The sequence below is a fragment of the Mesorhizobium sp. M1078 genome (assembly GCF_040318615.1).
GTDB lineage: Bacteria > Pseudomonadota > Alphaproteobacteria > Rhizobiales > Rhizobiaceae > Mesorhizobium.
Map to the genome: position 1 here is coordinate 1 of NZ_JAMYMP010000042.1, position 41,951 is coordinate 41,951.

Consider the following 41,951-nt stretch of genomic DNA (forward strand, 5'->3'; position numbering starts at 1 on the left):
GATGCCAGTCTCTCGTCAAACCATCGCCGGTCCTCCCGGCGAAGGAGAAAACTGTCACCCATGCTATCGGTCCATTCTGTTACCTATCTATCCGGTTCGGACAGCCGAGCCACCTCTCCCCCCTCCGGAGGGAGAGGAAAGGAGCCTGGCTGGGACAGCGCCAACGTCCGGAAAGATGGGGGGGAGCGCCCCGGCCGTAAGCACAGGTCCTGCACGAAAACTGCACATCCCTGCGGAAAACCTCCTCCGCTCCGCCCCGCCGTTTCCATGCGAGCCCGCGACAACAGCGGCATGCAACAGCGAAACGCTCACCTTTGGTCCTTGCCCTATCGCCTGCGCAGCGAAAGCTGGTGGTTGGTCGATCCGCCCCGGGCGGCGGCCCGCCCTTACCTGGAAGCGAGCCTGCTCCCTTTTATCCGCCCACCGGCCGAGCGGACCCAGCCCATCAGGAAAATCCGCGCATGACATCGTTTGCAAGCTTTTCCAGCCGCTTCGGCATCGCCGTCCTGCTCGTGGCGCTGGCGGATTTTTTCTTTTACGGCCAGCCCGCCGGGACCACGGTGCTGCTGTTTGCCATCCTGATCGCCGGCGCGGTGGTCGCTGTGCATCCTGCCGCGCTGAATTCCACCCGACCCTGGCTCAAGCCGGCCGCTTTGTTCGTCGCGCTGCTGCCGCTGGCCGAGAACGTCAGCCCGCTGTCGGTGGCGATAGCTGTCGTGGCGCTGGTGGTGTTTGCGCTGTCCCTGTCCGGGCGGCTACGGCACGGCATCGCCCGCATTGCCGGCCAGGTGGCGCTGTTCCTGCTGGCGGCGCCGCTGCGCCTTATCCGTGACTTTTTCCAATGGCGCCGCGCGGTGCGCCGGCTTGGCGGCCGCCGCATCCGCCTGGCGTCCATCATCGTCTGGGTCATGCCGGTGACGCTGGGCGCGGTGTTCCTGTTCTTGTTCGGCGCCGCCAATCCGGTCATCGAATACTGGCTGTCGCTGATCGACCTGATGAAGCTGCTCGATCTCATCCAACTGGCGCGGATCGTCTTCTGGCTGTTCGTGATCGCCGGCGTCTGGGCTTTCCTGCGGCCTCGCCTGCCGCGTTTCCCGCGCCGCCTTCCACCTTTGACGCCGCCTGCAGCCGTGGCCGCACCGGCCGCGACTAAACCAGCGACAACGATCGAGGCCGTCGTCTTCGGCAAGGCCGCGATCCTGCGCGCGCTGATCGTCTTCAACGCCTTGTTTGCGCTGCAGACCGGGCTCGACGCAGCCTATCTCTGGGGTGGGGTCGCCCTGCCGGACGGGTTGAGCTATGCCGCCTATGCGCATCGCGGCGCCTATCCACTGATCGCCACCGCGCTGCTGGCCGCCGGCTTCGTGCTGGCGGCGCTGCGGCCGGGCAGCGAAACCTCAGGCGATCCGCTGATCCGCCGGCTGGTCTATGCCTGGGTGGCGCAGAACATCGTGCTGGTCATCTCGTCGATTCTCAGGCTCGATCTCTATATCGGCGTCTATGCACTGACCTACTGGCGCATCGCCGCCTTCGTCTGGATGGGGTTGGTGGCGTCAGGGCTTGCACTGATCATTGCCCGCATCGCGGTTGGAAAATCCAACGAATGGCTGCTCTCCGCCAATCTTGCGACGTTATCGGCGACGCTTTATGCCTGCTGCTTCATCAACTTCGCCGCAGCGATCGCCAACTTCAATGTCGACCATTCCCTTGAAATGACCGGCGACGGCACGCCTATCGATACCGAATATCTGCGCTCGCTCGGCGCTGCCGCCATGCCGGCGCTGGACCGCCTCTACATGCACCAATTCGGAAACCAAACCACCTATCTGGCCGACCAAATGATGATCGACGACACTATCGCCGAGCAGAAGCAGTGGCGCGCCTGGAGCTTTCGCGGCTGGAGGCTCGTGCAGGTTCTCGACAAGAGAGGTCCGCTCTTGCTTCCTCCACCTACCCAGCCCTCGCAACCTTTAGTGCCGGACCGTTAGATCCATGCCGCATCAGATCCTGGTCGCCGACGACGATCCGCACATACGCGAGATCATCTGCTTTGCGCTGGAAAAGGCCGGGATGAAGACGCAGGCCGTGTCCGACGGCGCCGCGGCCCTGCAGGCGATCGAGCGCCGCGTGCCCGATCTCGTCGTGCTCGACATCGGCATGCCGGAGATGGACGGGCTGGAAGTCTGCCGGCGGCTGAGGCAGCGCTCCGACGTGCCGGTTCTGTTCCTGTCCGCGCGCGACGAGGAAATCGACCGCATCCTCGGGCTCGAAATGGGCGGCGACGACTACGTGACGAAACCGTTCAGCCCGCGCGAACTGGTGGCGCGCGTCAACGTCATCCTGCGCCGCGCCCGCCCGGTGGCGCCCGACCCCGCCGACGACAAGAACTTCGCGCATGGCAAGCTCAGCCTGGCGCCGGCCAGCCACGGCGCCAGTTTCGACGGCAAGGCGCTGGCGCTGACGGCGATCGAATTCTCGATCCTGAAAGGATTTCTGGCGCGGCCGGCGCATGTGCTGGGGCGCGACCTGGTGGTCGCTAGCGCCTATGCCGCCAACATCCATGTCGCCGACCGTACCGTCGATAGCCACATCCGCAACATCCGCGCCAAGCTGGCGGCGGCAGGCTGTCTCGACGCCATCGAAACCGTGCATGGCGTCGGTTTCCGGCTTGGCCGATGCGGCGCCTGAGCGACGCCAAATGGATCGGCACCAAATGGCGGCCAAGGCTGGCCACGGTGGTCCTCGCCATCCTCATCATGGTGCTGGCGCTGCCGCTGGTCGGCTTGTTCTTCTTCCGGCTTTATGAAAACCAGCTGATCCGCCAGACCGAGGGCGAGTTGATCGCGCAAGGCGCCGTCATCGCCGCCATCTATGCGCAGAATATCAGTGACGCCGCCATTGCCCCGGAGAAGCTTGGGGTGCCGATGCAGGCTGACAGCGGCGAAGCCAGCCGCGGCGACGACACGCCTTACCAGCCGATCGAGCCTACCCTCGATCTCGCCTCCGACTATTTGCTGCCGACCCGGCCCGCCGGCGTCGCTGCCGCCATCGATCCGGCCTTTGCAGCGATCGGCGCGCGGCTGTCGGGCATTCTCGACACCACGCAGAAAACCACCTTGGCCGGCTTCCGGCTGCTCGACCCACATGGCGTCGTCATTGCCGGGCGCGATGAGGTCGGACTGTCGCTCGCCCATGTCAAGGAGGTGCGCACCGCCCTTACCGGCCACTATGCCAGCGCGCTCAGGCAACGAATTCCCGACCAGCCGCCGCCGCCGCTCTATTCGGTCAGCCGGGGCACCAAGGTCCGCGTCTTCGTCGCCATGCCGATCGCGGTCGACGGCCATATCGCCGGCGTGATCTACCTGTCTCGAACGCCGAACAACATCGTCAAGCATCTCTATGGCGAACGCGGCAAGGTGACGCTGGCGGCCATCGCCATGCTGTTCGGCACGCTGCTGATCGCGCTGGTCTTCCTGCGCACCGTCAGCCGGCCGATCTACGCGCTGATGGAGCGCACGAGGCGCATCGCCGCCGGCGACCGCGACGCGATCCGGCCGCTCGACCATCACGGCACGCGCGAAATGGCCGAGCTGTCCGCCGCCTTCCTCGACATGGCGGAAAAGCTGCAGGCGCGCTCCGACTCGATCCAGACCTTTGCCACCCATGTCTCGCACGAGCTCAAATCGCCGCTGACGGCGATCCAGGGCGCGGCCGAACTCTTGCGCGATTCCGGCGAGGCGATGGACGCGGCAGAGCGCAAGCGGTTTTCCGGCAACATCGTCAACGATGCCGGAAGGCTCAATCTGCTGGTACGGCGCCTGCTCGATCTGGCGCGCGCGGAAAACCTGGCGCCGAGCGGCGAAAGCACATCGCTCGATGCGGCGCTGGCATTGCTGCCGGTGGACGGCAGGCTGGCTGTGACCATCGAGACGGGCGGCGAAACCGGTCTGCGCATCTCGGCCGAGAATGCGGCGATCGTGCTTGCCAACCTGATCGACAATTCCGCCAGGCACGGCGCGACCCAGGTTTTGCTGGCGGCTGCCAGCGCCGACGGCAAAGTGACGATTGCGATCAGCGATGATGGCGCCGGCATTTCGCCGAGCAACAGGGCGCGCATTTTCGAGCCGTTTTTCACCACGCGGCGCGAGTCCGGCGGCACCGGCATGGGCCTCGGCATCGTGCTGGCCCTCCTGAAAGCGCATGATGGCACGATCGCGCTGGTTGACTCCGGGCGCGGCACGCGCTTCGAGATTTCCTTGCCAGCCGCGTGAGGGCTGGTGGATCGGAGAACAAAGTGCGCTACGACATCGTCATCATCGGCGGAGCCATCGTCGGCTCCTCGGTCGCCTACTACCTTCGCGAGGAAGGCTTTTCCGGCTCCATCGCGCTGATCGAACGCGACCCGCAATTCGCCCATGCGGCAACGACGCTGTCCATGGCCTCGATCCGTCAGCAATTCTCGATTCCGGAAAATATCCGGCTGTCGCAGTTCACGCTCAACCTGTTCCGGCGGCTGAAGGAGACCTTCGGCACCGACGCCGATATCGGTTTTCGCGAAGGCGGCTATCTCATCCTGGCCGGCGACGCCGGGTTGCCGATCCTGAAAGCCAACCACGAGGCGCAGGTCGCCGAGGGCGCCGACATTCTGCTCGAGGACGCCGACCAGCTGGCAAAGCGCTTTTCATGGCTGTCGACCGAAGGCATCAGCGCCGGCGCCTTCGGCCGTACCGGCGAGGGCTGGTTCGACGCTCATGCCATGTTGACGCTGTTTCGCAAGGCATTGCGTGACAGACAAATAGATTTCATCGCCGCCGATGTCACCGGCATTGAGAGGCAGGGCAACCGCGCCACCGGAGTGGACCTCGACAATGGCGAAAGACTGCAAGCCGGCATCGTCGTCAACGCCGCCGGGCCGAATGCCGGCAAGGTGGCCGGCATGGCGGGACTCGTGCTGCCCGTCGAGCCGCGCAAGCGCAATGTTTTCGTCTTCGAGGCGCGGGAAAAATACGTCGACATGCCGCTGCTTGTCGACCCATCCGGCATCTATGTCCGGCCTGAAGGCTCGGTCTATCTCACCGGCGGCGCCGAACCGGAGGAGGGCGATGGCCCCGCCGACCCCAGGGATTTCGACGTCGACTGGCCGCTGTTCGAAGAGGTGATCTGGCCCGTGCTGGCAACCCGTATCCCTGCCTTCGAGGCGATCAAGCCGACACGCGCCTGGGCCGGCCACTACGACTACAACACGCTCGACCAGAATGCGGTGATCGGCCCGCATCCCGAGGTCGGCAATTTCATCTTCGCCAACGGATTTTCAGGCCACGGCCTGCAGCAGGCGCCGGCCGTCGGCAAGGCGCTGGCGGAGTTGTTGGTGCATGGCGGGTATCGGACGGTGGATTGCTCGGCGTTTGGGTACGCCAGAGTGGCTGAGGGAAGGGCGTTCCGGGAATTGAATGTGATTTGAGGCGGCAAAAGCTCACTGTCGAGTTCCCGCCCACCCCCCTCTGCCCTGCCGGGCATCTCCCCCGCAAGGGGGGAGATTGGCAGCTTCGGCGAAGGCGCCATTCTTGCAACGTCGGCGATTGGCGAAAGCGGTCGCGGCATCTGATCTCCCCCCTTGCGGGGAGATGGCCGGCAGGCCAGAGGGGGGTGCTGTCCCGCGAGAGTCTAAGCAACCATCGCACTGACAGCCATCGCGTTGCCCAGTGCATGCCCGGCAGCCGTATTGTCGAAAATGCCCCAGACCTCGGCACCGGAAGCGGCCGCTGCTTCCACTTGCCGCGCAAACCGGTCGAGCGTTTCGGCATCGTAACCCGAATGGTAGATGCGCGGCGCGCCGTGCCAGCGTAAATAGGCAAGGCCGGGCGAGCCACCCGGCCCTGCTGCCTCCGGAACCGAAGCCGGGTCGGCGGCGACCCGTGCGACCTGGTGACCGGCGAGCAGTGCGTCCGCCTCGGCACCGAACCAGCTGGGATGGCGCGGCTCGCATGCCAGCCTTGCCAGGCTACGCCTGCCCAACATGTCGAAGAAGCCGCCGGCGACCTCCGGCTCGAAGGGCAGGCTTGGCGGCAGCTGCACCAGAAGCACGCTCAGCTTTTCGCCGAGACCTTCGACCTGCCCGAGAAAGTCCTCTGTCAGCCCCTCGCAATCGGCGAGGCGATGCTCATGGGTCATGCTCTTCGGTGCCTTGACCGCGAAGCGGAAGTGCTCCGGCACGGCGTGCGCCGAGCGCTCATAGGTCTCGCGGCGGTGCGGTTTGTAGAAGGAGGTGTCGATTTCCACGACCGGAAAGCATTTTGCGTAACGTTCGAGATGCGACCCGGGCTGCGGAAAGTCAGCCTTGTATCGAGACGGAATTCCCCATCCGGCGGTGCCTATCAGAGATCGGCGATTTCCCATGCTGCGGATTTGGACCGGATGAAGCGCGGGTCAAGGGCGACAAGGAGGCGTTGCTCCGCGGGGTCCTGAACACCGTTCCGCATTGCCCGAGAACCTTGCCCGCCGCCCGGTCCCTATCGGCGATTGCTTCTGACGCGACGTCAGCCCTTGCGTGAGAACCAGAACGCGTCGGGCATGCGCTTCATGCCGATACGCTCATAGAAGCCGACGGCGTCAGGCATCGAGATCAGGCTGATGGCGACCGAAGGCCCAAGCTGCCGGCGGGCCTCGTCCATCAGGCCCTTGCCGATGCCGACGCCTTGCGCCGATTGCGACACGGCGAGCTCTGAGACGTAGCACACCCAGGAAAAATCGGTGATGGCCCTGATAACGCCGATCAGCGGCCTGCCTTCGATGTCGAGCCGCGCCGTGAGCACCAGGTTCGCGCCCGAAAGCATCGCCTGCAGCCGGGCGTCGTCATCGACGGGGCGTGTTTCGCCGAGCGTGGATTCGACCAGCACGCGGCGGAACTCGGCGACGTCGAGCTCAGGCTCCCTGGCATAGATAATCTTCGATTGTGCGGTCATGGGCGCAAGGTGCACCAACGGCAGCCGGTTTTAAAGACAGTGCCGCGCCGATCTTTCGATCGGGCCGCGCACCAACAGTTGCCTTTTATTTGCCGGCGGCTTTGTGTAAACCGGGCGCAGCAAACCCTGACGCAACGAATTATCGATCAAGAACGGGCAAAAGCCATGGAAAAATTCACCAAGCTCACCGGCGTCGCCGCACCGATGCCGATCGTCAATGTCGACACCGACATGATCATCCCCAAGGATTATCTCAAGACGATCAAGCGCACCGGGCTCGGCAGCGGCCTGTTCGCCGAAATGCGCTACAAGGACGATGGCTCGGAAAACCCCGACTTCGTGCTCAACAAGCCAGCCTACCGCAAGGCGCAGATCCTGGTCGCCGGCGACAATTTCGGCTGCGGTTCGAGCCGCGAACACGCGCCGTGGGCGCTGCTCGATTTCGGCATTCGCTGCGTCATCTCGACCTCGTTCGCCGACATTTTCTACAACAACTGCTTCAAGAACGGCATCCTGCCGATCACCGTCAGCGCCGAAGACTTGGAGAAGCTGATGGACGACGCCTCGCGCGGCTCCAATGCGACGGTTTCGGTCGACCTCGAGGCCAAGGAAATCCGCGGACCGGATGGCGGCGTGGTCACCTTCGACCTCGACGACTTCAAGCGCCACTGCCTGCTGAACGGTCTCGATGATATCGGCCTGACCATGGAGAAGGCCGGCGCCATCGCCTCGTTCGAGAAGAAGAACGCTGCCGAGCGTCCTTGGGCCTGAGTGGTACGAGATGGCCCGGCCGCCACAAAGCCGGGTTCGTGGCGGCTGAACGGAGGGGACAGTCATGACACGTTTTCTTCTTGCCGGCGCCTGCGCGCTGGCGTGGATGCTGATGCCGGTGGCCGGCGCGCAAGCACAGACCGACAAGATACTCGTGCCGGCAGAAGATCCGTCCGCCGCCGATCCGGGCGCGTCGAGCAATGCGGCCCTGGCGGACGATGACAGCCAGGGGCCGGTCCCGTTCGAGGGCGGGCAGCTGACCATTACCGAGCCGGAGCAGGATGGCGAAAAGGTGCTGGCCTATGACGGCAAGCAGCTGGCCAGCAATTACGACGTGTTCTTCGACAGAACAGTCAAGGTCGGCGGCGTCGACGTGGCGCTGGTCGATGTCGGCGACGGCGGCAACCAGTGCGGCCCGGCCAAGGTCATCGTCTGGAAGCCGGAAGGCGGCGAGATACAAAGCCTCAAGGTCGAACAGGACGAATGCGGCGCGCCGCCGGCGGCGGTGGCCGACAACGCCATCTATTTCGTGCCGTATCTGTTGCCGGGCGATACGAAGCAAGCGCTGCAATGGTCACCCAGCGACGGGCTGACGATCTCGGGCGACCTGACCTACGCGCCGGAGCCGGGTACGGACTGGAAGGACGTCGATCCGGCCAAATACCAGAACATCATCGACGCCTTCCACAATGAGGCCGTCTACAAGGCGGCGCAGACGCTGCTCGGCGACACTATGCCCGACATGGCGACCAGCCTGCTGGTCGGCGGCGGCACCGAAAAGACGGCGTCGGGCGCCTTCTACGCCACCGGCTGCGTGCCGCACTCATGCGGCAGCAATGACGGTTTCATGGCGGTCGACCCGGCCAAGCACACGCTCTACTTCGCCCGGCGCGGCGACAATGGCGAGCCGCAGGCGTGGCCTGACGTGAAGACCTGGCCTGCGGATGTGAAGGAAGCAATGGACAAGGCGCAGGAGTCGGGGAACTAGGGTTCGCGGCAGCGCGGCGAACACTCGGTGTTCATGCTTGTTCCGTCGCGATCCGTCACACCCCCCCTCTGCCCTGCCGGGCATCTCCCGCTCAAGGGGGGAGATCAGACGTCACTCTGGCTTTCGCCAATCGCAAATGTGGAAAGCGAGAAAGGCGTCCGAACTGCTAATCTCCCCCCTTGAGGGGGAGATGGCCGGCAGGCCAGAGGGGGTGCTGTCCCGCCGACGACCAAGATTTGCACCTGACTTGGCCCATGGTCTGGCCGGCTCTTTTCCTGCAAAGTGTCCGAAACGACAGCGAGGCTCCATGCGCACACTCATCTCCACCGGTTCGCCCTTCGAAAAGACCGCCGGCTATTCGCGCGCGGTGGTGCAGGGCGACTGGTGCTTCGTGTCGGGAACGACCGGCTACGACTATGCGACGATGACCATGCCGGAAACGGTGGAGGCGCAGACGCGCAATTGCCTGGCGACCATCGCGGAGGCGCTGAGGGATGGCGGCTTCGACATGGCCGATGTGGTGCGGGCGCATTACTACATCACAGACCGGGCCATCGTGGACGTCGTCTTCCCCATCCTCGGCGAGGCTTTCGGCGAGATCAGGCCGGCGGCGACGATGATCGTGTGCCAGCTCAACAAGCCGGAAATGAAGATCGAGATCGAAGTCACGGCGCTGCGGCGTACGGCTTGAGGAGGCAAAGCCATGACGGTCCGGCGCATCGTGGCCAATATCGGGACACCAGACGCGGCAGCGGCGAAACGCTTCTTTCAGGACGTGCTTGGCCTCGATGTGCTGATGGATCAGGGCTGGATCGTCACCTTAGGCTCCGACGCACGGATGCAGGTGCAGATCAGCTTCATGGCCCAGGGCGGCTCCGGCACGCCGGTGCCGGACCTCTCCATCGAGGTCGACGATGTCGATGCGGCGCTGCAACGCATGAAGGCCGCCGGCTTTGCCGCCGAGTATGGTCCGGCCGACGAACCCTGGGGCGTACGGCGGTTTTATGTGCGCGATCCGTTCGGCCGGTTGGTGAATATTTTGTCGCACAAGTGATTTGTTCCTCTCCCCCGCCTCTGGCCACGGCGAGGAACCCAGGTCTTGAGACGCGGGCGCCGTCGTAGCGTTCTTCATCCCCTTGCGCCGCAAGCTCTTGGCGTTTAGCAAGGCCGCGGTTTCTCCAAACAGCATCGGACGGTTCTCCATGGCTTCGAAAAATCTTCTCCTGCTCGCCGGCGACGGCATCGGCCCCGAGGCGATGGCCGAGGTGAAGAAGCTGATCGCGGCCATGAACGCAAAGCTCGGCAGCGGTTTTGCCACTGATGAAGGCTTGGTCGGCGGCTGCGCCTACGACGCGCATGGCGCGGCGATTTCGGATGCCGACATGGCAAAGGCGATGGCTGCGGACGCCGTGCTGTTCGGCGCCGTCGGCGGGCCGAAATGGGACAAGGTGCCTTACGAGGTGCGTCCCGAGGCCGGGTTGCTACGGCTGCGCAAGGATATGGAGCTGTTCGCCAATCTCCGGCCTGCCATCTGCTATCCGGCGCTGGCCGCGTCGTCCTCGCTGAAGCAGGAAGTCGTCGAGGGCCTCGACATATTGATCGTGCGCGAGCTTACCGGCGGCGTCTATTTCGGCGAGCCGAAGCAGATCATCGATCTCGGCAACGGCCAGAAGCGCGGCATCGACACGCAGGTCTACGACACGTTCGAGATCGAGCGGATTTCGGGCGTCGCCTTCGAGCTGGCGCGCACGCGCAAGAACCACGTGACATCGATGGAAAAGCGCAACGTCATGAAATCCGGCGTGCTGTGGAACGAGGTCGTCACCCAGACCCAGAAGACTCGCTATGCCGACGTCAAGCTCGACCACATGCTGGCCGATGCCGGCGGCATGCAGTTGGTGCGCTGGCCAAAGCAGTTCGACGTCATCGTCACCGACAATCTGTTTGGCGACATGCTGTCCGACATCGCCGCCATGCTGACCGGATCGATCGGCATGCTGCCGTCGGCCTCGCTCGGCGCGCCCGATGTGAAGACCAGGAAGCGCAAGGCGCTGTACGAGCCGGTGCATGGCTCGGCGCCCGACATTGCCGGACAGGGCATCGCCAACCCGATCGCCATGATCGCGTCGTTTGCCATGTGCATGCGATATTCCTTCGGCATGGTCGATGAGGCCGACAAGCTCGAAGGCGCAATAGCCGCCGTGCTCGACGACGGGCTCCGGACGAAGGATATTTTGTCCGAGGGCATGACCGAAGTCGGCACTGTCGCAATGGGCGATGCCATCATCGCCAAGTTCCTGGCTTAGCGGCCGACTCAGCGGATCTCGCCGGCCAGCCGTTTCAGCAGGCCGACGAGTTGCGCCTCATCCACGGTTGAGAAAAAAGCAGCGTCGGCGGCTTCGACGGCGACGATAGCGCGCTGGACTGCGGCCGTCCCCGTCGTGGAGACGCGGATCACCTTGGCGCGGGAATCCCGCGGGTCGGTGTCCCGCACAATCAGTCCCTTTGCCTCAAGCCGGGCGACGACGTCCGACGTCATCTTCACCTCGGTGCCGGCCTGGGCGGCGAGTTGGACCTGGTTGGGCGGCTCGCCATAGCGGCCGAGCCACATCGCCGAAGCCAGCAGCACGAACTGGACATGGGTAAGGTCAAGCGGGGCCAGCGCCGCCGTCATGACGCGCTGCCAGCGCATGGTGGTTCGCCAGAGCAGCAAGCCGGGGCTCTCGGATGGTCCGCTGAAGCGCGTGTTCAGATCCCCTTGATCAGCCACCGTTCGCCAACACCATTGCCTGCTCGAACAGTTTGGCCATCGAAGTGTCGAAATCGCCGCTGATCTGCGGCCCGAGCTCTGGTCCGACCTCGGCGGCCGATGGGCCGGAAATATCGAGGCGATGCGTCACTTGAGTGCCGCCCTCGACCGGCGTCAGCGTATGCCTGAACAACAGTTTCGTGTCGCCGAACGAGGTCTCGTCGGCATAGGTTACAGCGTCGACGAGGTCGACGATCGTCGATTCGAAGGTGTCCTGCCCGACGGGCGTTACAGAGACGCGGGTGCCCTTGGCGAACGGGCCGTGCAGTACGAAGGTATCGGACCCTTCGTAGGTGAGGCGGCCTTCGTGCAGCGCCTTGAGCGCGTTCCAGATGGCCTGCGCCGAAAGGGGGGAAATTGCGGCGTACTCGTTGGTCCACATTTGTCTTGGCTCCATCATCCGTTTTCGATCGTCGATTTGATGATTGCACAGATTATCTGTGCACAGACTAAATGGCAAGAGAAATATTTCGTTCGTTCGGTCAAAACAGCAGCTGCCTTCCCGGCTGCGACCTAAGCCATTGTTATAGCACGGCTGTCCGCAAACAGCCGGCCGCTCATTTCTTGGTGCGGGTCTAGGCTCCGCCTCCTCCAGGCACCGGCCCCCACTGGTTTTCGTGGGCCTGGGTCGGGATCAATCCGAGTATCAGCGCGAGGATCAGCGTAGCCGGAGCGAACATGAAGGTGATTGCGAAGTAAGGTATTGCCAGCCAGCCGGTCAGGCCGATGTCGTGCAAGCGGCGCACGACGAGCCCGACCCAGGGCAGGAAGGTCGCTAGCCAAAACAGCCCCCAGACGCCGATCATCACAATCGGCCAGTTGCCGGCATCGAAATTGCCGACGGCCTGGTCGGCGAGGGCGCCGGCAATTCCGACCAGGATGAAGCTGACGGTCCAGAACAGGCAGTAGCCCCAGAATTCCTTGCGGCGGGCGCGTTCGGCGAAGTTGATGTAGTTGCGCGTCACGCCTCGCCAGAAATAACCCGGCATTCCGCTATCGCGAACCGCGCCGTCTTCCGCCAGGCGGCCGAAATGCTGTGGCGCGGCTGAAGCGGCAGCCGCCTTGGGCGGCGCGGCGCTTGCCGCTGGCGCAGCGGTGGCGGGACTGGCGGGCTGGGCGCGGATTGAAAAAACGTCGCGCGCCTGACCGCTTGCCGGCAGAAACTCGACCACAGCGCCGTTCGCGATCACGGTATCACGGCGCAGATCCTCGCGCGCGAAGGTGTAGCGGTTGCCGTCCGCCCCGGTGATGAAGCCGAAACCCTGGGCCTCGTCATAGTGAAGAACTTCGCCGCGCATTTAGCCTCGCCCCCGTGTAGGCACAGACTGTTCAAAGTTGCGGCGGACTGCAAGGGGGTGGACGAAATGGAGGGCGAACGGTTCAGGCATGAGTTGCTTTATTTTCCGGTGCGTTGGCGCTGCCCCTCACCTGCCTGCCGGCATCCTCTCCCCGTATAGTGGCGGGGAGAGGGGTCGCTGTTATTGACGATTCCGCCAATCGCCAACGTTGCAAGAAGAGCGCCAAGGCTGCGGTCAGCCCTTTCTCCCCGTCACTATACGGGGAGTTGAGGAATGGTCCGCGAAGCGGACGAAAAGCCAACTGCTTGGCTTTTCGAATAACGAACGTCCGGCAGGGCAATGAGGGGCAGCGCCTGCATCTGTAATTGGCCGATAAGAGCCTCAAACCGGCCGCTTCTTCGGTTTCTTGTTCTTCGGCGGTCCAGCCTTGTCGAATTTCGGTTTCCCGGCCCAAGGCTTTGCATCGCCGGGGGGCCGTTCCCGCTTCTCGAATTTCGGCTTGTGTGCGCTTTGCGGCGCCTCGAACGGTCGCTTGCCGCGATGCGGCTTCTTGTCCGGCTTCGGCGCCTGGTAGCCGGCCCGCGACAGGTCGGGCGTGCCGTCCAGGCGCTTCACCACGATGTTGCCCTGCAGCTTCTTGTCGGGGCCGATGGCGGCGAGGAAGCGATCGGCCCAGTCGGCCGCGATCTGCACGTAGGTCTCATCCTGTTGCATCTTGATGGAGCCGATCTCGCGCTTGGAGATGTTGCCGGTGCGGCACAGCATCGGGATCAGCCAGCGCGGCTCGGCATTCTGCTTGCGCCCGATCGACAGCGAGAACCAGACACTGTCGCCGAAATCGTCGCGCCGGCCTGGCGCTTCATCGCGGCGCTCGAATTTTTCGCCCGCCGGTTTGTCACGCGAAGGCGTGAACGGTGCGACATCCGTAAGCTCCTCGGGCGCCGAGCGGCTGGCGCGGCATTGGCGCACGAAGGCGGCCGCAATCTGTTCGGCGCCATGCCTGGCCAGAAGCGCGTCGATGAAGCCGCGCTCGTCCTCGGCCACCGGCTCGTCGAAGGCTGGATCGGCAAGGATGCGCTCGTCGTCGCGCTTGATCACGTCGTCGGCCGAGGGCGGGCTCGCCCATGTCGCCTTCAGCCCTGCATTCTGCAGCAGGCGCTCGGTGCGCTTGCGGGCGCCGTTGGGCACGATCAGCGCGCTGACACCCTTGCGGCCGGCGCGGCCGGTACGGCCGCTGCGATGCAGCAGCGTTTCGGGATTGGTCGGCAGATCGGCATGGATGACCAGTTCGAGATTGGGCAGGTCGATGCCGCGCGCGGCGACATCCGTGGCGATGCAGACTTTGGCGCGTCCGTCGCGCATCGCCTGCAGCGCGTGGGTGCGTTCGTTCTGGCTGAGCTCGCCCGACAGTGCGACGACGGAAAAATTGCGGTTGTTGAAGCGTGCCGTCAGATGATTGACGGCGGCGCGGGTGTTGCAGAACACCAGCGCGTTCTTCGCCTCGTAAAAGCGCAGCACGTTGATGATGGCGTTCTCGCGGTCGGGATAGGCGACATTCAGCGCCCGGTACTCGATATCGAGATGCTGCTTTTCCTCGCCGCCGGCCGAGATGCGTACGGCGTCGCGCTGATAGCCTTGCGCCAGCGTGGCGATCGAGCGCGGCACGGTGGCCGAAAACATCAGCGTGCGGCGCTGAGCCGGTGCGGCATCGAGGATGAATTCGAGGTCCTCGCGAAAGCCGAGGTCGAGCATCTCGTCGGCCTCGTCCAGCACCACGGCTTTCAGCGCCGACATGTCGAGAGAGTTGCGGGTGATGTGGTCGCGCAGGCGGCCGGGCGTGCCGACGACGATGTGGGCGCCGCGCTCCAGCACGCGCCGTTCGGAACGCATGTCCATGCCGCCGACGCAGGACGCGACGGTGGCGCCGGTCGGCGCGTAGAGCCATTGCAATTCGCGCATCACCTGCAGAGCGAGCTCGCGCGTCGGCGCCACGGCCAGCGCCAGCGGTGCGCCAGCCTGGTCAAAACGCTCGGCGCTTCCAAGAAGGGTCGGCGCCAAAGCCAGGCCGAAGGCGACAGTCTTGCCGGAGCCGGTCTGCGCCGACACCAGAGCGTCGGCCTCGCCGAGTTCCAGCACCGCCTTCTGCACCGGCGTCAGCTCGGTATAGCCGCGTTTTTCCAGCGCCTCTGCCAGCGCAGGAACGATACGTTCGAAATTGGACATCTCACTCTTTCGGAATTCGGGGCATGGGCTCATCATGCAGCACATGCCGGGGCTGGCGCCACGCCAGCCAAACACTATTTGGGCGTTCGTACTTCTTGCGGCCGCTATTGTACAGGGCAAGCGAGTGCCTTGCCGCAATTGACTCCTGACGCAAACCGCGTAAAAGCCGGCATCGAACGGGATCATTTTCGATGCGCGGCCTTCTGATGGCTCTTCTTGCATTCGACTTCCCCGGCCACAATCATGGGGCCGGGCGCGTTGGCGCGTCTAACCGTTCCAGCAAAACTATGGCCAAAACCACCACCAAAACGGTGTGATTCCCTTGGCCTAACCACCCTCTCCCGGGTCCGGCCCGGGGGACAAAACCCGCATTGGCCGGCGGTTTTCTCCAAAAACCAAGCGGAGAGGGACAGGAGATTTCTGATGAGTTTCAAAGTTGCGGTAGTCGGCGCCACGGGCAATGTGGGGCGCGAAATGCTCAACATACTGGAAGAGCGCGGCTTTCCGGTAAGCGAAGTCGTGGCGCTGGCCTCGCGGCGCAGCCAGGGCACCGAAGTGTCGTTCGGCGACCGTTCGCTGAAGGTCAAGACGCTCGACCAGTATGATTTTTCCGACACCGACATCTGCATCATGTCGGCCGGCGGCAACGTCTCCAAGGAGTGGTCGCCGAAGATCGGCAAGCAGGGCTGCGTCGTCATCGATAACTCGTCGGCCTTCCGCTACGACCAGGACGTGCCGCTGATCGTGCCGGAAGTGAACCCGGATGCGATCTCGCTGTTCACCCGCAAGAACATCATCGCCAATCCGAACTGCTCGACGGCGCAGCTGGTCGTGGCGCTGAAGCCGCTGCACGATGTCGCCACCATCAAGCGCGTCGTCGTCGCCACCTATCAATCGGTATCGGGCGCCGGCAAGGAAGGCATGGACGAACTCTTTACACAGACCCGCGCGGTGTTCGTCGCCGATGGCGTCGAGGTCAAGAAGTTCACCAAGCGCATCGCCTTCAACGTCATTCCGCACATCGACGTCTTCCTCGACGACGGCTCGACCAAGGAAGAGTGGAAGATGGTCGCCGAGACCAAGAAGATGCTCGACCCCAAGATCAAGCTGACGGCGACCTGTGTGCGCGTGCCGGTGTTCATCGGCCATTCCGAAGCCGTCAACATCGAGTTCGAAAAGCCGATCACCGCCGACGAGGCGCGCGATATCCTGCGCGAAGCGCCGGGCTGCCAGGTCTTGGACAAGCGCGAGGATGGCGGCTACATCACGCCGCTGGAATCGGCCGGCGAGGACGCCACCTTCATCTCGCGCATCCGCGAGGATTCGACCATCGACAACGGCCTGTCGATGTGGATCGTCTCCGACAATCTGCGCAAGGGCGCGGCGCTCAACGCGGTGCAGATCGCCGAGCTTCTGGTCGAGCGCGGCCTGATCCAGCCGAAGAAGAAGGCGGCCTGACGGCTGGTTTGTTTTCGCTCACGGGGTTCGGCCTTCGGCCGATTCCGTTTATCGCTCACGGGCCGTATCGCCGCTGCCGCGGCTGGCCCTCCGCGGGGAAAGCCGGCGGCCCGTAGTCGCGGGCTCGGCCTTCGGCCGAAGTCTTCCTTCTCCCCGTTCACGGGGAGAAGGTCCCGGCAGGGGGATGAGGGCAGCGCTGACCTCTGTTGAGAAACGCCTTTGAACGATCCCACCAAAATCGTGCTGCGCCCCGCCACGGCTTTGGATGCCGCGACCATCGCCATTGTCATGCGGGCCGCACTTGGCTCGTTCTCCTGGATGCCGGTCATCCACACGCCGGATGAGGATCTTGCCTTCATCCGCGAGATCGTGCTGTCCCGGCAGCAGGTGACGGTCGCCGAGGCCGGCACCGGCATTGTCGGCTTCATTGCCCTGAGCGGCGATTGGGTGGAACAGCTCTATCTCGACCCCGCCTGGACGGGGCAAGGCATCGGCAGCCGGCTGCTGGTGCAAGCGACCGCCGCGCTACGGATCGTTAAACTGCATTGCTTCCAGGCCAACACCGGCGCGCGTCGCTTCTACGAGCGCCATGGCTTTCGCCCCGAGGCGTTCGGCGCGGGCACCACCAACGAAGAAGGCCTGCCGGATATTCTCTACGTGCGTCGAGCTTGATATTCAGCCGGCGTTATCCTTGGCCAGTTGGCGCAATAACTCCATCGCTTCCTCGGCCCGCTCAGCGGGCACGAACAGATGGTCATGATAGAAAGCAGAGACCGGATTGACGCCCATGCCGGCGGCGGCCAGCCGGGCGGTGATGGCGGCGAGGAAGCCGACGGCTTCCAGCGAGGAGTGGACGTTCAGGGTGATCATGCGGCAGCGGAAGGCGGACTGCAGCCTGGCGGCCTGGTCTTCGGGCAAGATCAGCGTCGTGCCCTCCTTCTCGCGAAACAGCATCACCGGATTGAGCGTCTCGGGAACCGGTGCACCGGGGACCAGGGTGGCGAAGACATGGATGCCGGGAAGCAGTTCCGGCGTCATCGCCGCCAGCAGCTTTTTCAGATCAGTCTCGCCGGCCATTCGCTCGTCTCTCGCCCAGCCCTATCAATAGCTGTGACTGGTGGATGTCGATAGTCCGTCAAGGTCGAGGGACAGCACCCCCCTCTGCCCTGCCGGGCATCTCTCCCGCAAGGAGGGAGATCGGCGGTTTCGATGCTCCGCTCATTCATGGAACATTGCCGAAGCGGTCGAGCGTGTAATCTCCCCCCTTGCGGGGGAGATGGCCGGCGGGCCAGAGGGGGGTGTGAAGGATCGCCACGCAGCGGCTTTTGCTTGCTGCTACCCAAAAAGAATCCGCACCCTGTAGGATCGCCGCCCCATCGCTCGTCCTTGGTCCGAAGCCAGCAAACGGCTCGAACCGCTTAGGAGGGAACACCGTGAGTATTTCTCAAACCATGCCCGTCTCGTCGGGCGCCCTGTGGACCGGCCGCGTGCTCAGCGGCCTCATCATCCTGTTCATGATCTTCGACGGCGTCATCAAGCTGCCGCCGCTCGATGTCGTCACCCAGACCATGGTGCCGCTCGGCTGGCCGGCCGATGTCAATGTCGCGCGCACGCTCGGCATTATCGGGCTGATCTCGACCGCGCTCTATGCGCTGCCCCGCACCTCGGTGCTCGGCGCCATCCTGCTCACCGGCTATCTCGGCGGCGCCATCGCCACAAACATGCGCGTCGGCAGCCCGTTGTTTTCGCACACGCTGTTTAGCGTCTATCTCGGCATCATCCTGTGGGGCGGTCTCTATCTGCGCGACCCAAGCGTGCGCGCCCTGATCCCGTTCAGCCGTTAAGCGAGGAGAAAAACATGCTCAGCACCATTCTCATCATCCTGGTCGTCATCATCGTCGCCGTGCTCATCTATGCGGCGACGAGGTCGAATGATTTCGTCACCGCCCGCACCGCCAGCATCAAGGCCGCGCCGGAAGCGATCTTTCCGCTGATCAACAATTTCAAGCACTGGCCGGAGTGGTCACCCTACGAAAAGCTCGACCCCGAGATGAAGCGCACGCTGTCGGGCGCTGATGCCGGCAAGGGCGCCGCCTACGCCTGGGAAGGCAATGCCAAGGCCGGCAAGGGACGCATGGAGATCGTCAATTCCGTGCCATCCTCGCTGGTGTCGCTGAAGCTCGACTTCGAGAAGCCGTTCCGGGCCAACAACAGCGTCGACTTCACCCTGAAGCCCTCGGGCGACACCACCGCAGTCACCTGGGCTATGCGCGGCAGCCGGCCCTTCATTGCCAAGCTTTTGGGCCTCTTCATGAATTTCGATACTCTGATCGGCAAGGATTTCGAGGCTGGCCTCGCCAATCTGAAGAAGGCCACTGAAAGGTAAAACGTCCTGCATTTCAACAAGCTCGGCGCGCGCACCGGGATCTCTCACGTCTTCGGGATCAAATCAGCTGTCTGGGAGTTAGAGCCGTGGCGGCGAGGACGGCGATCCGCGTGAGAGAGGAAAGACAATGAAAAAAGCGATGATCATTCTGGTACTGGCGACCGCACTGGGTGCGTGCTCGCAAACCGAAAAGGGTGCCGCGGTCGGCGGTCTCGGCGGCGCGGCGGTTGGCGCAGCTGTGGCAAATGATCCGGTTCAGGGCGCCGTCGTCGGCGGCGCCGTCGGCGCCGTAGCCGGCGCGCTGATCGGCCGTGCCAGCGAAAGCGGTCAATGTCGCTACCGCGGCCGCAACGGGCGCACCTATATCGCCAGCTGCCCCGACGGTTATTGAACGCAGCCAGGTCCAACATCGGAAACCGGCGGCTATAGATCGCCGGTTTCGCTGTTGCCCAAGGCAGCTGGACCATGGCTGCCTGCGCTACAGCAATCCCCGGATATGCTCCCAAGCCAGGCGGCCCAGGCGCGTGTCGGCGTCGTCATTGCCGCCATGGGCATGCAGCCTCGAGCGCGGCGTGATTTCGCCCGGCAGCAGAATGCGGTGGCCGGCGTCGGGCACTGAGACGAGGCAGGTGGTCATTGCGGTGTCCTGGCGACGCCGAACGATCGACTGGGCAAAATCCAGCGATGGCCATAGCGCGTCGTCGCCGCCCGCAACCAGAACAATGTCGCCTGAAATAGCTTCGACGGGAATGGCAGCCTTGGCCGCTGCGTCCTTGAAGGTTTGCAAGGCACGTAGGAAGAGCCCCCGGTAGGACACCAGACCATCGACATACTCAGCGTTCCAAGCGGGATTGCTTGGGACAAACGGCAAAGGAATCCCCTCGAGCGTCCACGACGATCGTTCCGGCCAGCTGACGCCGTCGCGGCCCGGCCCGATATTGCCCCAGACCACCGATGTCGGGCTGATCGCAACCACGAGGCCGATGCGTGGATCGTGAGCCGCCGCAAGCAGGGAGGCCTCGGCGCCTTTCGAGGTCCCGACATAGACGATGCGCCGGCATCCCATCTGGACAAGATAGTCGGTCGCCGCGAAAAACGTTTCGAGCGGGATCTCGCAAATGCCGGGCACCTGAACTTCGCCGTCAAACCATTGCAGCGCGAGAGCGGATGCTCCTTCCTTGGCAAAGAGCCGGGCGCGGGTGACGTCGATGCGGCCGCTCGATCCGCTGAGCACGACGACGCCTGTCGTGGCGCCGGCGCATCGCAACAGCGTTCCGGCTACGCCGCCGAAAAGGGTCTCTTCCGTGACGGTCCGCTCAGTCATCTTTCGTTCGAACGCATATGACATCGCCGCACATTAGCAAAACGGCGGGCACAGGCCCGCCGTTTTGTCGATGCGATGACGCGATGCTTATTCGGCGGTGGCGGCTTCCGCTTCGGCCGGGGCTGCAGCAGCGGCGGCAACGGCGGCGGCAGCGTCTTCCTGGGCCTTCTTCAGCAGAGAGGCGCGTTCCTGCGCCTTCTTGCCGGGCTCGGCCTTCTTCGGGTTGGAGCGGGCTTCGCGCTTGAGGAGGCCGGCCTCATCGAGGAAGCGCAGCACGCGGTCGGTCGGCTGAGCGCCGTGCGACAGCCAATGCTTGACGCGGTCGGCGTCGACCTTGACGCGCTCGCCGTCCTTGGGCAGCAGCGGGTTCCACGAGCCGATCGACTCGATGAACCGGCCGTCGCGCGGCGAACGGGCGTCGGCAATGACGACGTGGTAGTAAGGGCGCTTCTTCGAGCCCGCACGGGCCAGTCTGATCTTCAAGGGCATTTCATTTCTCCTAAATTTCTGATTTCAGTGTTGGGTTAATGGCTTTGTCTGGTGCAGGTCGTTGTCCCAAAACCGCTGCGCACTTTTGGGCGACATGCACTTTGTTAGCCGGTTTTGCTTGCGCCGTTGGACGCGGCGATCTGCTCGTGATGGCGGATCACTTCGCGGACGACGAAGTTGAGGAATTTTTCCGCGAAATCGGGGTCGAGATGAGCGTCCTTCGCCAGCTGGCGAAGGCGGGTGATCTGCTCCTGCTCGCGCGCCGGGTCGGCGGGCGGCAGGCCATGCGCGGCCTTGAGCACGCCGACCGCCTTGGTGCAGCGGAAGCGCTCGGCCAGCATATGAATGAGGGCGGCGTCGATGTTGTCGATCGAGGCGCGATAGCCGGCCAGGATGGTGCGTGCGTCGGCCATGTCTTTTTCTTCGTTCATAGCGTCCTCACTTCTTCTTTCCGAGGCCGGGCAGACCACCGCCGCCAAGGCCGGGAAGCTTCATGCCGCCGGGCAGACCGGGCAGGCCACCGCCGCTCGGGGTGGGCGGGCCCTTCATGCCGCCAAGGCCGGGCATCTGCTTCTGCAAGGCTTCGAGCTGCTTGGGATCCATCTTGGAGAGGTCGGGCATGCCGCCACCCATCATGCCGCCGGGGCCACCCGGCATCATGCCGCCGAGGCCCATCTTGGAGGCAAGACCGCCCATCATGCCGCGCATCAGGCCGCCGCCTTTGCCCTTGCCGCCCATCGCCTTCATCATGTCGGCCATGCCGCGATGCATTTTCAAGAGCTTGTTGATCTCGGCCGCATCCGTGCCTGAGCCGGCGGCGATGCGCTTCTTGCGCGAATGTTTCAGCATGTCCGGATTGGCGCGCTCGGCCTTGGTCATCGACGAGATGATGGCGAGTTGGCGGCCGAACATCTTGTCGTCGAGGCCGGCGGCCGCCATCTGGTCCTTCATTTTGCCCATGCCGGGCATCATGCCCATGATGCCGCCCATGCCGCCCATTTTCGACATCTGCTGAAGCTGGCCGGCAAGGTCGTTCAGGTCGAACTTGCCCGACTGCATCTTTTTGGCCATCGCCGCCGCCTGCTCGGCGTCGATGTTTTCGGCGGCCTTTTCGACCAGCGAGACGATGTCGCCCATGCCGAGGATGCGGTCTGCAATACGCTTGGGGTGGAATTCCTCCAGCCCGTCCATCTTTTCGCCGGTGCCGATCAGCTTGATCGGCTTGCCGGTGACGGCGCGCATCGAAAGCGCGGCACCGCCACGGCCATCGCCGTCCATGCGGGTCAGCACCAGGCCGGTGATGCCGACGCGCTCGTCGAAGCTTTTGGCAAGGTTGACGGCGTCCTGGCCGGTCAGCGAATCCGCGACCAGCAGGATTTCGTGCGGGCTCGACACCTTCTTGATGTCGGCCATCTCCACCATCAGCGGCTCGTCAATATGGGTGCGGCCGGCGGTGTCGAGGATGACGACGTCATGACCGCCGAGCTTGGCTGCCTGGACGGCGCGCCTGGCGATGTCGACCGGGTTCTGGCCCGCAATGACAGGCAGCGTCGCGACTTTGACCTGCTCGCCGAGCTGGCGCAGCTGCTCTTGTGCCGCGGGCCGCCGCGTGTCGAGCGAGGCCATCAGAACCTTCTTGTTCTGGCGCTCGGTCAACCGCTTGGCGATCTTGGCCGAGCTCGTCGTCTTGCCGGAGCCCTGCAGGCCGACCATCATGATGACGACCGGCGCCGGCGCATTGAGGTCGATGGCGACGCCCTCGGCGCCGAGCATGTCGACCAGCTCGTCATGGACGATCTTGACGACCATCTGCCCGGGCTTGATCGACTTGACGACAGCCGCGCCGACGGCCTTCTCGCGCACCTTGTCGGTGAAGGAACGCACCACTTCCAGCGCAACGTCCGCCTCGAGCAGCGCACGGCGCACCTCGCGCAGTGCGGCCGAGACATCAGCCTCCGACAGCGCGCCGCGGCCTGTCAGGCCGTTCAGGATGGAGCCAAGGCGCTCCTGAAGTGATTCAAACATTGGTCAACCCGCCGCGCGAGAGCGCCTTGGATTCATGGTGATCCCTGTCGGGCCGATGGCCCTCCACGCCTCTTGTGCGCTCCTGCAGCGATTCAAACATTCCGTTTCCTTTTTCTCAGGCACCCCGATGGTGCCCGAGAGGTAGTGCGTTCGCGCCGCTCATCCAAGCAAAGCTCAAAACCAAAAAGCACCCGGGGGCGCTCAGCGCTGCCGGGTGTTGGCCTCCAGGATCTGTTTACAGCACCCACCTCAAAAGGTTTTGGCGTCCTGGTCGGCTTGCTCGGAGGGATACTCGTCGCGGATTTCGGGGCTGTAGACAGGAAATCGGCCGAAGAGTCAAGACAAGGGCGGCTTGCCGGTCTCTGGATCGGTCCCTGTTTAGTTCACCCTGCATCCCGAGGGTCGGCCGTAACCTTCAGCGGCGAGCGCGGGTGCAGAAGCAGCAGGATCGTCAGCAAGGTGCAGACGATACCGATGGCGGCGATGATGACGGCATCCGTCGTCGTCCAGTCCGGACCTTCCAGCGGCTTGGCGTTGAACAGGGCGAAGGAATTGTAGTTCTCCTGATGCGAGATCAGCAGGAAGCCGGTGAGATTGTTGCCGAGATGGGCGCCGAAGGCGGCGCCGAGATTGCCGTGACATAAACCACCAGCGTCAACAGCAAGGCGAAGGCGGCGATCGAGGCCAGCACGCAGGCGTTGATGGCGGGGCTCGAGCCCGGGCTCCAATGCAAGGAGGTGAACAGCAAAGCGGGCAATAGCGCCCACACGTAAGGGCTCTCGAAGCGCTTGGCCAGGCCGCGCAGCAGATAGCCGCGAAACAGCATCTCCTCGGGACGAGGTCTGCAGCAGGGTCAGCGCCACGATCGGGAGCAGGAACAGCAGCCAGGTCGACAGGTTGATCGTGCCGCGGGCGATTTCGGGCTGTAGCCAGTAGAGCAGGATTTCGGAAAGCGCCGATGTGATCAGCACCGCAACTAGGCCCTTGAGGAAGCCCGACAAGGACACGCGGCGACTGGCGCCGAAAAGCGCCGAGAGCGGCTCGCCATGGACGAAACGCATGGCAAGCCAGAGGCCGAGCCAGATGCCGGTAAACGAGGTGAGTGCGGTGAGTATGCCGATGGGCGAGGCCAGAAAACCCTGAAGCGGCCCGCGCGGATCGTCCGGCAATACATGCCAGACGATCGCGACATAGGTGCCGCCAAGCACCACAACCAGGGTGATCGCCACCCAGAACAGGACGACGACTGCCGTTCCAATTATCAGCCGCGGCAGGTTCGTCTTTTCGGTGGCCGTGTTGCTATAGCGCTCGAAGGCGGCTGAATCTGATATCACGCGAGTTCCTCTGCCGAACGCATCGGGTCGCATGATCTAGGGGATCGTCGGCTCTCGCGCAATTGCTGCTGTTCAGCGACCCTTTTGCCGCCCTCAGCCTCGGCAGGAGGGCGGCACGAGTTCACTTGTCATTCTTTCCAGGCAAAATCAGCGCACGACGTACATGATGCGCCGTGTCTGCGGGTCGACCAGCGCCCTGCTGGCCATTCACATAGACGTAGCGGTAGCGGTAGTCGGGGATTTCGCGCAGTTCGACCGTGTCGGGCAAGGTGGCACCGGTCACCACCTCGCCCTCGAGATAGACAGGATCGAGCCGGTGCGTGCTGACATAGGTGCCGACTTCTGCCGGTGGCCTGTCGATGGCGTCGACGGGGCCGTCGTCGGACAGAATCGCACCGGTATAGGTATCGGGATAATCATCCTGCGGCGGTGTAACCACGGTGATGGCGGCGTTGGCGGGGCGGCGTGTCAGAACGACCCGGTTGCCGCCGAAATCGGCCGTGACATAGTCGGAATAGACCCAGCCCTGGCCTCCGGCTTCGGCAATGGTGCACCATTTGCTGTTTTCGATGCAGCCATTGAGCGTCGCCGACTGGCCGGCGGCGAGCACGCCGATCACAGGATATTGCGGGCCGGGGCCGGCGCGCACATTAAGATCGGTGACGGCCGAGACGGCGGTATCGGCAAGTGCCGCACCCGACATCGCGACAAGCGCCCCGGCGACGGCCGGAAACAATATGCGTCTCATGGTTTCTCTCCCTTTCATGGTCCCTCGCGACACCAAACGAAACCAGAACGCATGCGTTCCGGCTAAAATACCGACGCCAGCTCACGATTTGTTCCGGTTTCTTTCGGCAAACCGGTCAAAAGCTCATGCACGAAGCTGAGTTTCTGCGCCGTCACGTCCGAAATGACGAAGGGATAGAGGTCGGGCAGGCCCATGCAGCGGTTGATCGAGTTTGAGGCTTCCGAGAGTACCAGCCAGCGGGCGAGAATCTTTCCGAACGGCTCGGGCACGGCGTTGGGTTCCGCGGGCGCCGCCTGCAACCGGCCGCCGGTGTCGCCTTGCGGCAGCACATTGGTCTCCATCGTCTCAAGCTGGCCGAGTGGAAAATTCAGCGCGTGCACCATCTCCAGCGTGTCGGTGATGTGGAGATGGTGCGCCCAGGTCTCGGCCCAGTCTTCCCATGGATGCGACGTCGCATAGGCGGAGATGTGGTTCTGCTGCCAGTCGGGCGCAGCGCCATTAGCGTAATAGGCCTTCAGCGCCTGCTCGTAGTCGGGGCGTTCGTCGCCGAACAGCGCCCGGAAGGCATCGAGCCGTTGCGGCTCGTCGCGGATCAGCCGGTCCCAGTAGTAATGGCCAAGCTCATGACGGAAATGACCGAGCAGCGTGCGGTAATTTTCGCCCATCTCGACGCGACGCCGCTCGCGCTCGGCCGAGTCCGCCTCGGCGACGTTGAGCGTGATCAGGCCGTTGTCGTGGCCGGTAAGGATGCGTTCGCCGCCGGGACCGCCGCCGATCGGATCGGCAATGAAGTCGAAGGCGAGGCCGATTTCGTCGCCGTGCTTGTGCTTGGGCGCGACCGGAAGGCCGAAGGCGAGCAGCGAATAGACGGCGCGCTTCTTGGCCGCCTCGACGCGAATCCAGCGGCGGCGGTTGCCGTCGACGGAGAGGTCGGGGATCAGCTGGTTCAGCAAGCAGGCGCGGCAGTAGGTATGGCCCGGTTCGGCCATCCAGTTGCAGGCGCATTCATCCGCATTGGTGCAGTGGAAGATGCCGTCGACGTCAGACAAGGCAAAGCGCGCATGCTCGGGATCGTAAAGCACGAGACTCCCGCAATTCAGGCACTGCGCATTCTCGAAGTAGAGGCGGTGGCCGCAATGCGGGCAGTCGAACAGTTTCATGTCGTTCTCGATGCGTCAGGCGTTGGCGTATGGCGTCAGAGGAGGAATATGGTGCGGAGCGGCGCCTCGCCCAAACGCCCGCCACGGGCCGCCGTTCCATGCCCCCGTCACCTCTTTTTACCCGAGCAGCGAATTCGCCTGCCCGGCGCCGGGCGTTTCGGCCACAATAAGCACTTGATCGTAAGCAAATTCCGCTGCATTGGCCAGGGTAGCGCCGGGGGTACGGTGACAATGGCGCGTTTCGCTGGCAAGTTCGCAACCGGGACGTGATTCAGGCAATCAGGAGAGAAAGCATGGCATTGCTTGCCAAGGGAAAGATTATTGCTGCCGCGGTGGTCGCGGTACTCGCGCTGGCGACGGGCGCGCAGGCGGCGGCCAGCTGCGGCAAGACCGGCGCGGGCTTCGAAGCGTGGAAGCAGGACTTTGCCGCGCAGGCCAGGTCCGAAGGTGTTGGTGGGAAGGGTCTGGCTGCTCTGGCCGGTGCCAGCTACGCGACAAAGACAATCTCCGTCGACCGCGCCATCCACAAGGCGTTCAGCGGTTCGGTGGACGCCTTCATGAAGCGCCGTGGCGGAGCTGCGATCATTTCCAGGGGCCGTGCGCTGAAGAAGTCGAATGCGGCGATGTTCGACAGGATCGAGAGCAATTACGGCGTGTCGCCGGGCGTGTTGCTGGCCATCTGGGGCATGGAAACCGGCTTCGGAGCCTCCCTTGGCAACCAGAACACCGTCTCCGCAATTCTGACGCTTGCCTATGATTGCCGTCGCCCGGGGTTCTTTTACCCGCACGCCATTGCGGCGCTGAAGCTGGTCGATCGCGGCGCGCTCAGCGCCTCGTCGGTCGGCGCTGCGCATGGCGAGATCGGCCATACGCAGTTCCTGCCCGGCAATGTCCTGAAGTATGGCGTCGGCAACGGAAATCTGCGCGACAAGGCGACGGCCTTGGCTTCGACGGCCAACTTTCTCAAGGCTCATGGCTGGCGGGCGGGTGCGAGCGCGAGTGCGAATATGGGGGCCATCGCCGGCTGGAATTCCGCCAGCGTCTACCAGCAGGCCATCGCCCAGATCGCCGACGCGATCGACGGCAGCTGAACGATAATCTTCATTCGACATGAAAGCCCGGCCAACGCCGGGCTTTTTTGTTGGTGCATGGCCATGCGAATAATCAAGAGCCCGGCGTTAGCCCCTCTTGGCAGTCTCCGCCGGGTTTTCCTGGAATAGTAGTTGGGCTCAACCCTTGCGGATGCGCGCGGCCAGCGTCCTCAGCCGCAGCGCGTTGAGGCGGATGAAGCCGGCGGCGTCCTTCTGGTCGTAGGCGCCGCGGTCATCCTCGAAAGTGACCAGCGCGTCGGAATAGAGCGTCTTCTTCGACTTCCGGCCGGTGACCATGACATTGCCCTTGTAGAGTTTCAGGCGCACCGTGCCTTCGACGTCCTCCTGGCTCTTGTCGATCATCGCCTGCAGCATCAGCCGCTCGGGCGAGAACCAGAAGCCGTTGTAGATCAGCTCGGCGTAGCGCGGCATGAACTCGTCCTTGAGGTGGCCGGCGCCGCGGTCGAGCGTGATCGATTCGATGGCGCGGTGGGCGACGATCAGGATGGTGCCGCCGGGGGTCTCGTAGACGCCGCGCGATTTCATGCCGACGAAGCGGTTCTCGACCAGGTCTAACCGGCCGATGCCATTGTCGCGGCCAAGATCGTTAAGCGCCGTCAGCATGGCGGCCGGCGACAGCTTCTTGCCGTTCAGTGCAATCGGATCGCCCTTCAAAAATTCGATCTCGATCTCGGTGACCTTGTCCGGCGCCTCCATCGGCGAGACGGTGCGCTGATGGACGAATTCCGGCGGCTCGCTCCACGGGTCTTCCAGCACCTTGCCCTCGGAAGAGGAGTGCAGAAGGTTGGCGTCGACCGAGAACGGCGCCTCCCCCCGCTTGTCCTTGGCCACCGGGATCTGGTGCTGCTCGGCGAAGTTGATCAGGTCGGTGCGCGACTTGAACGACCAGTCGCGCCACGGCGCGATAACCTTGATGTCGGGATTCAGCGCATAGGCCGACAGCTCGAAACGCACCTGGTCGTTGCCCTTGCCGGTGGCGCCATGCGCAATAGCATCGGCGCCGACCTCCTGGGCGATCTCGACCAGGTGTTTGGAGATCAGCGGCCGGGCGATCGAGGTGCCGAGCAGGTAGGTGCCTTCATAGACGGCATTGGCGCGAAACATCGGGAAGACGAAGTCGGCGACGAATTCCTCGCGGACATCGACGACGCGGATATCCTTGATGCCCATCATCTCGGCCTTCTTGCGCGCCGGCTCCAACTCGCCACCCTGGCCGAGATCGGCGGTGAAGGTGACGACTTCGGCGCCGAGCTCGGTCTGCAGCCATTTCAGGATGATGGAGGTGTCGAGACCGCCGGAATAGGCGAGCACGACCTTCTTGACGTCTTTTGTCTTGGGCATTGCTGGGGACATTTTGGCGGTTCCGCGATGAGTTTCGGGGGCGAGGTATCACGGCATTTCCGGCCAGCGCAAGGGATGAACGGGCTCCGGCCGCCGCAGCCGCTGGACCAGATGCCACGCCAGTCAGTTGCTGGCGTGAGCCGGGAGGCTGCGTTATAGACCGACGATCATTCGCCAGGGCCCACCGATGTCCTTCATTCCCGACACCACCACGCTGATCCAGTTCGCCATCGCCACCATGATCCTGGCGATCACGCCGGGGCCGGATATGACGCTGTTCGTCTCGCGCACACTGAGCCAGGGCCGCGCCGCCGGCTTTGCCTCGCTGGCGGGTGCTCTGTTCGGCACGCTGATCCATACAACTTTGGTGGCGGTCGGCATCTCGGCGCTGATCGTCGCCTCGCCGATGGCCTTCCTGGTGCTGAAAATCTTCGGCGCCGCCTATCTGGTGTTCCTGGCCTGGCAGGCGATGACCAAGGGCTCGGCGTTTTCACCGCAGAAGAAGAACGGGCCGCAGATTTCGCTGTTCCGCAGCTGGGCCGCCGGACTCGGCGTCAATTTGCTCAACCCGAAGATCATCCTGTTCTTCATGACGTTTCTGCCGCAGTTCGTCTCGGCTCACGATCCGAACGCGCCGGGAAAACTGTTCTCCCTCGGCCTCATGTTCATCGTGCTGTCAATCCCTGTGACGGCGCCGATGGTGTTTGCCGCGGAAAGGTTTTCGGCGGCGATGAAGGCCAGCCCGCGCGTAACGCGGGTCGTCGACTATCTCTTTGCCGGTGTGTTTTCGGCCTTCGCGCTCAAGATCCTGACCGCTCAGGCGAAGTAGCGGCCTGCCACCAGCTTCCGGCCCAGCGGCCGGCGCTTAGCCAGTAGAAGATGCCACCGACCATGCCGCAGCCGATCACGGCGGCGATGGCGCGGGGCTCAGTGACGTCGAAATTGATGTCGGCATTCTGGTGGACGAAGCCGAGGAACACCGCGGCCACGATGCCGCCCGCAAGCGCATAGAACAGCCAGTCGCGGCGGCTGAGTATCTCCGAGATCAGGATGACGATGGCTGCCGGCATGAAAGCAAAATAGGCGACGAACAGCGCCACGAAGGGGATTGAAAAATAAAGCGAAGCCGTCGCCGTCGGGTGCGCATGTTCCGGCGCGTAGCCGAGCGAAGCCAGGAACAGGACGTTGAGAAAGGCGCTCGCCGCCAGCGAGGCGACGACATAGCCGAACAGGATCGCGGCGAAGCGGACGATATAGGCGATGAGGCGGCTCACGCCTCGCCGTGCCCCGCAATCATCATGGCTTCCAGTGCCAGGCGGTCGACCTTGCGCATGCGTTCGGAGTCCGATTTGAGCTGGCCGCAGGCGGCGAGGATGTCGCGGCCGCGCGGGGTGCGGATCGGCGAGGCATAGCCGGCATTGTTGATGTAGTCGGCAAACTTCTCGATCGTCTCCCAGTCCGAGCACTGGTAGTTGGTGCCCGGCCACGGGTTGAACGGGATCAAATTGATCTTGGCCGGAATGCCCTTGAGCAGCTTGATCAGGCCCTTGGCGTCCTCGATGGAATCGTTGACGTCCTTCAGCATCACATATTCGAAGGTGATGCGCCTGGCATTGGACAGGCCCGGGTAGGCGCGGCAGGCCTCGATCAGTTCCTTCAGCGGATACTTCTTGTTGATCGGCACAAGCAGGTCGCGCAGATCGTCATTGGTGGCGTGCAGCGAGATCGCCAGCATGACGCCGATCTCCTCGCCGGCGCGGAAGATCTCGGGCACGACGCCGGAGGTCGACAGCGTGATGCGGCGCTTCGACAGCGAAAGCCCATCACCGTCGGAGGCGATCAGCAGCGCCTTCTTCACGGCTTCAAAATTGTAGAGCGGCTCGCCCATGCCCATCATGACGACGTTGGAAACTTTGCGGCCCTCGGCCGGGACGATGGCGCCGTCGGGTGTGTCGCGGTCGGGGAAATCGCCGAGCCGGTCGCGGGCGGTGAGCAATTGCGCCAGGATCTCTTCCGCCGTCAAATTGCGCACCAGCTTCTGCGTGCCGGTGTGGCAGAACGAACAGGTCAGCGTGCAGCCGACCTGCGAGGAGATGCAGAGCGTGCCGCGGCCTTCTTCGGGGATGTAGACGGTCTCGATCTCGACGGGACGGCCGGCACCGCGCGGCGGAAAGCGGAACAGCCACTTGCGCGTGCCGTCGGAGGAAATCTGCTCCTCGACGATTTCGGGCCGGGCGACGGTAAAATGCTTGTCGAGTTCGGCGCGCAGATCCTTGGAGATGTTGAACATGCCGGCAAAATCGGAGACGCCGCGCACATACATCCAGTGCCAGAGCTGCTGGGCGCGCATTTTCGCCTGGCGCTCGGGCACGATGCCGGCACTGACAAGGGCTTCACCGAGCTCGGTCCGGGTCAGGCCGATCAGCGACGGCTTCTCGGGCGTGGCGCGAGTGCGCAACGCGTCGCGTGCGCCCTCATTGGTGAGATCGAAGGAAAGGGTCATATCAGCGCCAATATAAGCGAATTGCGGCCGATTTCATCCATCGTGCCGAAAGAAGCGCGGCGCATAGCACAGGTTGCGGCGAGAGTCATGCGGCGGGAACCGCGCTAGCCTACTTGCACTTGGCGATCGACGTCAGCGCGGCCGAGATGCCTTTCAGCGAAAACACATAGGTCGTCGGATTGCCGCGGCCAGACTTCGCCGAGACCTTCATGTCGGTGCCAGTCTTCATGGCGGCGATCAGCACAGGCTCTTCGGCGGCGTTCTCGACCCAGGCCGACTTGCCGCGGGTGAACATCGAGAACGTCTTCTTGTCGATGGTGACGGTGGCCTTGGAGCCTTCCTGGAATGTGTAGCCGGCGATGAATTGCGGCTCGTAGGACACTTGCTGGCCCGGGCGCTGGCTGACGAAGAAGAACATGTCGCCGTGATCGAGCGTCGGCGGCTGCTTGTCGGTCGGCACGGTGAGCACATAGCAGACCTTGCCGCCCTGCGCCTGGTAGCTGTAGGTGCCCCAGGCATTGTGCTGGCCGATCTTGGTCGCCTGCTGCGCCAGCGCCGGCGCGGCAAAGGCCACCAGGACCAGGCTCGAGACTAGTGCAATCAATCCGCGCATCGCTTTTCCCGTATTCCAAATGGTGCGGGGCAGGCCGGCTTGGCGTCCTGCCCGTCGCTTCATTTTGATTTAATCTGGGTTACCAAACGGTGAATTTCCCTTGGAAAAGGACATTCACCCATGGAAACCACCGCCATTTCCGCGCCGCTTCTTGAAAAAACGGCTTTCGCAATGTCCCTGCGGCGACTTGGAGGCCACGAAAGCGGCAAGAGTTTGACTTTTCGAACGGCCGCAGCGGAACCCGAAGCCAAGCCGCTATCGTCCTGTTTGAGCGGAGGATTTCTTCTGAACCCAGTTGCCAACGACGCCGATTCAGCTCTTGTCGGCGATCGCCTCCTTGGCGGCCTTGCGGTGCGCAGGGGTGATATGGGCGCTTACCGCGGAGATCGCGGCGGTCAGCACGGCGATGTCGTCGGTGAAGCCGAGGCCGAAGACGAAATCGGGTATGACATCGACCGGCAGCACGAAATAGCCAAGCGCTGCCAGCAATATGCCCTTGGCACGCAAAGGCGTCTTCCTGTCGAGCGCGCAATAATAGCCGGCGACGACCTCTTCCATGAACGGAATCTGCCGGGCGGCCTTCTTGGCCGTGCGCCAGAATTTGGCGCGCACTTCACTCTCGTCGCCGAGCTTGCTGCCGAAGCCGAAGAAATCAAAACCGGGCTGCTGCGCCATCAATCCTCTCCTTGCCGGCCGTCGCGCTACGCGTTGCGCGCGGCCGCCACGGAAAATGTGGTGAAAGTCCCGGTCCACTGCAAGAGGATGGCGCCGATTTGGCGTTGCCGCCCTAGCGTTCAGCCGCCTGCATACCCATTCATCTTCTTGGCCAGCGCGATGTCGAGCGCGGTGACACCGCCGGCATCATGGGTGTTGAGCGTCACGTCGACAGTCTTGTAGACGTTCGACCAGTCGGGATGATGGTCCATCTTCTCGGCGGCCAGCGCGACGCGGGTCATGAAAGCGAAGGCTTCGGAAAAATTCTTGAAGACAAAGCTGCGCTTGATAGAGGCGCCATCGGCTGCCTGCGACCAGCCAGGCAGTTCGGCCAGTGCGGCGGCGATGGCGTCCTTGCTGAGTTTCTCTCTCTTCATGATGATTTCCCGTGCTATCCCAGATATCGACCCTCACCATAATGCAAGTCGCCCAAAAGTCCTTTGCGTTTTGGGCTTCCAAATGCACGAACGGCGCATATCGAATGAGCGTAAAGCCGATAAATTCCATACTCTTCGTCTGCCTCGGCAACATCTGCCGTTCACCCCTGGCCGAAGGCGTGTTTCGCGCCGTGCTGGCGGAGCGCGGCCGCGACATGGTGCTGGACGATATTGTGCTGGACTCTGCGGCGACCGGCGGCTGGAACCTCGGCGAAGCGCCCGACCCGCGCTCGATCGCGATTGCGGCCCGCCACGGCATCGACATATCAGGGCAGCGGGCACGCAAGGTCAGGCCGGGGGATTTTTCGCGCTTCGACCTGATCCTCGGCATGGATCGGCAGAATGTCCGCGACCTCAAGGCGTTGGCGCCGGCCGGTGGGCGCGAACGTATTCATCTCTTGGCAGAGTTTGCGCAGGGCAAAACCCGCGACGTGCCGGATCCCTATTATGACGGGGCCGAAGCGTTCGCTTCGGTCTACCGCATGATCCGCGAAGCGTCGGAGGCGCTGGCGACGAGATTGGTGGCGCGGGCGTCGACGCCGGAGAGCGGCCACGCCTCCTCGACAATGTAGGGACCGCCGCCGACCGAATCGCGCGACGACATCAGCACGAAGCGGCCGACGCGAAACGGTAGCGTCGCAAAATTGCCGCGCGCCGACAGGTACTGGGCGACGTCGAGCGGGCTCGAATTGCGCAAGCGTGCCAGCGTAACATGCGGGGTGAACTTGCGCGGGTCGGCGGGCAGGCCGAGCCGCTGGCAGATGCGGTCGATTTCGCTCTGCAGCGCCGAAAGGTCGGGCGAGGCGAAGACGCCGGCCCAGACGGCGTGCGGCTTCTTCTGGCCGAAAGCGCCAACTCCGGACAGGGTGAGCGAGAAGGATGGGCGGTGCACCCGGTCGAGCGCGTTGGCGATTTCGTCGGCGATATGGCCTTCGACGTCGCCGATGAAGCGCAGCGTCAGATGGTAGTTTTCGACATCGATCCAGCGGGCTCCGGGCAGGCCGCCCCTGAGCAGGGACAGCGAAAGAGCGGCGTCACGCGGTATTTCGAGGGCGGTGAAAAGACGCGGCATGGTGAGCCTCCCTTCCTCGAATCGAACTGTGCCCCTAGCGAATCATCGATAGTCAAACGGGGCAAGTGGTTTGTTGGTTGCAGGCATTTTTACGAACAGGCGCCTCCAAGCGATGAATAAGCACTATTGCCGTGCCGCTTCGGCGCTTGCATTACCCAGATGCTGCATATGCTCTTCGAGCGCAGCATGAATGACTCGGGTCATCGGCAGCCCGGTCTTTTGTTTCAAAGTTCGCGCGAGGCGAACGCCGCGTTATTCTCGTCAGGCCGGCGTTCAACCGCCACCCTGAACTGCCGCAACAGCCTTCTCCACGGCGGGCAGGATGCGCTCGACCATCACTGCGACGCCCTTCGGATTGGGATGCAGGCCGTCCTCCAACTGCAGGCCGGACTGTCCGGCGACGCCATCGAGAAAGAACGGATAGAGCGGCACATCGTATTTCGCGGCCAGCTTTGGATAGATCGCATCGAAGGCGTTCTGGTAGTCGGCGCCGAGATTGGGAGCGGCGCGCATGCCGGCCAAAAGCACCGCGATCTTGCGCGCTTTCAGCTTCGCCAGCATGTCGTCCAGGTTCTTTTCCGTGATGCTGGGCGAGACGCCGCGCAGCATGTCGTTGGCGCCGAGTTCGAGGATAACCAGCCTTGTACCATCCGGTACCGACCAGTCAAGCCGTGCCAAGCCGCCGCTCGAGGTGTCGCCTGAAACGCCGGCGTTGGCTACGGTGACGTCATGGCCTTTGGCCCGCAGCGCAGCTTGCAATTTGTCGGTAAAGCCATCGCCAGGCCCGAGGCCGAAACCGGCCATCAGGCTGTCGCCGAACCCGACGATGGTGAACGTCTCGGCGCGAACCGACGAAATGGCGCCGCAAAGGGTGACGAAAAGGACGAGCCCTGCGGCATTCAAGCGTTTGAAAGACATGTGGCAGGCCCCATATACCCGAGGAATTCTTCCGGCGGCGGCTTCCGGCAAGCAGAGCCTTCATCCTGATATAGGACGCTTTAATTGTGACAGAAGCCGTCATCGCGCTGAAAGACATATCCCTGACCCTGGGCCAAGGGGCTTCGTCGGTGCATGTGCTGAAAGGCGTCAGCCTTGACGTGACGCGCGGCGAGGCGACCGGCATTGTCGGCCCTTCGGGTTCCGGCAAGTCGACCTTGCTGATGGTGCTTGCCGGGCTGGAGCAGGTCGATTCGGGGACGGTGCGGATCGCCGGCGAATTGCTGAACGGCAAAAGCGAGGACGAGATCGCATCGTTTCGGGGCCGAAACATCGGCATCGTCTTCCAGTCGTTCCATCTCATTCCCAACATGACGGCGCTCGAAAATGTCGCGGTGCCGCTGGAACTGGCCGGCCATGCCGATCCGTTCGGTGTCGCGGCGCGCGAGCTGGCAGCGGTGGGCTTGAGCGACCGCGTCACCCACTATCCGGGCGAGCTGTCCGGCGGCGAACAGCAGCGCGTGGCGATCGCCCGCGCGCTGGCGCCGTCGCCGCGCATTCTCATCGCCGACGAGCCGACCGGCAATCTCGACCAGGCGACGGGGCGGCAGGTTGCCGACCTTTTGTTCGCCAAGGCGGCCGAGCGCGGCATGACCTTGGTGCTGGTCACGCACGATCCGGCCCTTGCGGCGCGCTGCTCGCGCCAGGTGTCGATGCGCTCGGGCCGCATCGAGGATGCGCCGGTAGCGCAGGTCAAGGTGCCGGCCTGATGCCACTGTCGCAGACGCTGAAGCTCGCGTTCCGCTTCTCGCTGCGCGAGATGCGCGGCGGGTTGTCGGGTTTCCTGATCTTCCTTGCCTGCATTGCGCTCGGCGTCGCTGCAATCGGCGGGGTCAATTCGGTGGCGCAGGCGATCACCGCAGGCGTTGCAGACCAGGGCCAGACGCTGCTTGGCGGCGACTTGCGCTTCCAGCTCAACCAGCGCGATGCGACGCCAGCCGAAAGCACCTTCCTCGACCGCCTCGGCACTGTGTCGCACAGCGCCAATATGCGCTCGATGGCGCGGCTGGATGACGGCTCCGACCAGGCGTTGGTTGAGGCCAAGGCCGTCGACGACGCCTATCCGCTCTATGGCGCGCTCGATACCGCGCCGCAGCTTGGCAGAAAGGATTTGTTCGACGAGAAATCAGGCGTCTTTGGCGCCGCCGCGCCCGACCTGTTGTTCGACCGGCTGAATGTGAAGATCGGTGACCGGCTGAAGGTCGGCAGCGCGACATTCGAATTGCGGGCCAGGCTGGTGAGCGAACCGGATGCGGTGTCGGACGGTTTCGGCTTCGCGCCACGGCTGATGGTCTCGACCGCGGGGCTTGCCGCGTCCGGCCTGATCCAGCCGGGCAGCCTGGTCGAGAATGCCTACAAGGTTCGGCTGCCGGCCGGCGCCAGCGAGGCCGATCTCAAGGCCATCCAGGATCGGGCGGCGAGCGATTTCCCTGAAGCCGGCTGGTCGATCCGCACGCGTTCCAATGCGGCGCCGGCGCTGTCGGCCAACATCGAGCGCTTCTCGCAATTCCTGACGCTGGTCGGGCTGACGGCGCTGGTGGTCGGCGGCGTCGGCGTTGCCAATGCGGTGCGCGCCTATCTCGACGGCAAGCGCGGCGTCATCGCCACCTTCAAGAGCCTTGGCGCCTCGGGCGGCTTCGTCTTCACCGTCTATCTCGTGCAAATCCTAATGATCGCCGGCCTCGGCATCGCGCTTGGCCTCATCCTCGGCGCCGCCATGCCGTTTGCAGCCAGCGCTGCGCTCCAGTCGGTCATTCCGGTGCCGGCCGAGGGCGGCTTCTATCCCGGTGCGCTGGCTCTTGCCGCGCTGTTCGGGCTGCTGGTGACGCTTGCCTTCGCGCTGTTGCCGCTCGGCCGCGCCCGCGATGTGCCGGCGACCGCGCTGTTTCGCGAAATGGGTTTTGAGGGCCGCGGCTTTCCACGCCTGCCCTATCTTGCCACGGCGGTCGGCATCGCGCTCGCTTTGGCGGCTTTGGCCATCCTGTTTTCCGGCGACCGGCGCATCGCCACGATCTTCGTCGGCGCGACGGTCTTTGCCTTTCTGGTGTTGCGCCTGGTCGGTGCGCTGGTGCAGTGGGTGGCGCGCAAAAGCCCGCATGCGCGCTCGGTCGCGCTTCGGCTCGCCATCGGCAACATCCACCGGCCCGGCGCGCTGACGCCGTCCGTCGTGCTGTCGCTGGGCCTCGGCCTAACGCTTTTGGTGACGCTGGCGCTGATCGACGGCAATCTCAGGCAGCAGATCTCCGGCAGTCTGCCGGAACGGGCGCCGAATTTCTTCTTCGTCGACATCCAGAATAGCGAGGTCGATGCCTTCTCGACATTGATCGGCAAAGAGGCGCCGAAGGGAACGCTGGTCAAGGTGCCGATGCTGCGCGGCCGGGTGATGGCGCTGAACGGCGTTAGTGTCGACAAGGCCAATGTGCCATCGGAAGGCGCCTGGGTGCTGCGCGGCGATCGCGGCCTGACCTACGACGCCAAACAGCCGGCCAATGCGACACTGACCGAAGGCAGCTGGTGGCCGGAGAATTACAGCGGCGAACCGCTGGTTTCGTTCTCCAACGATGAAGGCAAGGCGCTCGGCTTGAAGCTTGGCGATACCGTCACCGTCAATGTGCTCGGACGCAATGTAGCGGCCAGGATCGCCAATTTCCGAGAGGTGCAATGGGAGACGATGGGCATCAACTTCGTCATGGTGTTCTCGCCTAACACTTTTGCAGGCGCGCCCCATGGCTGGCTGGCGACGCTGACCGAAAAGGATGCCACGGCCGCAGAGGATGCCCGTCTGCTCAACGCCGTCACCCGCGCCTTCCCGGCGGTGACGACAGTTCGGGTCAAGGACGCGCTCGACGTCGTCAACCGGCTGGTCGGCCAGCTCGGCACGGCGATCCGGGCCGCGGCCGGCGTGGCGCTGATCGCTTCGGTGCTGGTGCTGGCCGGCGCGCTCGCCGCGGGAAATCGCGCCCGCATCCACGATGCCGTGGTGCTGAAGACGCTGGGCGCCACGAGGCGCACGCTGATCGCGGCGTTTTCGCTGGAATACATGCTGATCGGCCTGGCCACCGCGGTGTTTGCGTTGGCTGCCGGCGGCATCGCCGCCTGGTACATCGTTGCCCGCATCATGACGTTGCCGTCGCATTTCATGCCGGAGGTGGCAGTGGCGACCTTGGTGTTTGCGCTGGTGATCACGGTCGGCATCGGCCTTGCCGGCACCTGGCGGGTGCTCGGGCACAAGGCGGCGCCGGTGCTGCGCAACCTCTAGGCCCCAAACGGCAAGGTTGGCCGAATCTGCCGTTTCCGATTAAATCTTGGTAATGTGCAGTCATGGAAGCCCAAGAAAACCGGCTTCCGGAGATTCACCAAGCGTTGCAGCCCGTTACGGTCTTGTTCTTGACGTCAAGAACCATCATATTTCGCCACAGGCATGCTGGAGCCCCGCCAGCGGCGCCCAGGTCCGAAAGGGCCTGACACCGTACGGGGCAGAAGCAACAGAGGATTCCAATGGCTGAGCCCATTCGCAACTACCAGACTTCGGCCGTGCCGGGCGCGCGCGCCGACATCGACCAAGGCCTGCGCACTTACATGCTCAAGGTCTACAATTTGATGGGGCTTGGCCTCCTCATCACCGGCGTCGCCGCCTGGGGCGCTTTCCAGCTCGCCGTCACCGGCGACGGACAGCTGACCGCTTTCGGCACGCTGATCTATGCCAGCGCCTTCCGCTGGGTGGTCATCCTGGCTCCGCTCGCCGCCGTCTTCTTCCTGTCGTTCAGGATCCAGTCGATGAGCGTGGCCGCGGCGCAAACCACCTTCTGGGTCTATTCGGGCCTGGTCGGCCTGTCGCTGTCGACCATCTTCCTGGTCTACACCGGCGCCTCGATCACTCAGACCTTCTTTGCCACGGCGGCCGCCTTCGGCGCGCTGTCGCTCTACGGCTACACGACCAAGCGCGACCTTTCGGCGTTCGGCTCGTTCCTGGTCATGGGCGTGGTCGGCCTGGTGATCGCCATGCTGATCAACATCTTCCTGCAATCGTCGGCGCTCGGCTTCGCCATCTCGGCGATCGGCGTGCTGATCTTCGCCGGGCTCACCGCCTATGACACGCAGACCATCAAGGAAATGTACTACGAAGGCGATCAGGCCGACGTTGCCGGCCGCAAGGCGATCATGGGCGCGTTGAGGCTATATCTCGACTTCATCAACCTGTTCATGTTCCTGCTGCAGTTCATGGGCGATCGCCGCTAGGCGGTCTTCCCATCAGGCAACTGGACCAGCTGATATCAAGAGGGCGGCCAACGGCCGCCCTTTTCTTTTGTGCCGGCCTTTGCTGTCATGGAGGCAGATGAATCGTCTGCATAAATCATGAGCACTATTTCCATCCGCGCGGCCTTGGAAGGCGACCTCGGCCGAATCACCGAGATCTACGGCGATGCCGTGACGCATGGCACCGCGAGCTATGAGCTGGAGCCGCCCAGCCGCACTGAGATGGGTGGGCGCTTCGACAGCCTGACGGCGGGGGGCTTTCCCTATCTGGTGGCGGAACGAGATGGCGCGCTGCTCGGCTACGCCTATGCCGGCGCGTTCCGGCCGCGCCCGGCCTACCGCTTCATCGTAGAGGATTCCGTCTATGTCGCGCCTGATGCGAAGGGCCAGGGCGTCGGGCTGCTGCTGATGCAGGCGCTGATTGAAGCCTGCCGTATGGCGGGCTTTCGCCAGATCGTCGCGGTGATCGGCGACGGCCATCCAGACAGCGCCTCGGTGCGGCTGCATGAAAAGCTCGGCTTTCGCCATTCCGGTCGCCTGGAAGGCTCCGGCTACAAGTATGGGCGCTGGCTTGACACGGTGTTCATGCAGCTGTCGCTGAATGGCGGCGTAACGGTTCCGCCCGATCCGCATTCGCTGCCGGAGCGGAAGTTTCGTGAGAGCCTGAGGAGGGGGAATTGAGGAGTTGAAGAACTGAAGAATTGAGGATTTGAATAGCTGAGAACAAACCCGGCGGTATTTCGACCGTTACATCCTCTTTTTTCAATTCTTCAGGTCTTCAATTCCCCAATTCTCAATTAGGCCTGGACAATCTTCAGCTTAGCATCGAAGACGTTGAGCACGCGACCGAGTTCTTGGCCGCGCTTGAGGATTCGGCCGCCGGCGGCGATGACGGCGAAGGCGCCTTGCCGGCGTGCCAGTTTCGGATCCTTGACGATCTGGAACAGCGGCACTTCGCTGGCCCGGCGGAAGACTGAAAACACAGCCCGATCAGACAGATGATCGATGGCATAGTCGCGCCATTCGTTGGCGGCGACCATGCGTCCGTACAGCCTCAGGATCTCGTCGAGTTCACGCCGGTCGAAACGGACCGGCTGGTCGAGGCGTTCGCGTCGCGCCTCGTGCAGCGGGATCAATATTGCGGATGCGTCCCCATCCTCCGTCCCACCGCTGCGATCGGTCATCCCGCGATCCCTTTGAAAATGAATCTCGCTTGCAGAAGTTGGCGTGTTCGCCGTGGAATTGCAAGGCCCGGCTAACCATCCCGGGACTGCGCTGTTTTCGCAACGTCCAGTCACTTTTATAAAACGCGGTGTTTGAATTGGTGATGCCTCGCCACATTTCCGCCTTTTTTTATCCGCGCTCATGCCCCAATGTCCGACGAATTTACCGGCGTTGCCTGAGACGGTTCGGTCCGGCACCGGCTCGTAAACCCCAAGCCCCCCGCCCACGGGTCTGCGTCGGATCGAACCAACCTCGGACTTTCCTCAGGGAGAGACCGGGTGCGACGATCCCAAAACCTAAATGACCGACGTCAGAAGCAAGCTGACGTCGGTTTTTTTGTTTTTGGCTGCTTGAAGAATTTGCTGGAGGCTGCGGTGCCCAGTTTGCGGGCGCATCCCCTCACCCGGGTTGCCAGCCGAATTGCAACAGCAATTCGGGCCAATCCGACCTCCCCCGAGCGGAGAGGAGTTCGCGCCAGCGCTGATTCAGCCCCTTCTCCCCTCGGGGAGAAGGTGGCCGAGAGCGGCCGGATGAGGGGGCCTCTTAAGGCTTGTGAATAAACGCAGCGCCCAGAATAGGGCCCGGCAGGCCGTCCTTGCCGACCGACTGCAGCAGTACGGCGCAGCCGCCTTTCTTGGCGATCTCCGTCATCGGCAATTCGTAGCGCTGCGCCTTGCCGTGCCACATGCCGGCGGTCTGGATGCCGGTGACGGCGTTCCAGTAGGTCATGCTGCGGCCGGTGTTCTCGCCCTTGGCGATGGTCACCGTCTGCGGTGGTTGGAAATAGACGATGACGACATGGGCGTCGCTGGGGCCGCTACCGGCGTCGCCGGCATCGATCATGACGCGATCGCTGGTGCGGCTGACCTTGACGCTGACCCGCATGCCTTCACCGGATTTCTCCATGCGGGCAAGCGCGCCGTCGACCTCCTTGCGGCTGGCGCCGTTGACATGGCTGCGACCATTGATGACGGCTTGCGGCGTGTAGACGGAGCGGGTGCCGAAGGCGCGCATATAGTCATATTGCCGGTCGGTATTGTCCTTGCTGCTCAGCGTGTCCTGCCAGCCGAGATAGTCCCAGTAATTGACGTGGTAGGCGAGCGCGACGACGTTGTCCTTGGCCGCCAGCTCGGCAAAGAACGCGTCCGCCGGCGGGCAGGAATTGCAGCCCTGGCTGGTGAACAGCTCGACCACGCCCAAGGGCCTGTCAATCTGCGGTTTGTCGGTCTGGGTCGTTCCCGATTCCTCGGCGAACCCGGTCCCGGCAAGCGCCGAGAAGGCCAGCGCAAAAGCCGCAAGCCGCAGAGGGTGTCGAGGTGCCATGATCGTTCCGATTCCCGCCGGTGACGCCGGCCTTGTTCTGGTTGCCCAGATTTGTGGCAGAAGCGACAGTCAACGGGAAGTCACGTTGCGGTGAAATTTTTGCTGCCGCAACCATGGGTATGGCCATCACAGGGGGAGCACTTCACCGCCCGGTTCGATCGGGAGCATGGCATCAGGAGCGTGGGGCAGATCTTGCTGAGCCCAGCCGGTTTTTACTCCTGTCGGACAGGGCGGGGCTTCGATCGGGTCGGGCAATGCTTGGGAGTAGGGAGTAGGGAGTAGGGAGTAGGGAGTAGGGAGTAGGGAGTAGGGAGTAGGGAGTAGGGAGTCGGGAGTATGGAGTAGGTAGTAGGGAGTAGGGAGACTGTCTCGTTTAGTCTTGAC

At 63.6% G+C, this 41,951-nt stretch carries 44 protein-coding genes and 1 pseudogene; 21 read left to right on the top strand and 24 right to left on the bottom strand.

What is annotated here, in order from left to right; all coding sequences use genetic code 11:
- The first annotated feature begins 461 nt into the window (after nucleotides 1–461).
- From NKH38_RS29590 to NKH38_RS29605, 4 genes are read left to right on the top strand one after another with little or no spacing between them, the layout of a single operon-like run.
- On the top strand, nucleotides 462–1,988 hold the full coding sequence (locus NKH38_RS29590; RefSeq protein WP_352764974.1) for a DUF4153 domain-containing protein: 1,527 nt from the start codon (nucleotides 462–464) through the stop codon (nucleotides 1,986–1,988).
- Nucleotides 1,989–1,992: 4 nt separating this feature from the next.
- Nucleotides 1,993–2,688: a response regulator gene (locus NKH38_RS29595; RefSeq protein WP_352596791.1), complete on the top strand. Its 696-nt coding sequence runs from the start codon at nucleotides 1,993–1,995 to the stop codon at nucleotides 2,686–2,688.
- On the top strand, nucleotides 2,676–4,271 hold the full coding sequence (locus NKH38_RS29600; protein ID WP_352764978.1) for a sensor histidine kinase: 1,596 nt from the start codon (nucleotides 2,676–2,678) through the stop codon (nucleotides 4,269–4,271). Before NKH38_RS29595 ends, NKH38_RS29600 begins: the two co-directional genes overlap by 13 nt.
- A gap of 23 nt (nucleotides 4,272–4,294) precedes the next feature.
- Complete coding sequence (locus NKH38_RS29605; RefSeq protein WP_023730278.1) at nucleotides 4,295–5,461, top strand: NAD(P)/FAD-dependent oxidoreductase; 1,167 nt, start codon at nucleotides 4,295–4,297, stop codon at nucleotides 5,459–5,461.
- 203 nt (nucleotides 5,462–5,664) lie between these two features.
- On the opposite strand, the gene NKH38_RS29610 is transcribed toward NKH38_RS29605, so the two are convergent.
- Both NKH38_RS29610 and NKH38_RS29615 read right to left on the bottom strand, forming a co-directional pair.
- On the bottom strand, nucleotides 5,665–6,396 hold the full coding sequence (locus NKH38_RS29610) for a DUF72 domain-containing protein (protein ID WP_352764981.1): 732 nt from the start codon (nucleotides 6,394–6,396) through the stop codon (nucleotides 5,665–5,667).
- Nucleotides 6,397–6,536: 140 nt separating this feature from the next.
- Nucleotides 6,537–6,962, bottom strand: coding sequence for a GNAT family N-acetyltransferase (locus NKH38_RS29615; protein ID WP_023730276.1), 426 nt, complete (start codon nucleotides 6,960–6,962; stop codon nucleotides 6,537–6,539).
- Nucleotides 6,963–7,127: 165 nt separating this feature from the next.
- Here NKH38_RS29615 and leuD point away from each other — a divergent pair, with 165 nt between their 5' ends.
- The 5 genes from leuD (at nucleotide 7,128) to leuB (ending at nucleotide 11,027) form a co-directional block, all read left to right on the top strand.
- The gene (leuD, locus tag NKH38_RS29620; RefSeq protein ID WP_023730275.1) at nucleotides 7,128–7,733 is read left to right on the top strand and encodes a 3-isopropylmalate dehydratase small subunit; all 606 of its coding nucleotides are present in this window, start codon (nucleotides 7,128–7,130) and stop codon (nucleotides 7,731–7,733) included.
- Nucleotides 7,734–7,797: 64 nt separating this feature from the next.
- Complete coding sequence (locus NKH38_RS29625) at nucleotides 7,798–8,721, top strand: Ivy family c-type lysozyme inhibitor (protein ID WP_352764984.1); 924 nt, start codon at nucleotides 7,798–7,800, stop codon at nucleotides 8,719–8,721.
- A 307-nt stretch (nucleotides 8,722–9,028) separates the two neighbouring features.
- On the top strand, nucleotides 9,029–9,412 hold the full coding sequence (locus NKH38_RS29630) for a RidA family protein (protein WP_023683820.1): 384 nt from the start codon (nucleotides 9,029–9,031) through the stop codon (nucleotides 9,410–9,412).
- A gap of 12 nt (nucleotides 9,413–9,424) precedes the next feature.
- On the top strand, nucleotides 9,425–9,775 hold the full coding sequence (locus tag NKH38_RS29635) for a VOC family protein (RefSeq protein WP_352764986.1): 351 nt from the start codon (nucleotides 9,425–9,427) through the stop codon (nucleotides 9,773–9,775).
- A 148-nt stretch (nucleotides 9,776–9,923) separates the two neighbouring features.
- Entirely contained in the window at nucleotides 9,924–11,027 is a 1,104-nt protein-coding gene (leuB, locus tag NKH38_RS29640) for a 3-isopropylmalate dehydrogenase (protein WP_023683822.1), read from the top strand.
- Nucleotides 11,028–11,035: 8 nt separating this feature from the next.
- On the opposite strand, the gene NKH38_RS29645 is transcribed toward leuB, so the two are convergent.
- The 4 genes from NKH38_RS29645 to NKH38_RS29660 form a co-directional block, all read right to left on the bottom strand.
- Nucleotides 11,036–11,413, bottom strand: coding sequence for a MarR family winged helix-turn-helix transcriptional regulator (locus NKH38_RS29645; protein WP_023683823.1), 378 nt, complete (start codon nucleotides 11,411–11,413; stop codon nucleotides 11,036–11,038).
- 70 nt (nucleotides 11,414–11,483) lie between these two features.
- The gene (locus tag NKH38_RS29650; RefSeq protein WP_352764989.1) at nucleotides 11,484–11,912 is read right to left on the bottom strand and encodes an SRPBCC family protein; all 429 of its coding nucleotides are present in this window, start codon (nucleotides 11,910–11,912) and stop codon (nucleotides 11,484–11,486) included.
- Nucleotides 11,913–12,105: 193 nt separating this feature from the next.
- Complete coding sequence (locus tag NKH38_RS29655) at nucleotides 12,106–12,828, bottom strand: DUF805 domain-containing protein (protein ID WP_352764990.1); 723 nt, start codon at nucleotides 12,826–12,828, stop codon at nucleotides 12,106–12,108.
- 381 nt (nucleotides 12,829–13,209) lie between these two features.
- Nucleotides 13,210–15,051, bottom strand: a complete 1,842-nt coding sequence (locus tag NKH38_RS29660) for a DEAD/DEAH box helicase (protein ID WP_352764992.1) — start codon at nucleotides 15,049–15,051, stop codon at nucleotides 13,210–13,212.
- Nucleotides 15,052–15,474: 423 nt separating this feature from the next.
- Between NKH38_RS29660 and NKH38_RS29665 the strand changes: the two genes are divergently transcribed.
- Together NKH38_RS29665 and NKH38_RS29670 are read left to right on the top strand one after the other, a co-directional pair.
- On the top strand, nucleotides 15,475–16,509 hold the full coding sequence (locus NKH38_RS29665) for an aspartate-semialdehyde dehydrogenase (RefSeq protein ID WP_023671698.1): 1,035 nt from the start codon (nucleotides 15,475–15,477) through the stop codon (nucleotides 16,507–16,509).
- A 219-nt stretch (nucleotides 16,510–16,728) separates the two neighbouring features.
- On the top strand, nucleotides 16,729–17,181 hold the full coding sequence (locus NKH38_RS29670; protein ID WP_023671699.1) for a GNAT family N-acetyltransferase: 453 nt from the start codon (nucleotides 16,729–16,731) through the stop codon (nucleotides 17,179–17,181).
- A 3-nt stretch (nucleotides 17,182–17,184) separates the two neighbouring features.
- Here the strand turns inward: NKH38_RS29670 and NKH38_RS29675 are convergent, their stop codons facing one another.
- Nucleotides 17,185–17,586, bottom strand: a complete 402-nt coding sequence (locus NKH38_RS29675) for an ACT domain-containing protein (protein WP_352764995.1) — start codon at nucleotides 17,584–17,586, stop codon at nucleotides 17,185–17,187.
- Between the two features lie 356 nt (nucleotides 17,587–17,942).
- Between NKH38_RS29675 and NKH38_RS29680 the strand changes: the two genes are divergently transcribed.
- The 3 genes from NKH38_RS29680 (at nucleotide 17,943) to NKH38_RS29690 (ending at nucleotide 19,286) form a co-directional block, all read left to right on the top strand.
- Entirely contained in the window at nucleotides 17,943–18,353 is a 411-nt protein-coding gene (locus NKH38_RS29680; protein ID WP_023687655.1) for a DoxX family protein, read from the top strand.
- A 14-nt stretch (nucleotides 18,354–18,367) separates the two neighbouring features.
- Nucleotides 18,368–18,895 (top strand): SRPBCC family protein, encoded by a 528-nt coding sequence (locus tag NKH38_RS29685; RefSeq protein WP_023805919.1) that lies wholly within the window; start codon nucleotides 18,368–18,370, stop codon nucleotides 18,893–18,895.
- Between the two features lie 127 nt (nucleotides 18,896–19,022).
- On the top strand, nucleotides 19,023–19,286 hold the full coding sequence (locus NKH38_RS29690) for a YMGG-like glycine zipper-containing protein (RefSeq protein WP_023683830.1): 264 nt from the start codon (nucleotides 19,023–19,025) through the stop codon (nucleotides 19,284–19,286).
- A gap of 87 nt (nucleotides 19,287–19,373) precedes the next feature.
- Here NKH38_RS29690 and NKH38_RS29695 read toward each other — a convergent pair whose 3' ends face one another.
- The 7 genes and pseudogenes from NKH38_RS29695 to NKH38_RS29730 all read right to left on the bottom strand — a co-directional run bounded on the left by NKH38_RS29695 (nucleotide 19,374) and on the right by NKH38_RS29730 (nucleotide 25,975).
- On the bottom strand, nucleotides 19,374–20,219 hold the full coding sequence (locus tag NKH38_RS29695) for an acyl-CoA thioester hydrolase/BAAT C-terminal domain-containing protein (RefSeq protein WP_352764998.1): 846 nt from the start codon (nucleotides 20,217–20,219) through the stop codon (nucleotides 19,374–19,376).
- Nucleotides 20,220–20,306: 87 nt separating this feature from the next.
- Nucleotides 20,307–20,708 (bottom strand): 30S ribosomal protein S16, encoded by a 402-nt coding sequence (rpsP, locus tag NKH38_RS29700; protein ID WP_023671705.1) that lies wholly within the window; start codon nucleotides 20,706–20,708, stop codon nucleotides 20,307–20,309.
- Between the two features lie 104 nt (nucleotides 20,709–20,812).
- A complete protein-coding gene (locus NKH38_RS29705; RefSeq protein WP_352904716.1) occupies nucleotides 20,813–21,139 on the bottom strand; it encodes a chorismate mutase in 327 nt (108 codons plus the stop codon).
- A gap of 7 nt (nucleotides 21,140–21,146) precedes the next feature.
- Nucleotides 21,147–22,733, bottom strand: a complete 1,587-nt coding sequence (gene ffh / locus NKH38_RS29710; RefSeq protein ID WP_352748072.1) for a signal recognition particle protein — start codon at nucleotides 22,731–22,733, stop codon at nucleotides 21,147–21,149.
- 383 nt (nucleotides 22,734–23,116) lie between these two features.
- Nucleotides 23,117–24,067 carry a CPBP family intramembrane glutamic endopeptidase gene (locus NKH38_RS33485; RefSeq protein WP_502896671.1) on the bottom strand — a complete coding sequence of 317 codons (951 nt, stop codon included), beginning with the start codon at nucleotides 24,065–24,067 and terminating at the stop codon, nucleotides 23,117–23,119.
- Nucleotides 24,068–24,214: 147 nt separating this feature from the next.
- Nucleotides 24,215–24,815 (bottom strand): annotated as a pseudogene (locus NKH38_RS29725) (DUF1236 domain-containing protein).
- Between the two features lie 62 nt (nucleotides 24,816–24,877).
- Nucleotides 24,878–25,975, bottom strand: coding sequence for a zinc-binding metallopeptidase family protein (locus tag NKH38_RS29730; protein ID WP_023710249.1), 1,098 nt, complete (start codon nucleotides 25,973–25,975; stop codon nucleotides 24,878–24,880).
- A gap of 293 nt (nucleotides 25,976–26,268) precedes the next feature.
- On the opposite strand from NKH38_RS29730, the gene NKH38_RS29735 reads away from it, so the two are divergent.
- The gene (locus NKH38_RS29735; RefSeq protein WP_023694544.1) at nucleotides 26,269–27,066 is read left to right on the top strand and encodes a lytic murein transglycosylase; all 798 of its coding nucleotides are present in this window, start codon (nucleotides 26,269–26,271) and stop codon (nucleotides 27,064–27,066) included.
- Between the two features lie 138 nt (nucleotides 27,067–27,204).
- On the opposite strand, the gene NKH38_RS29740 is transcribed toward NKH38_RS29735, so the two are convergent.
- Nucleotides 27,205–28,428, bottom strand: coding sequence for an argininosuccinate synthase (locus NKH38_RS29740; RefSeq protein WP_352765021.1), 1,224 nt, complete (start codon nucleotides 28,426–28,428; stop codon nucleotides 27,205–27,207).
- A gap of 187 nt (nucleotides 28,429–28,615) precedes the next feature.
- On the opposite strand from NKH38_RS29740, the gene NKH38_RS29745 reads away from it, so the two are divergent.
- Nucleotides 28,616–29,257, top strand: coding sequence for a LysE family translocator (locus tag NKH38_RS29745; RefSeq protein WP_023706760.1), 642 nt, complete (start codon nucleotides 28,616–28,618; stop codon nucleotides 29,255–29,257).
- On the opposite strand, the gene NKH38_RS29750 is transcribed toward NKH38_RS29745, so the two are convergent.
- The 5 genes from NKH38_RS29750 to NKH38_RS29770 all read right to left on the bottom strand — a co-directional run bounded on the left by NKH38_RS29750 (nucleotide 29,229) and on the right by NKH38_RS29770 (nucleotide 32,635).
- The gene (locus NKH38_RS29750; protein WP_352765008.1) at nucleotides 29,229–29,702 is read right to left on the bottom strand and encodes a hypothetical protein; all 474 of its coding nucleotides are present in this window, start codon (nucleotides 29,700–29,702) and stop codon (nucleotides 29,229–29,231) included. The two genes, NKH38_RS29745 and NKH38_RS29750, sit on opposite strands and share 29 nt — an antisense overlap.
- Nucleotides 29,699–30,931 (bottom strand): dual-specificity RNA methyltransferase RlmN, encoded by a 1,233-nt coding sequence (gene rlmN, locus NKH38_RS29755; RefSeq protein ID WP_352765010.1) that lies wholly within the window; start codon nucleotides 30,929–30,931, stop codon nucleotides 29,699–29,701. Before rlmN ends, NKH38_RS29750 begins: the two co-directional genes overlap by 4 nt.
- Before the next feature lie 109 nt (nucleotides 30,932–31,040).
- On the bottom strand, nucleotides 31,041–31,544 hold the full coding sequence (locus NKH38_RS29760) for an invasion associated locus B family protein (protein ID WP_023671718.1): 504 nt from the start codon (nucleotides 31,542–31,544) through the stop codon (nucleotides 31,041–31,043).
- A gap of 312 nt (nucleotides 31,545–31,856) precedes the next feature.
- Nucleotides 31,857–32,219, bottom strand: coding sequence for a YkvA family protein (locus tag NKH38_RS29765; RefSeq protein WP_023687669.1), 363 nt, complete (start codon nucleotides 32,217–32,219; stop codon nucleotides 31,857–31,859).
- A 119-nt stretch (nucleotides 32,220–32,338) separates the two neighbouring features.
- Entirely contained in the window at nucleotides 32,339–32,635 is a 297-nt protein-coding gene (locus NKH38_RS29770; RefSeq protein WP_023706758.1) for a 4a-hydroxytetrahydrobiopterin dehydratase, read from the bottom strand.
- Nucleotides 32,636–32,739: 104 nt separating this feature from the next.
- Here NKH38_RS29770 and NKH38_RS29775 point away from each other — a divergent pair, with 104 nt between their 5' ends.
- A complete protein-coding gene (locus tag NKH38_RS29775) occupies nucleotides 32,740–33,267 on the top strand; it encodes a low molecular weight protein-tyrosine-phosphatase (protein ID WP_352656403.1) in 528 nt (175 codons plus the stop codon).
- Here the strand turns inward: NKH38_RS29775 and thpR are convergent.
- Complete coding sequence (gene thpR / locus NKH38_RS29780; protein WP_023671722.1) at nucleotides 33,171–33,767, bottom strand: RNA 2',3'-cyclic phosphodiesterase; 597 nt, start codon at nucleotides 33,765–33,767, stop codon at nucleotides 33,171–33,173. The genes NKH38_RS29775 and thpR overlap by 97 nt on opposite strands.
- Before the next feature lie 273 nt (nucleotides 33,768–34,040).
- Entirely contained in the window at nucleotides 34,041–34,685 is a 645-nt protein-coding gene (locus tag NKH38_RS29785) for an arylesterase (protein ID WP_023687672.1), read from the bottom strand.
- Nucleotides 34,686–34,771: 86 nt separating this feature from the next.
- On the opposite strand from NKH38_RS29785, the gene NKH38_RS29790 reads away from it, so the two are divergent.
- From NKH38_RS29790 to NKH38_RS29805, 4 genes are all read left to right on the top strand, one after another.
- The gene (locus NKH38_RS29790; RefSeq protein ID WP_023687673.1) at nucleotides 34,772–35,473 is read left to right on the top strand and encodes an ABC transporter ATP-binding protein; all 702 of its coding nucleotides are present in this window, start codon (nucleotides 34,772–34,774) and stop codon (nucleotides 35,471–35,473) included.
- Nucleotides 35,473–38,022 (top strand): ABC transporter permease, encoded by a 2,550-nt coding sequence (locus NKH38_RS29795; RefSeq protein ID WP_352765015.1) that lies wholly within the window; start codon nucleotides 35,473–35,475, stop codon nucleotides 38,020–38,022. The genes NKH38_RS29790 and NKH38_RS29795 overlap by 1 nt, the downstream gene beginning before the upstream one ends.
- A gap of 239 nt (nucleotides 38,023–38,261) precedes the next feature.
- Nucleotides 38,262–39,002: a Bax inhibitor-1/YccA family protein gene (locus tag NKH38_RS29800; protein WP_023671726.1), complete on the top strand. Its 741-nt coding sequence runs from the start codon at nucleotides 38,262–38,264 to the stop codon at nucleotides 39,000–39,002.
- A 117-nt stretch (nucleotides 39,003–39,119) separates the two neighbouring features.
- Nucleotides 39,120–39,701, top strand: a complete 582-nt coding sequence (locus tag NKH38_RS29805) for a GNAT family N-acetyltransferase (RefSeq protein ID WP_352765017.1) — start codon at nucleotides 39,120–39,122, stop codon at nucleotides 39,699–39,701.
- 116 nt (nucleotides 39,702–39,817) lie between these two features.
- Here the strand turns inward: NKH38_RS29805 and NKH38_RS29810 are convergent, their stop codons facing one another.
- Both NKH38_RS29810 and NKH38_RS29815 read right to left on the bottom strand, forming a co-directional pair.
- On the bottom strand, nucleotides 39,818–40,204 hold the full coding sequence (locus NKH38_RS29810; RefSeq protein ID WP_023683844.1) for a DUF2794 domain-containing protein: 387 nt from the start codon (nucleotides 40,202–40,204) through the stop codon (nucleotides 39,818–39,820).
- Between the two features lie 583 nt (nucleotides 40,205–40,787).
- Nucleotides 40,788–41,567, bottom strand: a complete 780-nt coding sequence (locus NKH38_RS29815) for a DUF1223 domain-containing protein (protein WP_352765019.1) — start codon at nucleotides 41,565–41,567, stop codon at nucleotides 40,788–40,790.
- Nucleotides 41,568–41,951 lie beyond the last annotated feature (384 nt).

Coding starts and splice junctions, on each gene's coding strand:
- NKH38_RS29590 (WP_352764974.1), top strand. CDS start 462: ATGACATCGTTTGCAAGCTTTTCCAGCCGCTTCGGCATCGCCGTCCTG.
- NKH38_RS29595 (WP_352596791.1), top strand. CDS start 1,993: ATGCCGCATCAGATCCTGGTCGCCGACGACGATCCGCACATACGCGAG.
- NKH38_RS29600 (WP_352764978.1), top strand. CDS start 2,676: ATGCGGCGCCTGAGCGACGCCAAATGGATCGGCACCAAATGGCGGCCA.
- NKH38_RS29610 (WP_352764981.1), bottom strand. CDS start 6,396: ATGGGAAATCGCCGATCTCTGATAGGCACCGCCGGATGGGGAATTCCG.
- NKH38_RS29615 (WP_023730276.1), bottom strand. CDS start 6,962: ATGACCGCACAATCGAAGATTATCTATGCCAGGGAGCCTGAGCTCGAC.
- leuD (WP_023730275.1), top strand. CDS start 7,128: ATGGAAAAATTCACCAAGCTCACCGGCGTCGCCGCACCGATGCCGATC.
- NKH38_RS29625 (WP_352764984.1), top strand. CDS start 7,798: ATGACACGTTTTCTTCTTGCCGGCGCCTGCGCGCTGGCGTGGATGCTG.
- NKH38_RS29630 (WP_023683820.1), top strand. CDS start 9,029: ATGCGCACACTCATCTCCACCGGTTCGCCCTTCGAAAAGACCGCCGGC.
- NKH38_RS29635 (WP_352764986.1), top strand. CDS start 9,425: ATGACGGTCCGGCGCATCGTGGCCAATATCGGGACACCAGACGCGGCA.
- leuB (WP_023683822.1), top strand. CDS start 9,924: ATGGCTTCGAAAAATCTTCTCCTGCTCGCCGGCGACGGCATCGGCCCC.
- NKH38_RS29645 (WP_023683823.1), bottom strand. CDS start 11,413: ATGCGCTGGCAGCGCGTCATGACGGCGGCGCTGGCCCCGCTTGACCTT.
- NKH38_RS29650 (WP_352764989.1), bottom strand. CDS start 11,912: ATGTGGACCAACGAGTACGCCGCAATTTCCCCCCTTTCGGCGCAGGCC.
- NKH38_RS29655 (WP_352764990.1), bottom strand. CDS start 12,828: ATGCGCGGCGAAGTTCTTCACTATGACGAGGCCCAGGGTTTCGGCTTC.
- NKH38_RS29660 (WP_352764992.1), bottom strand. CDS start 15,051: ATGTCCAATTTCGAACGTATCGTTCCTGCGCTGGCAGAGGCGCTGGAA.
- NKH38_RS29665 (WP_023671698.1), top strand. CDS start 15,475: ATGAGTTTCAAAGTTGCGGTAGTCGGCGCCACGGGCAATGTGGGGCGC.
- NKH38_RS29675 (WP_352764995.1), bottom strand. CDS start 17,586: ATGGCCGGCGAGACTGATCTGAAAAAGCTGCTGGCGGCGATGACGCCG.
- NKH38_RS29685 (WP_023805919.1), top strand. CDS start 18,368: ATGCTCAGCACCATTCTCATCATCCTGGTCGTCATCATCGTCGCCGTG.
- NKH38_RS29690 (WP_023683830.1), top strand. CDS start 19,023: ATGAAAAAAGCGATGATCATTCTGGTACTGGCGACCGCACTGGGTGCG.
- NKH38_RS29695 (WP_352764998.1), bottom strand. CDS start 20,219: ATGACTGAGCGGACCGTCACGGAAGAGACCCTTTTCGGCGGCGTAGCC.
- rpsP (WP_023671705.1), bottom strand. CDS start 20,708: ATGCCCTTGAAGATCAGACTGGCCCGTGCGGGCTCGAAGAAGCGCCCT.
- NKH38_RS29705 (WP_352904716.1), bottom strand. CDS start 21,139: ATGAACGAAGAAAAAGACATGGCCGACGCACGCACCATCCTGGCCGGC.
- ffh (WP_352748072.1), bottom strand. CDS start 22,733: ATGTTTGAATCACTTCAGGAGCGCCTTGGCTCCATCCTGAACGGCCTG.
- NKH38_RS29730 (WP_023710249.1), bottom strand. CDS start 25,975: ATGAAACTGTTCGACTGCCCGCATTGCGGCCACCGCCTCTACTTCGAG.
- NKH38_RS29735 (WP_023694544.1), top strand. CDS start 26,269: ATGGCATTGCTTGCCAAGGGAAAGATTATTGCTGCCGCGGTGGTCGCG.
- NKH38_RS29740 (WP_352765021.1), bottom strand. CDS start 28,428: ATGCCCAAGACAAAAGACGTCAAGAAGGTCGTGCTCGCCTATTCCGGC.
- NKH38_RS29745 (WP_023706760.1), top strand. CDS start 28,616: ATGTCCTTCATTCCCGACACCACCACGCTGATCCAGTTCGCCATCGCC.
- rlmN (WP_352765010.1), bottom strand. CDS start 30,931: ATGACCCTTTCCTTCGATCTCACCAATGAGGGCGCACGCGACGCGTTG.
- NKH38_RS29760 (WP_023671718.1), bottom strand. CDS start 31,544: ATGCGCGGATTGATTGCACTAGTCTCGAGCCTGGTCCTGGTGGCCTTT.
- NKH38_RS29765 (WP_023687669.1), bottom strand. CDS start 32,219: ATGGCGCAGCAGCCCGGTTTTGATTTCTTCGGCTTCGGCAGCAAGCTC.
- NKH38_RS29770 (WP_023706758.1), bottom strand. CDS start 32,635: ATGAAGAGAGAGAAACTCAGCAAGGACGCCATCGCCGCCGCACTGGCC.
- NKH38_RS29775 (WP_352656403.1), top strand. CDS start 32,740: ATGAGCGTAAAGCCGATAAATTCCATACTCTTCGTCTGCCTCGGCAAC.
- thpR (WP_023671722.1), bottom strand. CDS start 33,767: ATGCCGCGTCTTTTCACCGCCCTCGAAATACCGCGTGACGCCGCTCTT.
- NKH38_RS29785 (WP_023687672.1), bottom strand. CDS start 34,685: ATGTCTTTCAAACGCTTGAATGCCGCAGGGCTCGTCCTTTTCGTCACC.
- NKH38_RS29795 (WP_352765015.1), top strand. CDS start 35,473: ATGCCACTGTCGCAGACGCTGAAGCTCGCGTTCCGCTTCTCGCTGCGC.
- NKH38_RS29800 (WP_023671726.1), top strand. CDS start 38,262: ATGGCTGAGCCCATTCGCAACTACCAGACTTCGGCCGTGCCGGGCGCG.
- NKH38_RS29805 (WP_352765017.1), top strand. CDS start 39,120: ATGAGCACTATTTCCATCCGCGCGGCCTTGGAAGGCGACCTCGGCCGA.
- NKH38_RS29810 (WP_023683844.1), bottom strand. CDS start 40,204: ATGACCGATCGCAGCGGTGGGACGGAGGATGGGGACGCATCCGCAATA.
- NKH38_RS29815 (WP_352765019.1), bottom strand. CDS start 41,567: ATGGCACCTCGACACCCTCTGCGGCTTGCGGCTTTTGCGCTGGCCTTC.